The organism is Dickeya sp. NCPPB 3274, assembly GCF_000406205.1.
GTDB lineage: Bacteria > Pseudomonadota > Gammaproteobacteria > Enterobacterales > Enterobacteriaceae > Dickeya > Dickeya fangzhongdai.
On record NZ_CM001979.1, the window covers coordinates 511,885 to 569,146 of the forward strand.

The 57,262-nt window shown below is 57.1% G+C and carries 51 protein-coding genes and 3 pseudogenes (2 of these 54 running past the window's edge); 36 read left to right on the plus strand and 18 right to left on the minus strand.

Features of this window, described 5'->3' with window-relative positions; genetic code table 11:
- The 3 genes from tam to DXX3274_RS03005 all read right to left on the minus strand — a co-directional run.
- Positions 1-771 carry the 5' portion of a trans-aconitate 2-methyltransferase gene (gene tam, locus DXX3274_RS02995; RefSeq protein WP_042858494.1) on the minus strand. Its footprint begins 6 nt before the window's first position, so only the first 771 of its 777 coding nucleotides appear in the window; it begins with the start codon at positions 769-771; its stop codon lies off the left edge, out of view.
- Between the two features lie 159 nt (positions 772-930).
- Complete coding sequence (locus tag DXX3274_RS03000; protein ID WP_042858496.1) at positions 931-1,878, minus strand: hypothetical protein; 948 nt, start codon at positions 1,876-1,878, stop codon at positions 931-933.
- 119 nt (positions 1,879-1,997) lie between these two features.
- Positions 1,998-2,873, minus strand: coding sequence for a hypothetical protein (locus DXX3274_RS03005; protein ID WP_042858497.1), 876 nt, complete (start codon positions 2,871-2,873; stop codon positions 1,998-2,000).
- Positions 2,874-3,303: 430 nt separating this feature from the next.
- Here DXX3274_RS03005 and prfC point away from each other — a divergent pair, with 430 nt between their 5' ends.
- The 9 genes and pseudogenes from prfC to DXX3274_RS03040 all read left to right on the plus strand — a co-directional run bounded on the left by prfC (position 3,304) and on the right by DXX3274_RS03040 (position 11,341).
- Positions 3,304-4,893, plus strand: a complete 1,590-nt coding sequence (gene prfC / locus DXX3274_RS03010) for a peptide chain release factor 3 (protein ID WP_042858499.1) — start codon at positions 3,304-3,306, stop codon at positions 4,891-4,893.
- A 339-nt stretch (positions 4,894-5,232) separates the two neighbouring features.
- The gene (gene osmY / locus DXX3274_RS03015) at positions 5,233-5,871 is read left to right on the plus strand and encodes a molecular chaperone OsmY (RefSeq protein WP_042858500.1); all 639 of its coding nucleotides are present in this window, start codon (positions 5,233-5,235) and stop codon (positions 5,869-5,871) included.
- A gap of 155 nt (positions 5,872-6,026) precedes the next feature.
- Positions 6,027-6,188: a DUF1328 domain-containing protein gene (locus tag DXX3274_RS22605; RefSeq protein WP_071603900.1), complete on the plus strand. Its 162-nt coding sequence runs from the start codon at positions 6,027-6,029 to the stop codon at positions 6,186-6,188.
- A gap of 99 nt (positions 6,189-6,287) precedes the next feature.
- Positions 6,288-6,476 (plus strand): stress response protein, encoded by a 189-nt coding sequence (locus DXX3274_RS03020; protein ID WP_023637579.1) that lies wholly within the window; start codon positions 6,288-6,290, stop codon positions 6,474-6,476.
- Positions 6,477-6,516: 40 nt separating this feature from the next.
- Entirely contained in the window at positions 6,517-7,356 is an 840-nt protein-coding gene (locus DXX3274_RS24125) for a TatD family hydrolase (RefSeq protein WP_050569794.1), read from the plus strand.
- Positions 7,357-7,360: 4 nt separating this feature from the next.
- Positions 7,361-7,620 (plus strand): annotated as a pseudogene (locus DXX3274_RS24130) (nucleoside transporter C-terminal domain-containing protein); the annotation flags it as partial.
- A gap of 111 nt (positions 7,621-7,731) precedes the next feature.
- The gene (locus DXX3274_RS03030) at positions 7,732-8,451 is read left to right on the plus strand and encodes a 4'-phosphopantetheinyl transferase (protein WP_042858501.1); all 720 of its coding nucleotides are present in this window, start codon (positions 7,732-7,734) and stop codon (positions 8,449-8,451) included.
- A gap of 41 nt (positions 8,452-8,492) precedes the next feature.
- On the plus strand, positions 8,493-9,251 hold the full coding sequence (locus tag DXX3274_RS03035) for an SDR family oxidoreductase (RefSeq protein WP_042858503.1): 759 nt from the start codon (positions 8,493-8,495) through the stop codon (positions 9,249-9,251).
- Between the two features lie 371 nt (positions 9,252-9,622).
- On the plus strand, positions 9,623-11,341 hold the full coding sequence (locus tag DXX3274_RS03040; protein ID WP_042858504.1) for a methyl-accepting chemotaxis protein: 1,719 nt from the start codon (positions 9,623-9,625) through the stop codon (positions 11,339-11,341).
- Between the two features lie 52 nt (positions 11,342-11,393).
- Here the strand turns inward: DXX3274_RS03040 and DXX3274_RS03045 are convergent, their stop codons facing one another.
- Positions 11,394-11,915, minus strand: coding sequence for an acireductone dioxygenase (locus DXX3274_RS03045; RefSeq protein WP_039692620.1), 522 nt, complete (start codon positions 11,913-11,915; stop codon positions 11,394-11,396).
- A 357-nt stretch (positions 11,916-12,272) separates the two neighbouring features.
- Entirely contained in the window at positions 12,273-12,695 is a 423-nt protein-coding gene (locus DXX3274_RS03050; protein ID WP_042858506.1) for a flagellar protein FlhE, read from the minus strand.
- 720 nt (positions 12,696-13,415) lie between these two features.
- On the opposite strand from DXX3274_RS03050, the gene DXX3274_RS03055 reads away from it, so the two are divergent.
- Together DXX3274_RS03055 and DXX3274_RS03060 are read left to right on the plus strand one after the other, a co-directional pair.
- Complete coding sequence (locus tag DXX3274_RS03055) at positions 13,416-14,039, plus strand: HD domain-containing protein (protein WP_042858507.1); 624 nt, start codon at positions 13,416-13,418, stop codon at positions 14,037-14,039.
- 587 nt (positions 14,040-14,626) lie between these two features.
- A complete protein-coding gene (locus DXX3274_RS03060) occupies positions 14,627-15,799 on the plus strand; it encodes a M20 aminoacylase family protein (RefSeq protein WP_042858508.1) in 1,173 nt (390 codons plus the stop codon).
- 72 nt (positions 15,800-15,871) lie between these two features.
- Here the strand turns inward: DXX3274_RS03060 and DXX3274_RS03065 are convergent, their stop codons facing one another.
- Entirely contained in the window at positions 15,872-16,114 is a 243-nt protein-coding gene (locus DXX3274_RS03065; protein WP_042858509.1) for a hypothetical protein, read from the minus strand.
- A gap of 245 nt (positions 16,115-16,359) precedes the next feature.
- Between DXX3274_RS03065 and DXX3274_RS03070 the strand changes: the two genes are divergently transcribed.
- The 5 genes from DXX3274_RS03070 to ahpF all read left to right on the plus strand — a co-directional run bounded on the left by DXX3274_RS03070 (position 16,360) and on the right by ahpF (position 21,478).
- Positions 16,360-17,190 (plus strand): ABC transporter ATP-binding protein, encoded by an 831-nt coding sequence (locus tag DXX3274_RS03070; RefSeq protein ID WP_042858511.1) that lies wholly within the window; start codon positions 16,360-16,362, stop codon positions 17,188-17,190.
- Complete coding sequence (locus DXX3274_RS03075; protein WP_050569795.1) at positions 17,187-18,179, plus strand: ABC transporter substrate-binding protein; 993 nt, start codon at positions 17,187-17,189, stop codon at positions 18,177-18,179. The genes DXX3274_RS03070 and DXX3274_RS03075 overlap by 4 nt, the downstream gene beginning before the upstream one ends.
- The gene (locus DXX3274_RS03080) at positions 18,176-19,174 is read left to right on the plus strand and encodes an iron ABC transporter permease (protein WP_042858513.1); all 999 of its coding nucleotides are present in this window, start codon (positions 18,176-18,178) and stop codon (positions 19,172-19,174) included. The genes DXX3274_RS03075 and DXX3274_RS03080 overlap by 4 nt, the downstream gene beginning before the upstream one ends.
- Before the next feature lie 104 nt (positions 19,175-19,278).
- Positions 19,279-19,842, plus strand: coding sequence for an alkyl hydroperoxide reductase subunit C (ahpC, locus tag DXX3274_RS03085; protein WP_038917722.1), 564 nt, complete (start codon positions 19,279-19,281; stop codon positions 19,840-19,842).
- Positions 19,843-19,915: 73 nt separating this feature from the next.
- Complete coding sequence (ahpF, locus tag DXX3274_RS03090; protein WP_042858515.1) at positions 19,916-21,478, plus strand: alkyl hydroperoxide reductase subunit F; 1,563 nt, start codon at positions 19,916-19,918, stop codon at positions 21,476-21,478.
- A gap of 204 nt (positions 21,479-21,682) precedes the next feature.
- On the opposite strand, the gene DXX3274_RS03095 is transcribed toward ahpF, so the two are convergent.
- Entirely contained in the window at positions 21,683-22,513 is an 831-nt protein-coding gene (locus DXX3274_RS03095) for a DUF1868 domain-containing protein (RefSeq protein ID WP_042858516.1), read from the minus strand.
- Positions 22,514-22,821: 308 nt separating this feature from the next.
- Here DXX3274_RS03095 and DXX3274_RS03100 point away from each other — a divergent pair, with 308 nt between their 5' ends.
- Positions 22,822-23,502 carry a DapH/DapD/GlmU-related protein gene (locus DXX3274_RS03100; protein WP_042858517.1) on the plus strand — a complete coding sequence of 227 codons (681 nt, stop codon included), beginning with the start codon at positions 22,822-22,824 and terminating at the stop codon, positions 23,500-23,502.
- Here the strand turns inward: DXX3274_RS03100 and uraH are convergent.
- The 3 genes from uraH to DXX3274_RS03115 form a co-directional block, all read right to left on the minus strand.
- The gene (gene uraH, locus DXX3274_RS03105) at positions 23,487-23,819 is read right to left on the minus strand and encodes a hydroxyisourate hydrolase (protein WP_042858519.1); all 333 of its coding nucleotides are present in this window, start codon (positions 23,817-23,819) and stop codon (positions 23,487-23,489) included. The genes DXX3274_RS03100 and uraH overlap by 16 nt on opposite strands.
- Positions 23,816-24,316 carry a 2-oxo-4-hydroxy-4-carboxy-5-ureidoimidazoline decarboxylase gene (uraD, locus tag DXX3274_RS03110; RefSeq protein ID WP_038662683.1) on the minus strand — a complete coding sequence of 167 codons (501 nt, stop codon included), beginning with the start codon at positions 24,314-24,316 and terminating at the stop codon, positions 23,816-23,818. Before uraD ends, uraH begins: the two co-directional genes overlap by 4 nt.
- A 274-nt stretch (positions 24,317-24,590) precedes the next feature.
- On the minus strand, positions 24,591-25,529 hold the full coding sequence (locus DXX3274_RS03115) for a LysR family transcriptional regulator (RefSeq protein WP_042858520.1): 939 nt from the start codon (positions 25,527-25,529) through the stop codon (positions 24,591-24,593).
- A 129-nt stretch (positions 25,530-25,658) separates the two neighbouring features.
- Between DXX3274_RS03115 and DXX3274_RS03120 the strand changes: the two genes are divergently transcribed.
- From DXX3274_RS03120 to hpxO, 3 genes are all read left to right on the plus strand, one after another.
- Positions 25,659-26,693 carry an aromatic ring-hydroxylating dioxygenase subunit alpha gene (locus tag DXX3274_RS03120; protein WP_042858521.1) on the plus strand — a complete coding sequence of 345 codons (1,035 nt, stop codon included), beginning with the start codon at positions 25,659-25,661 and terminating at the stop codon, positions 26,691-26,693.
- Between the two features lie 17 nt (positions 26,694-26,710).
- Complete coding sequence (locus DXX3274_RS03125; RefSeq protein WP_050569797.1) at positions 26,711-27,733, plus strand: PDR/VanB family oxidoreductase; 1,023 nt, start codon at positions 26,711-26,713, stop codon at positions 27,731-27,733.
- A 65-nt stretch (positions 27,734-27,798) separates the two neighbouring features.
- Positions 27,799-28,953: an FAD-dependent urate hydroxylase HpxO gene (hpxO, locus tag DXX3274_RS03130; RefSeq protein WP_042858522.1), complete on the plus strand. Its 1,155-nt coding sequence runs from the start codon at positions 27,799-27,801 to the stop codon at positions 28,951-28,953.
- Between the two features lie 80 nt (positions 28,954-29,033).
- Here the strand turns inward: hpxO and DXX3274_RS03135 are convergent, their stop codons facing one another.
- A complete protein-coding gene (locus DXX3274_RS03135) occupies positions 29,034-29,708 on the minus strand; it encodes a GntR family transcriptional regulator (RefSeq protein WP_050569798.1) in 675 nt (224 codons plus the stop codon).
- Positions 29,709-29,877: 169 nt separating this feature from the next.
- On the opposite strand from DXX3274_RS03135, the gene DXX3274_RS03140 reads away from it, so the two are divergent.
- The 4 genes from DXX3274_RS03140 to DXX3274_RS03155 are packed head-to-tail and all read left to right on the plus strand — an operon-like array spanning position 29,878 to position 33,981.
- Complete coding sequence (locus tag DXX3274_RS03140; RefSeq protein ID WP_042858523.1) at positions 29,878-30,570, plus strand: DUF2848 domain-containing protein; 693 nt, start codon at positions 29,878-29,880, stop codon at positions 30,568-30,570.
- Between the two features lie 10 nt (positions 30,571-30,580).
- A complete protein-coding gene (locus DXX3274_RS03145; protein WP_084478680.1) occupies positions 30,581-31,969 on the plus strand; it encodes an amidase in 1,389 nt (462 codons plus the stop codon).
- 48 nt (positions 31,970-32,017) lie between these two features.
- Entirely contained in the window at positions 32,018-32,671 is a 654-nt protein-coding gene (locus DXX3274_RS03150; protein WP_042858525.1) for a DUF4286 family protein, read from the plus strand.
- Positions 32,668-33,981 carry an MFS transporter gene (locus DXX3274_RS03155; RefSeq protein WP_152495217.1) on the plus strand — a complete coding sequence of 438 codons (1,314 nt, stop codon included), beginning with the start codon at positions 32,668-32,670 and terminating at the stop codon, positions 33,979-33,981. The genes DXX3274_RS03150 and DXX3274_RS03155 overlap by 4 nt, the downstream gene beginning before the upstream one ends.
- A 52-nt stretch (positions 33,982-34,033) precedes the next feature.
- Here the strand turns inward: DXX3274_RS03155 and DXX3274_RS03160 are convergent, their stop codons facing one another.
- The 3 genes from DXX3274_RS03160 to DXX3274_RS03170 are packed head-to-tail and all read right to left on the minus strand — an operon-like array spanning position 34,034 to position 37,025.
- Positions 34,034-34,849, minus strand: a complete 816-nt coding sequence (locus DXX3274_RS03160) for a carbohydrate ABC transporter permease (RefSeq protein ID WP_042858526.1) — start codon at positions 34,847-34,849, stop codon at positions 34,034-34,036.
- Positions 34,849-35,721 (minus strand): carbohydrate ABC transporter permease, encoded by an 873-nt coding sequence (locus tag DXX3274_RS03165; RefSeq protein ID WP_042858528.1) that lies wholly within the window; start codon positions 35,719-35,721, stop codon positions 34,849-34,851. Before DXX3274_RS03165 ends, DXX3274_RS03160 begins: the two co-directional genes overlap by 1 nt.
- 53 nt (positions 35,722-35,774) lie before the next feature.
- Entirely contained in the window at positions 35,775-37,025 is a 1,251-nt protein-coding gene (locus tag DXX3274_RS03170) for an extracellular solute-binding protein (protein WP_238556113.1), read from the minus strand.
- Between the two features lie 627 nt (positions 37,026-37,652).
- On the opposite strand from DXX3274_RS03170, the gene DXX3274_RS03175 reads away from it, so the two are divergent.
- On the plus strand, positions 37,653-38,255 hold the full coding sequence (locus DXX3274_RS03175) for a GNAT family N-acetyltransferase (RefSeq protein WP_042858530.1): 603 nt from the start codon (positions 37,653-37,655) through the stop codon (positions 38,253-38,255).
- Positions 38,256-38,267: 12 nt separating this feature from the next.
- A complete protein-coding gene (locus DXX3274_RS03180; protein WP_042858532.1) occupies positions 38,268-39,353 on the plus strand; it encodes an ABC transporter ATP-binding protein in 1,086 nt (361 codons plus the stop codon).
- Positions 39,354-39,387: 34 nt separating this feature from the next.
- On the opposite strand, the gene DXX3274_RS03185 is transcribed toward DXX3274_RS03180, so the two are convergent.
- Both DXX3274_RS03185 and DXX3274_RS03190 read right to left on the minus strand, forming a co-directional pair.
- Entirely contained in the window at positions 39,388-40,500 is a 1,113-nt protein-coding gene (locus DXX3274_RS03185; RefSeq protein ID WP_042861845.1) for an ROK family transcriptional regulator, read from the minus strand.
- Between the two features lie 59 nt (positions 40,501-40,559).
- Positions 40,560-41,447 carry a BadF/BadG/BcrA/BcrD ATPase family protein gene (locus DXX3274_RS03190; protein WP_042858534.1) on the minus strand — a complete coding sequence of 296 codons (888 nt, stop codon included), beginning with the start codon at positions 41,445-41,447 and terminating at the stop codon, positions 40,560-40,562.
- Between the two features lie 302 nt (positions 41,448-41,749).
- Here DXX3274_RS03190 and DXX3274_RS03195 point away from each other — a divergent pair, with 302 nt between their 5' ends.
- Entirely contained in the window at positions 41,750-42,901 is a 1,152-nt protein-coding gene (locus DXX3274_RS03195) for a Gfo/Idh/MocA family protein (protein ID WP_042858535.1), read from the plus strand.
- An 89-nt stretch (positions 42,902-42,990) separates the two neighbouring features.
- Here the strand turns inward: DXX3274_RS03195 and DXX3274_RS03200 are convergent.
- Positions 42,991-45,341 (minus strand): annotated as a pseudogene (locus DXX3274_RS03200) (heavy metal translocating P-type ATPase).
- A gap of 70 nt (positions 45,342-45,411) precedes the next feature.
- Here DXX3274_RS03200 and cadR point away from each other — a divergent pair.
- On the plus strand, positions 45,412-45,843 hold the full coding sequence (gene cadR / locus DXX3274_RS03205; RefSeq protein ID WP_038662639.1) for a Cd(II)/Pb(II)-responsive transcriptional regulator: 432 nt from the start codon (positions 45,412-45,414) through the stop codon (positions 45,841-45,843).
- 29 nt (positions 45,844-45,872) lie between these two features.
- Here the strand turns inward: cadR and DXX3274_RS03210 are convergent, their stop codons facing one another.
- Positions 45,873-46,895, minus strand: coding sequence for a LacI family DNA-binding transcriptional regulator (locus tag DXX3274_RS03210; protein ID WP_042858536.1), 1,023 nt, complete (start codon positions 46,893-46,895; stop codon positions 45,873-45,875).
- Between the two features lie 270 nt (positions 46,896-47,165).
- On the opposite strand from DXX3274_RS03210, the gene DXX3274_RS03215 reads away from it, so the two are divergent.
- The 8 genes and pseudogenes from DXX3274_RS03215 to DXX3274_RS03250 form a co-directional block, all read left to right on the plus strand.
- Complete coding sequence (locus DXX3274_RS03215) at positions 47,166-48,365, plus strand: L-talarate/galactarate dehydratase (protein ID WP_042858538.1); 1,200 nt, start codon at positions 47,166-47,168, stop codon at positions 48,363-48,365.
- A gap of 456 nt (positions 48,366-48,821) precedes the next feature.
- Positions 48,822-50,228, plus strand: coding sequence for an undecaprenyl-phosphate glucose phosphotransferase (locus tag DXX3274_RS03220; RefSeq protein ID WP_084478684.1), 1,407 nt, complete (start codon positions 48,822-48,824; stop codon positions 50,226-50,228).
- A pseudogene (locus DXX3274_RS03225) lies at positions 50,218-51,506 on the plus strand (outer membrane beta-barrel protein). The gene DXX3274_RS03220 and the pseudogene DXX3274_RS03225 overlap by 11 nt, the downstream one beginning before the upstream one ends.
- Before the next feature lies 1 nt (position 51,507).
- Positions 51,508-52,065, plus strand: coding sequence for a polysaccharide biosynthesis/export family protein (locus DXX3274_RS03230; RefSeq protein ID WP_042858540.1), 558 nt, complete (start codon positions 51,508-51,510; stop codon positions 52,063-52,065).
- A gap of 2 nt (positions 52,066-52,067) precedes the next feature.
- Positions 52,068-54,200 (plus strand): polysaccharide biosynthesis tyrosine autokinase, encoded by a 2,133-nt coding sequence (locus DXX3274_RS03235; RefSeq protein ID WP_042858541.1) that lies wholly within the window; start codon positions 52,068-52,070, stop codon positions 54,198-54,200.
- A gap of 30 nt (positions 54,201-54,230) precedes the next feature.
- The gene (locus tag DXX3274_RS03240; protein ID WP_042858543.1) at positions 54,231-55,442 is read left to right on the plus strand and encodes a lipopolysaccharide biosynthesis protein; all 1,212 of its coding nucleotides are present in this window, start codon (positions 54,231-54,233) and stop codon (positions 55,440-55,442) included.
- Positions 55,439-56,821: a hypothetical protein gene (locus DXX3274_RS03245; protein ID WP_042858545.1), complete on the plus strand. Its 1,383-nt coding sequence runs from the start codon at positions 55,439-55,441 to the stop codon at positions 56,819-56,821. Before DXX3274_RS03240 ends, DXX3274_RS03245 begins: the two co-directional genes overlap by 4 nt.
- Positions 56,814-57,262, plus strand: the start of a protein-coding gene (locus DXX3274_RS03250; protein WP_042858548.1) for a glycosyltransferase. The gene runs 541 nt beyond the window's last position; 449 of the gene's 990 nt are visible here — the first part of the coding sequence; it begins with the start codon at positions 56,814-56,816; its stop codon lies off the right edge, out of view. The genes DXX3274_RS03245 and DXX3274_RS03250 overlap by 8 nt, the downstream gene beginning before the upstream one ends.

A 57,262-nucleotide genomic window follows, 5' to 3' on the forward strand; every position in this document is an offset into this window, starting at 1 on the left:
GCGTTTGGTCGCCACCATAAACAGGCGCGGATAGGTCAGCAGGCTGTTGCCGTCCGCCTGAGCCGGGTAGGCCGTTTGCAGGCACAGCTGGTACTGTTGCAGAAAATCCTGCTGTTCCTGCTCGTTCAGTTCTGCCAGAAATGGGCGTAGACCGGTGCCTTTCAACCACTCGATGATTGCCTGCGGCCCGCTCATCACGTGATAGTAGGTGGTGTGCCAGATATCCACGTCGCAGCCGTGACTGACCAACAGATCGTAGTACTGCCCGGTGCTGAGCAACGCCTGCCTGACCTGATCCACATCACCGAATCGTTCCCACCACGGCCCTTCGGCGGCGATTTTGCGCATCAGTTGATGTGTGGGCTGGCTGAGGGTATCCGGCATTTGCACCGCCAGCACCCCGCCCGGCGCCAGTTTATCGATCAGTGCCGGCAGCAGTTGGTCATGATCCGGCAACCATTGCAGCGAGGCGTTGGCGTAGATGATGTCCTGCGGCGTATCCGGCTGCCAACTGGCGATATCCGCCTCCTGAAACGTGCAGCCCGGCAGACGCTGTCGCGCCTGTTGCAGCATGGCGCTTGAGTTATCCACGCCGGTGACCCGCGCCTGCGGCCAGGCCTGATGCAATAGCTCGGTACTGTTGCCGGGGCCGCAGCCCAGATCGGTGATGGCGGCCGGGGCGGAATGGGGAATGCGGGATAACAGTTCAAGGGCGGGGCGGGTACGTTCGCCGGCAAAGCGCAGGTAAAGCTCGGGGTTCCAGTCTTGCATAGCCATATCCTCTGCAGGTGGGTGCGATGGTAAAGCCGAGGAGTAGCAGCATAAGAAGTTGGGGCGGTTTTTTCCATCCGCCGTCGGGAAATGCAGCACAATCGGTCCTTGATAATCGCTCCTTGATAATCGGTCCCGGATTGCGCTGCAGGGCGCCGGTTATCCCAGCTGTAGCTGGAACTGTTGCCATTGCGCCTGGAACTGGCCGATGGCCGACAGATAGTCGCTTTTGGTGTAAGGGTCGGCGAAGGTTCTGGATACATAATTGCGGAACTGATCGAACCAGCTATCGACGCTGCCGGATTCGGTCAGCGCAAACACCTTCTTGCGTTCCAGTTGACTGGTCGAGATACCCTCACTGTTTTTCTGCAACTCGCGCTGTGCCGCCTCTGCCCGTTGGGTATCGCCGGTGTCGGTACTGTATTGATATACACTTTCTAGCGTGCCTTTCTCCATCCTGTCGAAAGCGGCGATCCGGTCACTGACGTATTGCGTAATATCCTGACTGGCCTGCTGCTGGTAATTGCTGTCGATGTAGCGGTTTTTCAGCGCTTCCAGCTTAGCTTGTTTGATCGGCAACTCCAGGTTGTCGGTGACGCTGCTCCAGGTGGGCAGTGGGGTATCAGACAAGGCGCTGTGAACAAGATCGAGAAAATCATCTTTGCTGATGCCGCTATCGGCCTTGAGGTTATTGGCCCAGACGCCGAATACCGCGGATTCGTCGGTCAGAAAACGGTCGGTGAACAGCGGGTGGTTCATATTCACGCCCGGGATCATCACGATTGGCGTACCAACCAGATTGACTGACTGCGTCGGATCGCCGGGATTGCCCGGATTAATCGCGTTGGCCTCTCTGAACTCGCGCAGCTGTTTTGCCAGTTCCTCTTCGAGGGACGAGCCTTGCTGTGCGTACTTGGTGTTTGCCTTGCTGATAAGGTCGCGCAGGTGCGCCCGCGCTTCTTCGGACAACTGGATGGTGGTGGATTCCGCTATTTCTCCACCGGTAATGGGTTTTATCGTATTGTCGTCGGCTGTATCGGCGGCTGACGTGGCGACGTTTTGGGTTTGAGAATTGCTATAACCCGTATTGATAACAGACAAGCTCATACTCTCTCCTTAAATGCAATTAAGCGTTAGCCTGTCTGTTATCGGTAAGTGTAAATCAGATCTTTACAAATGTTGCTAAATGTTATTATGCGGCGTGGGTGTTAATAGCGTGATGCGCATTACCCCAGACGCTGGCGGAACTGCTGCCACTGGTTCTGCAACGCATCAATGTTCTGCTGTTCCCAGTCGCTGCCGTAGGACGAGGTTTGCAGGTAGTGGCTGAAACTGTCGAACCAGCCGTCAACGTTGCCGCTGCTCGCCAGCGCAAAGATTTGCTGGCGTTTAACCTGCAAGTCGCTGGTGCCGGCGTCGTATTTCTGTAGCTGGCTTTGCGCCCACACCGCGCGAGCGGCATCGCCTACTTCGATGCCAATGCGGTATTCCCCTTCCATCAGCGCCTTGCCGACAGTGTCTTCATCGCTGATTTTCTGATTGACGTAACTGTTGATGGCCGCTTCCGCCTGCTGCTGGTAGCCGCTGTCCAGATACTTGTCTTTGATCGCGGTCAGCTCGGCTGTTTTCACGCGCAGTTGCATGGCGCTGGTGATATTGCTTTGCTGCTCGGCGAAGCCGTAGGCCAGCACATCGTGCACCAGCGTCAGGAGGTCTTCCTTGCTGATGCCGCTGTCGGCTTTGATGTTATTGGCCCAACTGCTAAACGTCAGGCCGTCGCTGGACGTGATGGGGTCGCTAAACAGCGGGTTGTTCAGACTGACGCCGGAGGCGGTGCGCGTAATCACATCGTTGCGCAGATCGCGAATGGTGAGCGTCAGTTTTTCCTGTTCTTCTTTACTCAGTGTTTCGTTCAGCGGCGTGGCGCTGCGCCAGCGCGCCAGCGTTTCTTCGGATACTTTGATGCTGGTAGGGAGTTCAATCGTTTTTCCGGTCAGAGGATCGATTTTTACCGGATCGCCGTTGGGCGAAGCGTCGGCGGATGGGGCGTTAATCTGGGTCTGAGAACTGCTATAACCCGTATTGTCGACAGACAGGCTCATGCTCTCTCCTTAATTATGATAAGCGTTAACCCGTCTGTTATCGGTAAGTGTAAAACAGATCTTTACAAATGTTTCTGAATGTTATTATCAGGCGACGTGCCTAATGCGCTGTTTGCGTTATCACCGACTGTGTTTGCGTTATGGTCGATCGTGTTTACGTTATGATTGATTGTGCCGGGCTGGCAAATCGGGGAAAATGGACGGCTTATTTATGTCTGTCGCTATTTATGCCTGTCACTTAAGCCTGTGTGGGGGAAAACGCGTGTAAAAGTGCTTAATGGAATCTCTCAGCCATGCGGCTGCGCTGACTGCGTGTGCTGATGGTTTAACTGATTGGCATTAGACAGCTTGATGTCTGTATTTTCCGCCTTGCCTGATACGGCGTGCGATGCGCGTGTCGGGCGGCTAACTATTAAGAAGCCTGAATAACATGTCTCCAAGTGAATACGCACGCGAAGTCTCGAAACGCCGGACATTCGCCATTATCTCTCACCCCGACGCCGGTAAAACCACCATCACGGAAAAGGTGCTGCTGTTCGGACAGGCGATTCAGGTCGCCGGTACGGTGAAAGGACGCGGCTCCAGTCAGCACGCTAAATCCGACTGGATGGAAATGGAAAAGCAGCGTGGTATCTCGATTACTACCTCGGTGATGCAGTTCCCTTACCATGAATGCCTGGTCAACCTGCTGGATACGCCGGGGCACGAAGACTTCTCCGAAGATACCTACCGTACGCTGACCGCCGTCGACTGCTGCCTGATGGTGATCGACGCCGCCAAGGGCGTTGAGGATCGGACTCGTAAGCTGATGGAAGTCACCCGTCTGCGCGACACGCCGATCCTGACTTTTATGAACAAGCTCGACCGCGACATCCGCGACCCGATGGAGCTGCTGGATGAAGTGGAAAGCGAGCTGAACATCGCCTGTGCGCCGATTACCTGGCCGATCGGCTGCGGTAAGCTGTTCAAGGGCGTCTATCACCTCTACAAGGATGAAACCTATCTTTATCAGAGCGGCATGGGCCACACCATTCAGGCCGTGCGCATCGTCAAAGGGCTGGATAATCCGGAACTCGATCAGGCGGTGGGCGAGGATCTGGCCGCGCAGTTGCGCGATGAGCTGGAACTGGTAAAAGGCGCTTCCCACGAGTTTGAACAGGACGCGTTCCTGAACGGCGAATTGACGCCGGTGTTCTTCGGCACCGCGCTGGGCAACTTCGGCGTAGACCATATGCTGGATGGGCTGGTGGCATGGGCGCCTGCGCCGATGCCGCGTAAGACCGACGCGCGCGTGGTCAGCGCCGACGAAGAGAAGTTCAGCGGCTTTGTGTTCAAGATTCAGGCCAATATGGACCCGAAACACCGCGACCGCGTGGCGTTCATGCGCGTGGTGTCCGGCCGGTACGATAAAGGCATGAAACTGCGTCAGGTGCGCACCGGCAAAGACGTGGTGATCTCCGACGCGCTGACCTTCATGGCGGGCGACCGTTCCCACGTGGAAGAAGCCTATCCGGGCGACATCATCGGCTTGCACAACCACGGTACGATCCAGATCGGCGATACCTTTACTCAGGGCGAAGAGCTGAAATTCACCGGTATTCCGAACTTTGCGCCGGAACTGTTCCGTCGTATCCGCCTGCGTGACCCGCTCAAGCAGAAACAGCTGTTGAAAGGGCTGGTGCAGCTTTCCGAAGAGGGCGCGGTGCAGGTGTTCCGTCCGCTGATCAACAACGATCTGATCGTGGGGGCGGTTGGGGTGCTGCAGTTTGACGTAGTGGTGGCGCGCCTGAAAACCGAATACAACGTGGAAGCGGTGTACGAGTCGGTGAACGTCTCCACGGCCCGTTGGGTCGAGTGCGGCGACGTGAAGAAATTCGAGGAGTTCAAGCGTAAGAACGAACAGCATCTGGCGCTTGATGGCGGCGACAATCTGGCCTATGTGGCGCCGACCATGGTTAACCTCAACCTGGCGCAGGAACGTTATCCTGACGTACGGTTCCATAAAACCCGCGAGCATTAATCGCCGGTTTACCGCCCACTCCGTCCGGAGTGGGCTGCTTTCTACTTATTCCTTAACGATCAATATATTGTCGCTGCCTTCCCGGTGTTTTTTCCGCCACGGACAAATCTGAAATCACCACCTGCCGGCCGCTCTGCGCTGGGCTTTTCACTCTCATTAGCTATAGTTAACGGTGTGTTACGTATTTGGTTTATTTAACTACCATTGGATTTCGTAGTGGTTTGTTGTGTTGATTTTATACGTTTGGTTAACGATATAATCTGAAGAATCATGACGGATCGCTCCGGGCTGATGGGTAAACCTGTTGTGAAACAGGCAATAACGATAAGGAAGGTATCGATGAAAAAGACCAAGATTGCACTTTCGACTAAATTTGCATTTTCGCTGGCGACGGTGGTTCTGGGTGCGGTACTGACGGGCGGTCAGGCGCAGGCTGAACAGCAAACGCTGGTGCAGCAGGCGCAGCGTATCGCAGATACCGCCGGTAAAAAAATCGATAGTTCCGTACAGCAGGCCGCGGGCTTTGTGGATGACAGCACCCTCACCGCCAGAGTGAAAAGCGCGCTGCTGAAAGATGAAACGCTCGACAGCAATGACATTTCCGTTTCCACCCGCGATGGCGTGGTGACGCTCAGCGGTTTTATCAGCAGCCAGCAGATGGCAACCGGCGCGGTGAAAATCGCCGCCCAGACCGAAGGGGTCAAGTCGGTCAGTGATAAATTGCAGGTGAAGGATGACAGCGGCGTGCAGTCGGTCGGCGCGTATGCCGACGACACCCTCACCACCAGCACCATCAAGGCCAAACTGCTGGCGGATGACATTGTTCCCTCCCGTCACGTTAAGGTTGAAACCCACGACGGCGTGGTGCTGCTGACCGGTCAGGTGACGAGTCAGGCGCAGGCCGATCGGGCGGAAGCCATCGCTAAAGCCGTAAGCGGCGTCAAAAGCGTCAAGAACGCGCTGACGGTGAAATCCTGATGCGCGTCGCCGCCGGGAGCTCCGGCGGCGAATCGGCGGCACGGCTTCCGCCACCGTTACTCCCTTTCTGACTGGGGACGCCGCCTACCAGTACACTCGGTGCAGGACGTACTGGTAGGCGGCACCCCTCGCCTGTTCGCTCGCAAGGAGGTCTGATGTTTCGCTGGGGCATTCTCTTTCTGATTATTGCGGTCATTGCCGCCGCTTTCGGGTTCGGCGGCCTCGCCGGTACTGCCGCCGCCGCGGCCAAAATCGTCTTTGTGGTGGGGATTATCCTGTTCCTGCTCAGCCTGTTTATGGGGCGGCGGCGCCGATAGCTGGTCTGACGCTGAAGCCATACGGCTGTCATATTTTTCCGCCACACTGTCCATGCTGTTTTTTTGTTCGACCTTTGTCCTGTTCTGGGGGTCATCATGATGAATCTGGATGTCGCCATCGGCAGATGGAAGCAGTGGAAGGGGTGTCTGTGGGAGCTGTGGGCCGAGTGCTTTGACAGCGACGGCGCCTGGGTGTCGGGAAACCACGGTTTTCTGGCCGGTGTGATGCAGGAATATTACGGAAAAGAGCAGGACAAGGTATCCTCGGAGCATGACAGTCTGCACTGAGGGATAACCGTTGCCCACCCACTCTTTATCCGATGACGCGATGGCGGCCGGGGAGCCCGAACGCGCGCAGGCAGCGAGCGTCGGGTTTATCGACACTCATTGCCACTTTGATTTCCCCCTGTTCGCCGAGGATGACGCGGACAGCCTGACGCGGGCGGCGCAGGCGGGCGTGCAGCGCCTGATTGTGCCGGCCGTGGCCGCCGAACATTTTGGGCGGGTGCTGGAACTCAGTCAGCGCTGGCCTGCCCTGTACGCCGCGCTGGGGCTGCATCCGCTGTATATCGCCGGGCATCAGGACGCCCATCTGGCCGAACTGGCGTCTTTGCTGGAGCGGCCGCATCCCCGCCTGGTGGCGGTGGGCGAGATCGGTCTGGATCTCTACATGCCGGAACCGCAATTCGAACGGCAGAAAGCGTTTCTGGGCGCGCAGCTTAAGCTGGCGGCCCGGCGCGATCTACCGGTTATCCTCCATTCCCGTCGCAGTCACGATCAACTGGCGCAAATACTGCGTCGTTATCCGGTTCCCTGTACCGGCGTAGTGCATGGTTTTGCCGGCAGCTACGATCAGGCCATGACGTTTATCCGCCTTGGCTACTACATCGGCGTGGGCGGCACTATTACCTATCCGCGCGCCAACAAGACTCGGCAGGCGATTGCGCGACTGCCGCTCGACCGGTTGCTGTTGGAGACCGATGCGCCGGATATGCCGGTGTGCGGGTTTCAGGGGCAGCCGAATCGTCCGGAGCGCATTACTTCGGTGTTCGAAACGCTGTGCGAATTACGTCCGGAATGGCCGCAGGTTATTGCGGGCGCTATTCTCGCCAATACCCTGCGGCTGTTTCCGGGATTGCAGTCGCCGGAGCCGCATCAATCCGCTTGATGCCGCCATACTACTGGCGTTTATTGCATTAATTGCTTTACTTTACGGTATCCTTGACGGCATCGACGACGGGTTCAATGACTGCCAGTTGTCGATGGAGCGGATGCCGGGCTGGGTTTTCTCGCCGCTGGCGTTTTTGATTGGCGGGTTGAGCAGCGTGGCTTCGCATCGTTGTCAGGACATTGCCCGTTTCGGGCTGAAGGCGGTGGCGGCGGGAACCTGATGAGCGCCAGCATCGCCGGTTTCTTTCTGGCGCTGGCGTAACGGCGGTCGCTGTTTCGCCGGATGCGTTCACGTTCAGTCGGCGATACATCGTCTTATTTACCGGAGAGCCTGATAGTGGACGGTTCACACCCGGTTGCAGAGTGCAGTGACATGCTTTCTTCATTTATCAAAAATATCGAATGGTTGACCGTCCATCAGGCCGGGAATGAAACCACCTACCCAGGGCATTGCGCGCGTTGTTATTTCGACCTGTCGGCGTACCGCGATGATCTATTTTTCCAGGCCGGCATTACCGTCCCGGCGGAAATCACGCGCTCGGTGCCGAAACGTCGGGCGGAGTACCTGGCGGGGCGTTATCTGGCAAAAATGGTGTTGTCCCGGTTGGGGGTGAATGACTATGTGCTGGCCAGCGCGGCCGATCGCTCGCCGCAGTGGCCGGAGCGTATCGTCGGATCGCTCAGCCACAACGTCGACAGTGTGCTGTGCGCCGCGCATCAATGCCGCCACGGCCGCACTTGCGTCGGGCTGGATATCGAAACCCGGATGAACGCCGAGCGCGCCAATAACCTGTGGCCCGGCATCGCCGATGAGATTGAGTATGACTGGCTGCATTCCCACAACCCCATCAGCTTCGCCAGTATGCTGACGCTGAGTTTTTCCGCCAAAGAGAGCCTGTACAAGGCATTGTATCCACAGGTAAAACGTTACTTCGATTTTCTGGATGTCCGCATGGTCGGGCTGGATACCGTACAGCAGACCTTCACGTTGCAGTTGCTGACCGAGCTGTCGCCAGATTATCTGGCGGGGCGTCGTTTCTCGGGAACCTACCAATTGCGGGAAAGCGATATCACCACGTTTCTGTTTGACTGAACAGGATGCCATTGACGTCACGACAACAGGGAGCGACGAACATGAAGATGACCGGCAACACGATCCTGATTACCGGCGGCGGCTCGGGCATCGGGCTGGGGCTGGCGGCGGCGTTTCACCAGCGCGGCAACCAGGTGATCATCGCTGGGCGGCGCGAGGCGACGCTGCGACAGGCCGCCGCCGCCTTTCCCGGCATGGTCTGGCGGGTACTGGATCAGCGTGATCCTGAGGCTATCAGCGCTTTTGTCGGTCAGTTGACGCGGGATTATCCGGCGCTCAATGTGTTGATCAATAACGCCGGTATTCAGCGGCGCGAAGATCTTACCCAGCCGGATCCGCAACTTATCAGCGACACGGTATCGACCAATTTGCTGGGGCCGTTGTGGCTGACCGGCGCGTTAATACCTCATTTGCTGCGTCAGCCGCACGCGGCTGTGCTGAATGTAACGTCGGAACTGGCGTTTCTGCCGCAGGCGATTACCCCGACTTACTGCGCCAGCAAGGCGGCGCTGCATGCCTATACCGATGCGCTGCGCTGTCAGTTGCGTCAGACGCCGGTGCAGGTCATCGAAATTATTCCGCCCTGGGTGCAGACCGGATTGCAGGGCGAATGGGGTTATGACCCGCGCGCCATGCCGTTGCCGGACTTTATTGATGAAACGCTGGCCTTGCTGTCGCAGCAGCCGGAGGCCGACGAGATCGTGGTGGAGCGCGCCCGCGCGTTGCGATTTGCCGAACGGGAGGGCGCTTACGCCGAGCGTTTTCGGGCATTCAATCTTGACCCGGACACAGACGATTAAAACATAGTCGGTTAGAGGGATGGCTGACGGCCTCTCTCCCGGCCGGTTATCCGGCGACAACACGGTATCTGAGGGTAACATTGTATCCGGATGTAATATTTCATGTTTTCTGATGTGTTATGACTTGGGCAACCGCCTTAATTTTAATCTGCTATTGCCGGCGGTTTTTCCATATACTTTGTAGTGTTTTTATTTTCTCATTTTAAATCAATTAATTGTTATTAATGTCTTCATCTCCGTATTCCACGAATGCGGCTTTTCTCCGGTTTTTTTCCCGCTGAACAGATTAATCTCCGACGTTAACACGCCGATAACTAATGTAATGTTTTGTATAAATTCAGCGACCACGTGCCCTCTTAAAGGAAAAAATGATGAATACAACTACTCTGCCTCCTTCGTCGTCCGGTGTGAGTTTCTGGCACAACTGGCGGCTGATGCCGATGTTTAGCTCGATTATCGGCGTTATCCTGATTCTGTTTGCGCTGGCGATTGGTTTTTCGGTCCATTTTCTGATGCGCAGCAACAGCTCCCTTAACGACGTGACGGCGGAAATTCAGGTCCGGCTGGGGGTTTCCAACAGTTCCAACCATTTACGTACCGCTCGCCTGATGCTGATTCAGGCCGCCGCCGCCGCCAAAGAGGGCGATAAAGACACCGCCACCAGCAGCATCCAGCAGGCGGAGGGCCGCCTGAAGCAGTCGGCGGACAGCTTTGCCGCCTACCAGAATCGTGAAGTGAAAACCTCGGCCGATCTGGCGCTGGATGACGCGCTGCAACAGCGCTACAACGACTACGTCAATAATGGCGTCAGGCCTATGCTGGATGCGGTGAAAGCCGGTCGTTACGACGATGTGGTGGCTACCGAATGGAAACAGACCCGTAAGCTCGATCTGGCCTATAACGAGGTGTTGCTGAAAGTGGTGGCGATTCGCACCCAGCGGGCGGAAGCGCTCAACAACGAGGCGCAGCAGGAGTCGGTGCTGGGTTACAGCGTGATGGCCGCCAGCTTTGTGGTGGCGGTGCTGGTGTCGCTGTTTACCTACCTGTGTCTGCGCCGGGTGATCATCAAACCGATGCGTTCGCTGGTTGAACGTATTGAACATATCGCCGCGGGCGATCTCACCATGCCGCTGGCGCAGTGGGGACGGGGCGAAATCGGTCAACTGGGGCACTATCTGCAGAACATGCAGCAGTCGCTGGCGCGCACCGTCAGCAATGTACGTCACGGGGTAGATGCCATTTATCAGGGCATTACCGAAATTTCCGCCGGCAACAGCGATCTCTCTTCCCGCACCGAAGAGCAGGCGTCGGCGCTGGAGCAAACCGCCTCCAGTATGGAAGAGCTGACCTCTACCGTGCGCCATAACGCCGACAACGCCAACCACGCCAGCCAACTGGCCGGCAACGCCTCCGGCAAGGCGCGTCAGGGCGGCGAACTGGTGGAAGGCGTGGTGAAAACCATGGGCAACATCCACCAGAGTTCGAAGAAGATTTCCGAAATCACTAATATCATCAACGGCATCGCTTTCCAGACCAACATTCTGGCGCTTAACGCCGCGGTGGAAGCGGCGCGTGCCGGCGAACAGGGCCGCGGCTTTGCGGTGGTAGCCGGCGAGGTGCGTTCGCTGGCGCAGCGCAGCGCCCAGGCCGCCAAAGAGATCGAAGGGCTGATCACCGAATCCGTGGCGCTGGTGGAAACCGGCTCCGGTCAGGTCAGCCGCGCCGGGGAAACCATGCAGGATATCGTCAACGCCGTGACCAGCGTGACGGATATCATGGCGGAGATTTCGGTGGCGTCGCAGGAGCAGAGCAAAGGCATCGATCAGGTCGGGCAGGCGATTAACTCTATCGATAATGTTACCCAGCAGAACGCCGCGCTGGTGGAGCAGGCTACCGCTGCCGCCGCGTCGCTGGCTGAACAGGCCGCCGGGCTGAATGAAGCCGTGTCGGCGTTTCGCATCGACGGCGCGGAACGCCGTCCGGCCATCAGCATCGGGGCCCGTCCGGCTTCTTCGTCGGCGGCGTTGCCCAAAACGCTCCCCGGCGCGAAGAAAGCGAAAAGCAGCAACGACGGCTGGGAAACCTTCTGAGTTACAAAGGTGAAAGGCCGTTAACGGGTAGCCTTGGGCTACCCGTTTTCCTTTAGTGAAACGTCGGGCGGCCGGTGAAATGCCCGACCCAGCCGGACGGATTGGTAAAAATGCGAATGGCGGTGAAATCGGGAAACTCGCCGCTATCGAACCAGTGCGGGGTATTGGCGGGCACCCGCAACAGGTCGCCGGCCTGGCAGGTGAGGCGATACACCTGTTCGCCCGCCGGGACGAAAAAGGTGCCGCTGCCGCGTACAAAGAAACGCACTTCATCTTCGCTGTGGGTGTGCTCCTGCAAAAATTTCTCCCGCAACGCCGCCCGGTCCGGGTGCGCCGGCGTCAGGCTGATGACGTCCGCCGAGGTATAGCCCTCGCGCTGGCTGAGTCGGTCTATATCCTGACGAAAACGCGCCAGCAATGCGTCGCCGTCAACGTCGGCGGGGGTATCGCCGGTGTGCCAGCGCTCCAGTTGCAGGCCCGCCGCCGCCAGCAGGGCGGCAATCTGGTCGAATTCCTCGAACTGCTGAGTGGGATATTCGAGGTGAGGACGGTGGAAAATCGCCAGTGTGGTCATGGTCGTTACTCTCAGTAAAAGGGATATGGCGTTAACCTTTCACTTTGCATGGTTAAAAAACAAGATGCTTTATTTATATCTTATTACCAGACCTTTTTTTGATACGAACGCGTAAAACAGTATTTACCTTTGCTTAACCGCGTGGGAGGGATTGGCGATATCACGCTTTTTGGGGAGCGTTTCCGCGTTTATTCCGGTTGAGGGTATTTGGGGCGATCTCTGGATGTTTCAGTCGAATAATTTATATTTTTGAAACCTGATTAACATAGGTTGTTATTTATTTTTTATTTTATTATTTACTTTGGATTGATTAAGGATAAAACAGGGAAGCGACATGCTTCCCTGCGGCTTGAATACTTATTGCCAGTTCACGATGATTTGCGCCTGCTGGCCGGAAACCGGTATTTTTCCGCCACTTAATACGCGCATTGCAAAGAAGAACGGCAGCGCCGGGCTTTTGCCTTTAAATACTTCGGTTGACATTCTTCTTGTGCGGGAAACATCAACACAATTACTGGTGCTGCCCTGACACAGATAAACATTCAGGCCATCGGGAAACCCTGCCACATTCCAGGTCCAGCTTACGTAGGTAATCGCACCGGTGGCCGGCGGATTACCCTTAACCGGGACATCAGCGATGTCGAGGAAATTACGGGTATATACGGTGGGCAACACCACGCTGGAGGTGTAGCTGCCTGCCGCGATGGCCGCCTGAGAAAGTGAAGCCGCCAGAAGTGCGCCGCCCAGAGCGAGGCGTGTGAAAACTGATTTCCGTTTCATATAAATAACTCCCAATATGAGATGAATTGACCGACAGAAAATAGGTTATGCCTGTCCATGCTGGCTATTTTATGGCTCAACCAGACCATGGCAGAGCGTTTTTTCGGTAGAGACAGTAATGCCTGCCGATAATAGATGGTTATTTTCTGTCGACGAACGCCACTCCCCAGAGGTGAGAACTAGAATGGCAGTCGCTACGTTCTAATAATTAGTCATTGATGTCAATTTTATATTTATTAACTGCGTTTTAAATATAAAAATAAAAAGGTGAAAATAATTCTACTGATATTTATTTCTGGCGATGGGTAAATAGGACGAAAAATCACCGGAACAATGCCGGCGAAAAAAACAGGTGAGCGAAACCGCAGCAAGCCGAATGGCCGGGCTGTATAGGCGGGAACAATGACACGTGCCGGTGGCGCCTGAGTCGCCGCTCGCATGGTGGCGAGGGCACTGTCTGAGGGTGAGCGCCGGGCTATCAATCGCGCTTGAGTGCAACGAGCAAGACGTGTACTACCACCTATTTTTCGAGTTCACACCCCGGAGTCTATTCTTCAATAAAAAATAGTTTATTCTTAAATAATAAGCTAGCCGTAGCCTGATGGCGTTTTCCAGCATCATGATCGCTGTGCCTTGTGTATCAGGGGCTGCAACATGGTTGTTGTGATGACGCCGCGAATGCACTGCGATAGGCATTGACTCCATTTAAGGAGCGAGAAAATGACACTCACTGAACGAGCCAGGATCTTCGCCACCGCGGCGCATGCCGCCTGCGAGCAGAAACGGAAATATACCGGCGAGCCCTATATTGTTCATCCGGCGGCGGTGGTTACCCTGTTGATGCAGATTGACCCGTCGCCGGAAATGATTGCCGCCGCCTGGCTGCACGATACGGTGGAAGATACCGGCGTGACGCTGGAGCTGGTGGCCGAATTGTTTGGCGCGCCGGTGGCGCGTTATGTGGAAATGCTGACCGATGTGCGCACCCGGCAAGCCGGCGGCGAGCGCATTCATCGCAAGAACGCCAATTTGCTGCACTGCGCGGTCGCCTGCCCGGAGGCACAGAGCATCAAGCTGTGCGATCTAATTGATAACAGCCGCAGTGTGCTGGAACATGACCCGGTGTTCGCCCGCCCGTACATGGTGGAGATGCGCCGCTTGCTGGCGGTGCTGACGCAGGGTGACCCGAGGTTGTACGACGTCGCGACCCGCCAGTGCGATCACACGATTCTCTCTATTCACCGCGCGCAGGGCGATGAAGGCTGGTATCAGCAGTTATGGCAGCAGTACGAAGCCCATCTGCCGCTGAGCGTGGTGCTGGCGCGAACGCGGGAACTGGCGTGAGCGTGCGGATTGTGCGTGTTGGGGCATTGCCGGGCGCGCTGGCGACGCTGATTGCCGAAAGTCAGCGGCAAGGCTTCCGCTTTCTGCGGCGGTTGCAGTAGGAGTTTCAGTCCGGCGCCAATCAATTCCGGTTGCCCGGCGAAGGGCTGCGATATTTACCGGTTAATTATTCCCATACCAGTCATAGTAAAACCCTGGCCGCCGATCAGAAATCTCCGCCTGTTGAGTCAAAATGACTTCATCGGCTATCTGATTATTGCCCCGTTTTTTATCGATTCACATTTGCCGGAATAGACCCGCAAGAGGGCGGAAATAACGTCGGGGTGATTTTTTCAAGACGTTATTTTTATTCTTTGGGGGAATTAATTATCCGCGCCTTATATTGATTTCATTATAACTCATGATGAAATGTGATTCGCTGTCGCCTTTTCCGCCTCCTATGATGAGTGGACGTAATCTGTTCACTTATCGTCGGCGGCTGGGAGGAAATATGAGGTTATGTCACGGGTCTGAGCGGTTGATTGCCGGGGTTATCGCGTCTGACGGCGCTTGCTGTTGTGACGCGGACATGACGTGAGGAACGCCTGATGACGGAGATCCCACGGCACATTATTGAGCAGGCCATCGAATGGCGGCGAGACTTTCATGCTCACCCGGAAATCGGCCTGCGCGAGCATCGCACCTCGGCGCGGGTGGCCGAACTGCTGGCGTCTTTTGGGCTGGACGTGCATCAGGGGATGGCGCAGACCGGCGTCGTCGGGACGCTGCGCCACGGCGACGGGCCGGCTATCGGCCTGCGGGCAGACATGGACGCGCTGCCGATTCAGGAACTGAACGCTTTTTCCCACCGTTCTCGTACCGACGGCTGCATGCACGCCTGCGGGCACGATGGCCACACCGCGATGCTGCTGGCGGCAGCGCGCTATCTGAGCGAAACCCGCCGCTTTCGCGGTACGGTGCATTTTGTGTTCCAACCGGCGGAGGAGAATGCCGGCGGCGGCAAAATGATGGTGCGGGAAGGGTTGTTCGAACGTTTCCCGATGCAGGCGATCTATGCGCTGCACAACTGGCCGGGTCTGGCGGCGGGCGAGGTGGCGGTTAACCCCGCTCCGATGATGGCTTCGCAGGACAGCTTCCGCATTATCCTGACCGGCGTGGGATGCCATGCCGCGATGCCGGAGCGCGGTACCGATCCGATCGTGGCTGCCGCCCAGTTGATTCTGGCGTTGCAGACCATTACCGCCCGCCGGTTGTCGCCGCTGGAACAGGCGGTGATCAGCATCACCCGCATTGAAGGTGGAGAGGCCGTCAACGCTATTCCGGGTCAGGTCACGCTGGCGGGCACGTTGCGTTGCCTGACGGCGGACACGCGTGAGCGGGCGCGGCAACTGATTGGCGAGTATGTGCAGGCGGTGCCGCAGCCGATGGGGGTACAAAGCGAGTTGCACTGGCGCACGGGTTATCCGGTAACGCAGAACCAGCCCGAAGCGGCCGGAACGGTGCGCGAGGCGGCGATCGCGGCGCTGGGCGCTGCGCGGGTGCACTGGAATCAGCCACCCTCAATGGCGGCGGAAGATTTCTCTTACCTGTTGCAGGCTTGTCCCGGCGCTTATTTCTGGCTGGGCGCGGACGGCGCATCGCCATCGGCTTCGCTGCACAATGCAGAATACGATTTTAACGATGAGATTATCGCCAACGGCGTTCAGGTGTGGGTGGCGCTGGTGGAACGATCGTTGCGTGCCAGCGATGCCGGTTTATAACGACGATATAGCCGACCCGGCGTTCAGGCGGATAGCGCTTTGCAAAACGAACACGGCGGCTGGCGCTGATAGTTAACGACCGATGCTTCTCAACTGGGTGCAGAACGGGCAGTTGCAACCGCTGACCGACGTCGCATCGCAGATCCCTAACTGACTGACTTTCTGGCCGGTAGCGACGTGACCGTTACTGAACGCCGTTTCCACCTGCGCCAGTTTCATGGCGTCATCCGGATTGACCGGCGCCAGTTTGGCCTGAAACGCCGAAGCGTTGGCTGCTGCAAATGAGAGAAAAACCAGCGACATCCTGAGTTTCATGACAGACCGCCTGTGGGTTGCAACGCAAATCATGTTGCGAAGGAATAATGACGGCTTGTTATAACATAACCTTTCTCGCTTCGCATCCCTCGTTCTCGTCCCACAATCGTACAGTTTGTAAGCGTTCATGACGGTTATGCCGGGCGTATCCGGCGGCAGGTTTGATGACGTTTTTGGGGTTCTTTTTTAAACCTCCAATATGTTATGTTATAACATAACATATTTAATTCGAGAGGTGCGCTCAAATGTGGCAGGCCATGCCGCCTTTATTGCGGGTAGAACATCTGCGGGTAGAACATCTGAATGTGGCGCATTCCGCCGGTCAGCCGTTGCTCACCGATATTCATTTTACGGTCGGGAGCGGGGAATGCCTGGCGGTTGTCGGCCCCAACGGCAGCGGCAAATCCACGCTGTTGCGCGCGTTGCTGCATGACCCGCCGCCGGCAGGCGGATGTATCTGGCTGGGTGATAAGCCGCTGGCGCAGCTGTCCCGGGCGCAACGGGCGCGACGTATCGCGCTGATGAGCCAGCATGACTCCCCTAGCCTGACGTTAACGGTGGAGGAGTACGTGTCGCTCGGCTGCCTGCCGCATGCGGATGTGCTGTCGCTGTCGGCACAACAGGCCACGGTTAAGCAGGTGCTGGATGAGACCGGCTTGTCGCCATTACGGCAGCGCAGTCTGGCGGCGTTGTCCGGCGGCGAACGCCAGCGGGCGTTTCTGGCGCGCGCGCTGGCGCAGCGCCCGGATGTGCTGCTGCTGGACGAGCCGACCAACCATCTGGATCCGCTCGGGCGGGCGGCGCTGCTGGCGCTGGTGCGACAGCACGGCATCGCCGTGGTGGCGGTATTACACGATCTGTCGCTGGTGGAACCGTTCGCCGACCGGGTGCTGGTGCTGTGCCGGGGTCGGCAGGTGTGTTGGGACGCGCCGTCCCGGGCGCTTGCCAGCGATTGCCTGTATCCGGTGTTTGGCATTCACAGCTTCACGGTTCCCCATCCGCAAACCGGCCTCCCGTTCCGCTTGTTTGACGTGCCCGCGGGCGCGTGTGCATTTACCACCAGAGGAAGTCTATGAAAATATCATTCGGCGGCGCGTCGCCATTCAACGGTTCTGTCGGGCTGATTAGCCTGCTGCTGGGATTTAGCGCCATGACGGCGCAGGCATCGGGGTTTCCGGTTACCGTGCAGAGTTGCGGCAAGCCGCTGACCTTCACCCAGGCGCCGCAGCGCGCCGTCATCAACGATCTCAACATGTCCGAAATGGCGTTCGCGCTGCATCTGCAACCGCAGATCGTCGGCCTGACCGGTATTAGCGGCTGGTACAAGATGACGCCGGAATTTCGCCGGCAAATGGGGGCGATTCCGGAGCTGTCGCCGAAATACCCGTCGCTGGAAACCCTGCTGGGCGCCAACCCGGACTTTTTCTTCGCCGGCTGGAACTACGGCATGAAAGTAGGCGGCGAAGTCACGCCGGACACGCTGGCGAAATACGGCGTCAAAACGCTGGTGCTGAGCGAAAGCTGTATTTTCGAAGACCGCCATCGCCCGCGCGCCGATATGGATTTGCTGTACGGCGACGTGCTGACGCTGGGGCAAATTTTCGGCCGCGCGGAACAGGCGCAGGCGCTGGTGGAGCAGTGGAAGGCGCGGCTGGCGGCGGTGCCTAAACCGCCGTCGGGTCAGGCGCCGCTCAAGGTATTCGTCTATGACTCCGGCGAGGATAAACCCTTTACCAGCGGCGTTTACGCCATGCCGACCGCCATTATCGACGCGGCCGGCGGGCGTAATGTGATGGACGGTATGGCGGCGAGCTGGGCCACCACCTCCTGGGAAACGGTGTCGGCGGCGGAGCCGGATCTGATCATTTTGCTGGATTACCAGAACGGCGGCGGCGCGGCGGCCTTGCAGCATTTTCTGGCGTCCCACCCGCTGATGAAACATACCCCGGCGGTGAAACATCAGCGTTACCTGAAGCTGCAATACGCCGAGCTGACGCCGGGGCCGGCCAATATCACCGCGATTGAAAAGCTCGCGCACGCGCTTTATCCGGCCGCGGCGCAATGAGGGCGCGCCGTCATTATGCGCTGATCTGCCTGCTGGTATTGACTCTGCTCCTGGCGATGATGCTGTTCAGCACCGCGGTGGGCGCGATTCGTATTCCGCTGGCGCAGGTGCTGGCGGCGCTGGCGCCGAATCACGGCGACGCGCCGGACAGCGTGCGCCGCATCGTCATGGAACTGCGACTGCCGCGCACCCTGCTGGCGGCGATCACCGGCGCCGGGCTGGCGATGGTCGGCGCGTTGCTGCAAACCACCACCCGCAACGATCTGGCGGATCCGTTCCTGTTCGGCTTGTCCTCCGGCGCGTCGGCGGGCGCGGTGCTGGTGATCACCCGTTTCGGCGAGTGGTTCGGCGCGTTCACGCTGCCGGTGGCGGCGTTTGGCGGCGGTATTTGTTCGGCGCTGGCGGTGATGGCGCTGTTTTTCCTGCGACAGGGGCGGCAGGCGGAGCACCTGGTGATCTGCGGGTTGGCTATTTCGTTTCTGTTTGGCGCGCTCACCAGCTATCTGGTGTTTTCCGGCGACCAGCGCGCCGCCAGTTCGGTGCTGTTCTGGTCGCTGGGCGGGCTGGGGCTGGCGCGCTGGGAGAATCTGCCGGTGGCGTTATGCAGCCTGCTATTGCTGCTCGGGTTACTGTTGGCGCGCTGGCGGGCGCTGGATAGCCTGCTGGCCGGGGAACAGACGGCGGCGTCGCTGGGGGTTCACGTCAATCGGTTGCGGGTAGAGGTGTTTCTGTGCTGCGCGTTGGCGACGGCACTGTTGGTGTCGCTGACCGGCGTGATCGGGTTTGTCGGGCTGATGGTGCCGCATTTGTGCCGCCCGCTGGCTGGGGCGCGTCACCGGCGGCTGGTGCCGCTGTGCGGCTTGCTGGGGGCGGCGCTGCTGTGCGGCGGCGATACCCTCAGCCGGGTACTGCTGCCGTCGCAGGAACTGCCGGTGGGGATTGTGACCGCCGGGTTGGGGGGCGCTTTCGTGATTGCCCTGCTGGCAAAACGTTAGGTATTGCTTATCGATTTGATAAAGACAACGCATTAGCGACATACATCACATTTTTGTACCTTACATCTCAAGCCAAACACATTGGAACACATGAGGAAACCGAGATGTCCGTTATCAATACTAAAGTTAAACCGTTTAAAAATCAGGCTTTCAAAGAGGGTCAATTCATCGAAGTGACCGAGAAAAACATTGAAGGCAAATGGAGCGTGTTCTTCTTCTATCCGGCTGACTTTACGTTTGTCTGCCCGACCGAACTGGGCGACGTAGCGGATTTCTATGATGAATTCCAGAAAATCGGCGTAGACATCTACTCTGTGTCCACCGACACCCACTTTACTCACAAAGCCTGGCACAGCAGCTCCGACACCATCGCTAAAATCAAATACGCGATGATCGGCGACCCGACCTGCCAGCTGACCCGCAACTTCGAAAACCTGCGTGAAGACCAGGGTCTGGCTGACCGCGGCACCTTCATCGTTGACCCGGAAGGCATCATCCAGGCGGTGGAAATCACGGCGGAAGGCATCGGCCGCGACGCGTCCGACCTGCTGCGTAAAGTGAAAGCCGCTCAGTACGTGGCGTCTCACCCAGGTGAAGTGTGCCCGGCCAAATGGAAAGAAGGCGATGCCACGCTGGCGCCGTCTTTGGACCTGGTTGGCAAAATCTAAGTCCGACTCTCCCTCTGATGTTTTTATCGGGTGCGCTGCACCCGATTTTTTACGCCAACGCCAAGGATAATCTATGCTCGACAATAATATGCAGCTCCAGTTGAAAGCCTATCTGGAAAAATTAACCAAACCTGTTGAGTTAGTGGCGACGCTGGACGACTCAGCCAAATCCGCTGAAGTTCGGGAACTGCTGACCGAAATCGCCGGGTTGTCCGACAAAGTCAGTTTCTTTGAAAATAACGATCTGCCGGTGCGTAAGCCTTCGTTCCTGATAACCAATCCGGGATCGGCCAACGGGCCGCGTTTTGCCGGTGCGCCGATGGGGCATGAATTTACGTCGCTGGTGCTGGCGCTGTTGCAGACCGGTGGTCACCCGTCGAAAGAAGCGAAAGAATTACTCGATCAAATTCGCAGTCTGGACGGTAAATTCCACTTTGAAACCTATTACTCGCTGACCTGCCACAACTGTCCGGATGTGGTGCAGGCGCTGAATTTAATGTCCGTTCTGAACCCGAACGTCACCCACACCGCGATTGACGGCGGCGTGTTTCAGGATGAGATCAAAGACCGCAATATCATGGGCGTGCCCACGGTATTCCTGAACGGCGAACACTTCAGCCAGGGCCGCATGAGCCTGGGGGAAATCGTCGGCAAGGTCGACACCGGCGCCAACGCCCGCGTGGTCGACAAACTGAATAGCCGCCCGGTGTATGACGTGCTGATCGTCGGCAGCGGCCCGGCGGGCGCCGCCGCCGCCGTGTACGCGGCCCGTAAGGGGATCCGCACCGGTCTGATGGGCGAGCGTTTCGGCGGCCAGATTCTGGATACCGTCGATATCGAAAACTACATTTCGGTGCCGAAGACCGAAGGCGCCAAACTGGCGACCGCGCTGAAAACCCACGTGGACGACTACGATGTCGACGTTATCGATCTGCAAAGCGCGCAGAAACTGATTCCAGCTTCCGAACCGGGTCAACCGCACCAGATTGAAACCGTCTCCGGCGCGGTGCTGAAATCCCGCAGCATCATCATTGCCACCGGCGCGCGCTGGCGCAACATGAACGTGCCGGGCGAAGATCAGTACCGCACCCGCGGCGTGACCTACTGCCCGCACTGCGACGGCCCGCTGTTCAAAGGCAAGCACGTGGCGGTGATCGGCGGCGGCAACTCCGGCGTGGAAGCGGCCATCGACCTGGCGGGCGTGGTGAAACACGTTACCCTGCTGGAGTTCGCGCCGGAACTGAAAGCGGACTCGGTGTTGCAGGACAAACTGCGCAGCCTGCCGAACGTGGATGTGATCGTGAATGCTCAGACCACCGAAGTGCTGGGCGACGGTCAGAAAGTCACCGGCCTGCAGTACAAAGATCGCGCTACTGACAGCGTTCACAAGCTGGCGCTGGAAGGGATTTTCGTGCAGATCGGCCTGCTGCCCAACACCGGCTGGCTGGAAGGCGCGGTTGAGCGCAACCGTATCGGTGAAATCGAGATCGATGCCCGCTGCGAAACCAGCGTGAAAGGCGTGTTTGCGGCGGGCGACTGCACCACCGTGCCTTACAAGCAGATCATTATCGCCACCGGCGAAGGGGCCAAAGCCTCGCTGAGCGCGTTTGATTATTTGATCAGAACCCAGGCTTGATAGGTCCGAACCTTATTCCATCCTGTGGCCTGACCGGCCACTTTCGGGCTGTTACCCTCATGCATTAACCTGAACTTTCAGGCGACCCGACCCCCTTCAGCGTGTCTGAAGGGGTTTTTTTATGGCGCGCGGCAAACCACTACTCCGCGGAGCGCCGCGCTGCGACGTCAACAATCTCTCCCGACAATGCGTTATTAACGTCTGTCAGACGGTCAAGGGCACGGTGGTGACCGGCTGACCGACTTTCAACTGGGTATCGAACGCGAACATGTCGTTGAAGACGCAGAATTCCGGCACGCCCAGTTCCAGCACCGGCACCTGTTGTTGCAAATAACGCAGGCACGCCTGCTGGGCTTGCAGATACGCTTGCGATTCCTCTTCCGTCATCCAGCGCACCAGATAGGCCAGCGTGACGTGAAAGCCATAGTTATCGTGGTCCGGCGCGCGGATCGCCAGCCGTTCGGACAGCCGATCCCGCAGGGTGCGTAACTTGCGTTCCTCGTTGTCGTCCAGCGGCGTCAGGCGTAGCGTGGCGCCGGAGTCCTGTCGGGCGTTGAAATCGGTGATGCGCAGTTTAAACGGCGGCGTGGCCTGCAGATCGAATCCCGCCAGCTTGCGTACCAGATGACTGGTGCAGGCTTGCAGCGGCGCGTCGGTCGGCAAGTCGGCCGGCCAGAATGGCAGTTTGCGTTTGGATTCGGTCACGCCTTCAAACACCGTCATGTGGTAACTGGAGGGTGGGGTGAAGGCCAGGCAGTGGCTGAAATCCTGTTGCCTGAGCGTATCGCGCACCGCCGTAAAGGCATCCGAGGCGGTAGATGCCAGCGGGATGTGGGAAATAATGGTGTTGCCGGGGAAGCGCCTGACGCTGCCGTCGGGATTGAATTTACCGCCGATATCGCGCGGCGTGGGCACCAGGGAACCGGATGGGCGCATCGTGCTGAACGTGTCGTCGGCTCTGGCGTTGGCGAACAACGACATACCGTAAGCCAGCAGCGGCAGTTGTAAGACAAAGCGGCGGCGTAACGGGTTCATGATTCCTCCGAGTGGTTGGTGATTGATATGCCCTTCATGCTGCAGATGGCAGGAGGGGGCTGCGTGATGCGGTTCTTGCCGGGTCTTGCATCAGCCCGAATTATTTGGGGTATCGACATATGTTCGCCTAGGTTAGGCGCACTTTGATGACGGGTAAATTTCACACAGTCATGAAGTTGTAAGCGGATCTTAATCGCGCCGGGCCTGACATGCTGCTGTCATCGGCCAGTGACAGGATGAGTTTTTGGCTTCGTCACGCTTGCTGACGCCATTTCTTCATTAACTTCACCGCACCAGGAAAACCGATTATGCGTCCTCAACCGCCATCGCCGGTGCTCAGCCCGGAACCCCGCCTTGCCAGTGATGTAAAAGCCCACCATATCGAATTGGGGCGCTGGACGGAAGTGGCTGAACGAACCGTGCTCAACCATGTCTCGCTGGGTGATTACAGCTACATCATGAATGACTGCGACCTGATGTTTACCCGTATCGGCAAATTTACCTCGATCGCCTCGCATGTGCGGGTCAATCCCAGCAACCACCCGTGGTGGCGGCCGACGCTGCATCATTTCACCTATCGCCCCGGTAAATACCGCCTGAGTGATAATCCGGCGGCGGTGGACGAGGAGATTTTCACCTGGCGTCAGCAGGATGAGGTCGTGATCGGCCATGATGTCTGGATCGGCCACGGCGCCATCGTGCTGCCGGGCGTGACCATCGGCAACGGCGCTATCGTCGGCGCGGGCAGCATCGTGACCAAGCCGGTACCGGCCTGGACGGTGGTGGTCGGCAACCCGGCGCGGGTGCTGCGCCCGCGCTTTGAAGACCCGGCGGTGGCGGAAAAACTGGAGCAACTAAGCTGGTGGGACTGGCCGGACGAGAAAATCCGCGATCATATGCACCTGTTCCAGCAGGATGTGACCACGTTCGTCGACTATTTCTATCGCGACGCGTCGTCCCCGACGCCGTCCGATCAACTGCCGCGATAGGTAGACCACGACCAGGGCGAAATCAGAAACGGCAGGTGGTAATGCCCGGCGTCGCCCAGCCGCACGTCAATCTGCGCGCTCACGTACAGCGCTTCCCGGTTGCCGGCGGCAAACCAACGGCCGATGTCGGCCGTCAGGCGGTAGTGACCGGCGGGCAGCGGGTCGGGCGTGAAGCTGGCGATGCGGCCGTCATCGTTGGTCTGATGCTGCGCCACGGGTTGCCAGCTGTCGTGCACTCGTCGCTCCAGCAGGACCTGGACGCCCGCCGCCGGCTGGCCCAGCGCCGTGTCCAGAATGTGGGTGCTGAGGGTACTCATTCGCCGATAGTTCCTTCCAGTCTGAGCAGGGTAATCTGGCGCAACTGTTCCAGCGCTTCCGCCGTTTCCTGCTGGGGTGTGTTTTGTAGCCGGCGGTGCAGAATATGCAGGATTTCTTCGCCGCTGCGGCCTTTGGCGCGAATCAGAAACACCCGGCCAAAGTGGGATTCGTAACGGGCGTTGCCCGCCCGTAATGCGTTGGTCAGCGTGTTATCGTTGGACCGTACCGCCGCCTGTTCCTGACGCGATAGGCCGGCCTCCGGCGTCGGGCCGTGCGCCGGCTCGCCGATGCGCGGGTGCGTGCGCAGCGCCTGAGCCAGTTCTTCTTCCTGCCAGCCTTGCGTGGCCTGTAATCCGGCCGCCAGCAACGCCGCGCGGTTGCCGTAGGGACGGCCGGCGGTGACCTGCTTTGCCCAGCCGGGCAGGGTCACGCACGGCGTTAGCAGCGCCACCGCTTCGCTGACACTGAGCAGATTAAACTGTTCTAACGTGATCATCGTCGCTCCTTGTTCGGTTGTATTGACGCAATGCGGCGCAAATTCCCTGTTGTCACGCCGGTTTCACAGGATAGGATTTTTCTTTTTGCAACCCACTTGCAACTAACATGCCAGCCGTAATTCGACCGACAGCTCAGAAACCGGTGTAGTCTGGCGCATACAACCGGCTCACAGTGGCGCAACGTATTGCACTTTTATGGTGCAATTGCGGGGGTGGTGTCATTGTGAATGTGGTGCAATTGCGGCGCCATCGGTGTGGCACACCTGGACGGCGTTACGTCGGTGAAGGGGAATGCCGCCCGGTTGTCTCTGCATCCAGTTGTTCGATCGCCTGAGTAAAGTGAGTAATCACTAATTGTGCAGCACGCGACAACTGGCGGCTGGGAGCAACACACAGCGCCAGGGTCAGCGGCCGCACCGCCTGATGGGTGAAGGGCACGAACGCCAGCGACCCCTCGCGCACTTCGCTATAAACATCCAGCAGACTCAGCACGCCGACTCCCACACCCTGACGCACCAGCGACTTCATCACCCGCAGGTCGTTGCACACCATGTGTTGCGCCGGGGTCAGGTTATGCCGGTGGTACAGCCCTTCGGTACGCTCATGCACCATCAGCGGTGCGGCGGGTAACAGTTGTCGGTCGGCGGCCAGTTGGCTGACAGTGAGCGCCCGCTCACTAGCCAGTGGATGGTCAGGGCGCATCACCGCGCCGATGGGGATTTCGGTGAAGGCGCGCACTTCAATGCCCCGGCTTTCCAGCGGGTCGAGCAACAGGCCGATATCCACCTCTGCTTCCGCCACCAGCCCGTTAATAATGTGGCTTTCATGGGTATGAATATCGAAGGTCAGGTGAGGATACTGGCGGCTTACCGTCGCCAGCGCCTGTATCAGCGGCCCGTCGCTTAACGCGGCGATCATCGCCACCGACACATGACCGCGCCGCAGCCCCTGCAGGTCGTCGAAGCGCTGGCGAGTGAGCGCATACTCCTTTTTCCAGCGGCACAGGTCGCTGTAAAGCAATTCGCCGGCGGTGGTCAGTCGCAGTCCGGCAGGCAGCCGTTCAAACAGCTGCGTTTCCATCATCGCTTCCGCCAGCAGAATCTGCCGGTTGATGGCGGAACTGGAAACGTGCAGCACCTCGGCCGCCTTGCGCAGGCTGCCGGTGCGGGCGACCGCCATAAAATAGTGGGAAAAGCGGGAGAACGGGTCCATCGGCTTCACCTGTACGAATTTTTGCAGCGATAATGTTAAAAATCTATTATGGACTGCAACACTTCCTGTTATCCACAATAACCTCACCTGTTAATTTCCCCGGCCGCCGACGGCATAAAAGGTGATGTGATGAAACCCACGCTGACACCCCCTGCACACTGTTCCTTCGAGGTAGACGATTGGATTCGTCTGGCGTGCTGCTGGCACCCGGTGGCGCTGGCGAGCGACGTCGGCCCCGCGCCGACGCAGGTCACGCTGCTGGATGAGCAACTGGTGGTGTACCGAATGGGTGACGAGATCGTGGCGGCGCGTGATATTTGCCCGCACCGCGGCGTGCCGCTCAGTATGGGATCGCACGATGGCGAGGGCATCGTTTGCCCCTACCACGGCCTGCGTTTCGGCGCCGGCGGGCGCTGTAACCGCGTGCCGGCCAGCCCGGATCAGCCGATTCCCGCCAAACTGCATCTGAATACTTTCGCGGCGCGCGAGCAGTATGGGCTGGTGTGGGTGTGTCTGGCGCCGCCGGACGGCATCCTGCCGGAACTGCCGCACATGCCGCACTGGAATGACGCCGGTTTCCAGCAGATTGTCTGCCCGTCGTTTGATATCGCCGGGTTTGCCGGTCGCCAGATTGAAGGCTTTCTTGATGTGGCCCATTTTGCCTGGGTGCATACCGACACCTTCGCCGACCCGGACAATCAACAGGTTGCCGATTATCAGCCGGTGGAAACGCCGTATGGTTTCAGCGTGGACTACGTCAGTTCGGTGTCCAATTTTGCCCGCGGTTCCGGACGGCAGGAGCCGGAAGGGTTCGTCTGGCTGCGCCATTTCGAGATGTTCCTGCCGTTTACCGCCACGCTTACCATCCATTTCCCGGATGACGGGCGGTTGGTGATCATGAATGCCGCGTCGCCGGTTTCGGCGCGCAAAACCCGCCTGTTTGTGCCGATCGCCCGTAATTTCGATCTGCACATTCCGGTGGAGGATGTGCATGCCTTCAACCTGCGGGTGTTCGAGGAGGATCGGACGATGGTGGAAAGCCAGCGACCGGAGCATCTGCCGCTGGACCTGACGCTGGAAGCGCACATTCCGGCGGATCGCAGTTCGATCGCCTATCGTCGCGGCCTGAAAAAGCTGGGGTATGGCGAGTTCTTTCTGGTATGAGCGCGGGAGGAAAGGCGATGGAAATACCGAGCCGGATAAACGCTGCGGGCGAGATAAAAAATACGACCTTGGCAAACACCATGACCGTGGTGGTCGATGCGCTGTCCCGTCAGGGCGAGGGCAACGTGGCGCTACGGCTGGTGGCGCCTGATGAACAGCCGTTGCCTGCCTTCGAGGCGGGCGCGCATGTCGATGTACATCTGCCGGGCGGCGTGGTGCGCCCCTATTCGCTGACGGGCGACCCGGCGGATCGCAGTCACTATCTGTTGTGCGTGCGACACGATGCGGCGTCGCGCGGCGGTTCTCGTTACGTGCACACCGCATTGCGGGTGGGGCAGCGGCTGACGATCTCCCCGCCGCGCAACGCGTTCGCGCTGGCGCCGGCCTGTGGCTATCTGTTGCTGGCGGGCGGGATCGGCATTACGCCGTTGCTGGCGATGGCGCACGCGCTGGATCAGGCCGGTCAGCCGTTCGAACTGCACTATTTTGTTCGTCGTCGGTGTGAGCTGGCGTTTCGTGAGCGGTTCAGTCAGGGGTTCCGCCACGGCCACTGTCAGATCTGGTGCGCCGACGAAGGAGACAGCCCGCGTCGCCGCCTACCGGGCAGCCTGTACGAGGGTGCCGAAGGCCGACGATTGTATCTGTGCGGTCCGGCCGGGTTCATGACCCATGTAACCAACGAGGCGCTGGCTCACCAGTGGCCGGCGTCCGCCATTCACGCCGAAGCGTTTTGCGCTCCGGCGCAAACTCATGCTGATGACGCCGACGAGCGGACGTTTACCGTCGAGCTGGCGTCCTGCGGCCGCACGTTCACCGTGCCGCCGGAGAAAACCATCGCCAGCGTACTGCTGGAGCATGATGTGGCGGTGCCGCTGTCGTGCGAGATGGGGATTTGCGGCGCCTGCCTGACGCCGGTGCGCGACGGCAGACCGGATCACCGCGACAGCGTGCAGTCGGACGCGGAAAAAAGCGCGCCGCAACAACAGATTGCGCTGTGCTGTTCCCGCAGCCGATCGGCGCATCTGGTGATTGAATTGTAGCGGTTGAAGGCAGCGATTGGCTGCCGCGGGCGGTGCGTTTACCGCGATAGTAAGGAGAAACGCGAATGAAAGCGCTGGTAATCGGGGCCGGGATTGGCGGGTTGTGCGCGGCGGCGGCGCTGAAAAAAGCCGGCATGGAGTGCGAGGTGTTCGAAGCGGTCACCGAAATCAAACCGGTGGGCGCGGCCATTTCGGTGTGGCCGAACGGCGTGAAGTGTATGCGGTCGCTCGGCATGGGCGACATTCTGGACCGCGGCGGCGGCCCGATGCACGACATGTCCTATCAAGACGGACGGCGGGGCGACACGCTGACCCGCTTTAGTTTGCAGCCGCTGGTCGATCAGGTGGGGGAACGCCCTTGTCCGGTGGCGCGCGCCGAATTACAGGGGCAGATGTTGGATCACTGGGGGCGCGACCGGGTTCAGTTCGGCAAGCGTGTGTGTCAGGTGGAGGAACTGGGCGGCACGGTCCGCGCGACCTTTACCGATGGCACGGCGGCGCAGGGCGACCTGCTGATTGCCGCCGACGGCGCTCATTCCGCGGTGCGCCCGTATGTGCTGGGGCATGCGCCGGCGCGGCGTTATGCCGGGTACGTCAACTGGAACGGACTGGTGGCGATCGACGAAAGCATCGCGCCGGCCCGCCAGTGGACCACGTTTGTCGGCGAAGGCAAACGGGTGTCGCTGATGCCGGTGGCGAACGGGCGCTTCTACTTCTTCTTTGATGTGCCGTTGCCCGCCGGGCTGGCGGAGGATCGCCACAGCGCGGGTCAGGATCTGCGGCGTTATTTCGACGGCTGGTGCGCGCCGGTGCAACGGTTGATCGCACAGCTTGACCCCGGCGCCATCAACCGGATTGAGATCCACGACATGGACCCGGTGGAACGACTGGTGCGCGGCCGGGTGGCGTTGCTGGGCGACGCCGGGCACAGCACGACGCCGGATATCGGGCAGGGCGGTTGCGCGGCGATGGAGGATGCGGTGGTGCTGGGGCAGGCGCTGGCGGGGCATCACCCGATAGAGACGGCGCTGCGGCAGTACGAGCACCAACGCCTCGATCGCGTGCGCGATTTGGTGTTGAAAGCGCGCAAACGCTGTGACCTGACCCACGGCAAGGTGTGGGAGCAGACGCAGGCGTGGTATCAGGAACTGCGTCAGGAAACCGGCGATCGCATCATCGCCGGGTTACGCGACACGATACAGGGTGGTCCGCTGGGATAGCCTGCGACGAGATGGTCAACGGCAGTAGGTGTCTTGCCGCGGTACTCCCTGATTTCTCGCCGATTTTCTCGGTCTGGCGATCAGTTGCTGAACAGCGCGTGACGAAATGACAGGATATGCGCCTGCGTTGCCGCTACGGCGGCGTCGCTATCTTGTTGTTCCAGCGCGCTGATAATCGCGTCGTGTTCGTTAACCACTTCCTGCATGTGCCCTTCCCGAGACAGGGTGGTGGCCCAGAAGCGCTGTGAGCGGGCGTTCAGAACACTCAGGATATCCGCCAGAATACGGTTGCCTGCGATATGCCCCAGCTGTTGATGGAACTGGTGATCCAGCGTCATCATGTTGATATGGTCGCGTGTTTCGCTGGCGATGCGAATCTGCTGGTTGATGGCGCGCAGTTGGGCAATATCCTGTGTTGTGCAACGCTGGCACACCAGCCGGGTGCACAGCATCTCATTCACCATCCGAACTTCGATCAGTTCTACGGCGTCGTCCAGCGACAACGGCGACACCATCATGCCTTTACGCGGGATAATCTGTAGCAAGCCTTCATTAGCCAGCCGATGTACTGCCTGAATAATCGGGGTCCGGCTTAGTGATAACTCCGCCATGACCTGTGCGGTATTCAGGTATTCGCCCGGTTTATAGCGCAGGCTGATCAGCGCAGCCTTGAACCGTTCATAAGCCTGCTCATTGAGTGATCCTCCCGCTTCTTGCGCCGTTCCGGATGGCGTGATTTCACTAACGACTCTCACTCTTCGCTCCTGCTTGTTTTTTATATCGTCAACCGTACTCGTCAATTATGGCGAACCTGTATCTATAGCGAACCTACATCTTATCGAAAAATTCTGGCATGGAAATCGCTTAATTACATCGTGAAGTGTCAGTGAAATTTCACTGTGTTTTTATAAATGAGGCGATGTTATGACACTGAATTTTAGCTTATTTGCTGATTTTAAAGAAATTCCAATCAGTTTCGATGCGCGAGACGTGGTGATTGCCGGGTGGACCGGGCGCGATCGCGAGGCGGTTATGCACCATATTCGGGAATTGGCGGAGCTGGGCGTGCCTCAACCTAGTGCAATCCCGCTGTTTTATCGGGTCGCGGCTAACCAACTGAGTCAGTCGGAGCGGATTGAGGTGGTGGGCGAGAGCACGTCGGGTGAAGCGGAACCATTACTGTTCCGCCGCCAGGGCGAGTGGTATGTGTCGCTGGCATCCGATCACACCGACAGAAAGCTGGAAGCTGCCAGCGTGGCGCTTTCCAAGCAGGTTTGCGTTAAGCCGGTAGCCCGGCAGGCGTGGCGATTTAGCGATGTCGCGGAACACTGGGATCAACTGCAACTGCGTTCATGGATTCTGGAAGACGGCGAATATCGGCAGTATCAGCAGGGCACGCTGGCGGGATTACGCCGACCGGAAGAACTGTTGGCGTTGTATGCCAGTCGCCATGACAGTGACTTGCCCGCTGACGGGGTGGCGATGAGCTGCGGGACGGTGGCCGCGATTGGCGGTATTCGCCCGGCGGCCGCCTTCCGTATGGAACTGGTGGACGATGTTCTCGGCCGCGTGATTCGTCATCAGTATGCGATCACGACATTGCCGGTAGTCGCGTGAGGCGATGATCATGAATGAACCGAATGAACCGAATGAACCGAATGAACCGAATGAACAAACGCTGACATCACTGTCTCTGGCGCTGGCGCAGCAACGCCAGACCGCCACGGCGCTGACTCGTCAGGCGCTGGATCGTATTGCCGATCCGCAGGGCGAAGGGCGGCGAGTCTTTACCCGAGTGTACGGCGACTGGGCGCAGCAGCAGGCTATCGAGTCGGATCAGCGTCGGCAGGCCGGCACCCCCCTGTCACCGCTCGATGGCATCCCGGTATCCATCAAAGATCTGTTTGATGTCGCGGGCGATACCACCACGGCTGGTTCACGCGTGCTGAGTGATGCCCCGGCCGCCGTTGCCCACGCGGCGGTGGTCACGCGTTTGCTGCGTGCTGGCGCGGTCATCGTCGGCAAAACCAACATGACCGAGTTTGCCTATTCCGGTCTGGGTCTCAATCCACACTATGGCACGCCGCGCAATCCCTGGGATCGCGCTACCGGGCGTATTCCCGGCGGGTCGTCTTCAGGGGCGGCGGTGTCGATTACCGATGGGATGAGCTACGGCGCCATCGGCAGCGATACCGGGGGATCCGTACGTATCCCCGCCGCGTTTTGCGGCCTGACAGGCTTTAAACCTACCGCCCGGCGCGTGGAACAAACCGGCGTGCTGCCGCTATCCGCCTCGCTGGATTCAGTGGGCGTGCTTGCTCACGACGTGGCCGGATGCCAGTTGTTGGACAGCGTCATCGCCCGTCAGTCGTTGACGCCGGAGCCAAAGTCGCTGGCGCGCGCCCGCTTTGCGGTGGCGACGACACTGGTGCTGGATGGGTTGGACGACGCCGTCGCCGCCGCCTTTAACCATACCCTGACGCGGCTCTCCCGTGCCGGCGCGACCCTGATCGAGCTGCCGTGCCAGCCTTTTGCGGAACTGGCGCAGATTAACGCCGGCGGCGGCTTTACCGCGCTGGAGTCATGGCAGTGGCATCGCGCCTTGATCGCCCGGCGTGCCGACAGCTACGACCCGCGCGTGTTATCGCGCATTCGCAAAGGCGAGGCGCTTGGGGAACGTGAGGCGGGCGAGCTGGCGGCGGCGCGTGCGGACTGGCAGCGGCGCGTTGCGGCGCTGTGGCAGTCATTCGACGCGGTGCTGATGCCGACGGTGCCGATGGCGGCGCCGTCGATTGCGGAGCTGGAAGGCAGCGAAGATGCCTATTTCTTCGCCAATGGCCGCTCGCTGCGTAATACCGGCACGATCAACTTCCTTGATGGCTGCGCGCTGTCGTTGCCCTGCCACCAGCCGGGCGAAGCGCCGGTGGGGTTGATGGTGGCGGGCTTGCCGTTTCGTGATGGTGAAGTGCTGGCATGGGCCAGCGCGATAGAAAAGCATCTGGCGCAGACGGCCTGATGCGCTTAATCCGTTTTGACGTGTGACCATTCTTATCAGGAGAACCAAATGACCGCCATGTTTCAGGGTATGCTGTTTGTTGCCACCGATATTGATAGCAACGATGAAGACGACTTTAACCGCTGGTATGACGTGGAACACGTAGAAGAGCGGGTGCGTATCGAGGGCTTTTTGTCCGGCAGTCGCTACCAGTCAGTTAGCGGTGGCCGAAAATATCTGGGGTTGTACAAAACGGCGTCGCTGGCGAGCTTCACGTCGCCATCCTATCAGGCGGCTTTTCAACACCAGACCCCCTGGTCAATAACCAACCTGCAGCGGATGCGCAACCCGATGCGCCGTGTTTGTTCCATTCAGTCCGTGGTTGGGCAAGGAACGGGAAGCCAGCTGGCTATTATCACGCTGCCGGACGGCGACGCAGCCGTCCAGGCTGAAACCATGCGCTTGCTGGGCGAGTCACTGGCAAAAGAGGCGGGATTTGTTCGCTCCAGTTTGCTGCTCCCGGATACCACGCTCAGCAGCCCGCTGCCGAAAGAAGAGACCGAGAACCGGCAACTGCTGCCGATGTTGCTGATTGAAAGCAACCAGTCCAGTGCATGCCGTCATTTCATTCATGCCGCCACCGCGGCGCTCTCCCTGCCCCTGTCCGACGCCATGCATTACGCATTGAGCTGGACGCTGACCGATGAGGATCTGCAATCATGACGATGTCACTTCATGCCGAGACGCCGGCACATGAACAACCCGCTGCGGTGCAGACCAGCCGACTGGCCGCCGCCAGTTCCATCGGCACCGCGCTGGAATGGTACGATTTTACCGTCTACAACCTGATGGCGGCGCTGGTATTTAATCATGTCTTTTTCCCGTCATTTGACCCGCTGGTAGGGACCATTCTGGCGTTTTCCACGTATGCCGTCGGTTATGTATCGCGGCCGGTCGGCGGACTGATTTTCGGTCATCTTGGCGATGTGCTGGGCCGTCGTTTCGTGCTGGTGGCCACGCTGGTCATCATGGGCGTCACTACGGCGATGATGGGACTGTTGCCCGGTTATGCCCAGTGGGGCATCTGGAGCCCGATCCTGCTGGTAAGCCTGCGTTTTATGCAGGGCGTGGCGTTGGGCGGCGAGTGGGCGGGGGCGGTGTTGCTGTCGATGGAGCATGGCAAGCCGCATCAGCGCGGACGTAATGCATCGTTTGCCCAGGTAGGACCGTCCTGCGGTACGTTGATTGGCACGGGGTTTATCACGTTGATTACCTTGCTGCTGTCACCGTCTCAGTTCCTCGACTGGGGCTGGCGTGTGCCGTTCCTGCTGAGTCTGGTACTGGTGGCGTTTGGACTGTGGCTGCGGCGCGGGGTGGGTGAAACGCCGGCGTTTCTGGCGCTGGATCATCAGAAAAAACACCGGGAGGCGCCGCTGAAAACGGTATTCGGCGACCATCTGCGCGCGCTGTTGATCGCCGGCGGCGCCCGTATCGGATCGGATGTATTGTATGCATTGGTGGTGGTGTTTACGCTGACCTACGTAACCACGGTGCTGCAACTGCCGCGGCCGCTGGCGCTGACCGCCACCATGCTGGGCGCGGTCGCCAACGTGATAGCGGTTCCGCTGTTTGGCATCTTGTCCGATCGGCTGGGCCGACGCCCGGTTTATCTGGGCGGCGCTATTGCGGCTATCGTGTGGGCATTTGTGTTTTTCATGCTGCTGGATGCCGCGCAACCGCTAGCGATCTGCGTGGCGGTAGTGGTCGGGCTGATTATCCATGCGGCGATGTACGGCCCGCAGGCGGCGTTCGTGACTGAACAGTTCCCGACGCATGTGCGGTACGCCGGTTCATCGCTGGCTTATACGCTGGCAGGCATTGTGGGCGGTGGTTTCGCGCCGTTGGTGATCACCTCGCTGTTTCGGTCGTGGAACAGCACGCTGGCGATCTCACTGTATGTTTGTCTGGCGTTGCTGGTGACCTGTCTGGCGGTGTTCTGCGCCAGAGAAACCGCGCACCAGCCGTCGGAATAAGGCATCAATGGCATCAGGCGGTCTGATGACGTCAGACCGCCTGAACGCCGCGTTATTTCACTGCTCCTTCGGTTACGCCGCTGATGAATTTGCGCTGGAAACACAGGAAAATCGCTATCAACGGTAAGATGACGATCATCGCGCCAGCCATCAATACCGGAATATTGATGGTGTTCTTATTCTGAAAGAACATCATGCCGATCGGCAGGGTGCGCAGCTCATCCCTATTCACCAGGATCAGCGGGATGAGAAATTCATTCCAGGTCCAGATAAACAGCAGCAGCGCCAGCGTGGACAGCATTGGCCAAATGGCCGGCACCAGAATGCCCCATAGAATTTTCAGCCGCGGCGCGCCATCCATCACCGACGCCTCCAGCAGTTCTTTGGGAACCTGCTGAAATGCCGAGGCGATCATCAGAGTAGCGAATGGCATCGACAGCGCCACCTGCGGCAGAATCAGCGCCAGGTAGCTGTTGGTGAGCCCGAGCCAGTGCAGCTCATGGTACAACGGGATAATGAAGGCTTCCGAGGGCAGCACCATGCCCAGCGCCAGCGCGGCGGCGAACAGCCGTTTACCGGGAATGCGCAGAAACGCGAAACCGAACCCCGACAGAATGCCAAGCAGCAGGCTGCTGATGACCACCGGCACTACCACCAGTATCGAGTTCATGAAGTACAGATTGAAATGCCCCTGCTGCCAGGCGGTAAGGTAATTGTCCAGATTAAAGCGTGACGGCAGCGTAAATACGCCCTGAAACAATTCGGTCTGGGTTTTGAATGAGGTCATCAGCGCCAGACCGAACGGCAGCACCGTCATCAGTGCGACGATCCAAATCAGCACGCGCCAGAAAGCCGGAGGGGTAGACATCAGTAACGCTCCCGAATGGCAAAGTGAATCAGTCCGTTGAGCAGGAAAACCAGCAGCATGCTGACCATGGCGACCGCGGAGGCGTAACCGAAATAGCGCAGATCAAAGCCTTGCTGATACATATAAAGGTTGGTCACCAGCGTTGAGGTTCCCGGCCCGCCTTGCGTCATGACGTACACCAGATCGAATGCCTTGAGGCTGGCGATGACCGTTAACAGCAGCGCGATGCGCAGCTCCGGCCGCAGCGACGGCAGCGTGATGCGTAGAAATTTTTGTCGTCGCGACGAACCGTCCAGATCGGCGGCTTCCAGTAATGACGGATCCATACGCTGTAATCCGGCCATGAACAACACCAGACAGAAGCCAAAGAAGTACCAGGTGGCGACCAGACCGACGGCAGGCAGCGCCCAGTTGAAATCGCCCAGCCAGGAGATGGCCAGTTGCGGCAGGCCGATGGCCCGCAGGAGTTGATCCAGCGGACCAAACGCCGGGTTATACAGCCAGCGCCAGACGACGCCGAGCACCGCCATCGGCATGATGTAAGGCAGGAAAAACAGAATGCGCAGCAGGCTGCGTTCGCTGTCGCTGCGGGTTTCATGCAGAAAACTGCATAGAATCAGCCCTACGCTGATGGGCAACAGTGTGTAGAACAGCATCAGCAGCGCATTGTTGCGTAGCGAGATCCAAAACAGCGGGTCGCTGAACATGCGCACGAAGTTGCTCAGGCCGGTGAACACCGGCCATGACGTGCCGTCCCAATGGGTAAAGCTGATCCCAACCGACGTCAGCAGCGGCAGCAGCAGGAACAGCGCATAAACGATGGCTGCCGGCAGGATGTACAGCATGTTGCGCCACGTAGAGTGATTGAGCATGAGGAGTATCCCTGTAAGCTGGTGGCTGCCCGGCGGCGCGCCGGGCGCTGTCATTACGGTTTCTTTAACGACTTCATATAATTGGCGTAGTCACTGTCCAGATTTGCCACCAGTTGCGCCGGCGTGAGGCGGTTGGCCAGCAACAGTTGCACGTTCTGATTCAGGGTCGTGTTCATGGTCGGCGTAGCCCAGTCCACATAGTGTCCCAGTCCGTCGTAGGCATTGAGATCGACCCAGGTGTGATAAGCCTCTTCCAGCAGCGGATTATCTTTCGGAATGGCCGCGTTCTTATTGGTGCCTGCCGGCAGGAAACCGGCCTGCAGCCAGAGATTGGCCATGCTATCCGACACGATATAGTCGATAAATTTAGCGGCGTCGTCGCGCTGTTCTTTGGTTTTCGCCATGTTGGTAATCGAGTAGGCCAGATCGGTGCCTCCTACCATCAGGGCGTGGTTCACGCCTTCGGCATGGGGAATAGCGGCAAAATGGATATCTTTATTCTGCTTGAACTGGCCCAGATACCAGGTGCCGCTAATCAGAAACGCGGACTGGCCGTTCTGGAATAAGGTGGCGGCGTCGTCATGGCCGATGCCCTGAAAGCCGGGGAAGAAATACCCTTTTTGATTCCAGTCCTGCATGATGCCGGCCGCTTTGAGTAACCTGGGATCGTTGAAGGTGCCGCCCACGCCGTAAATCAACTCATCCAGCGGTTTGCGATTAGCGCTGTCGATGTGCGTTTCCCATAATGTGCTCAGCAACTGCTGGCCCATGTTGCCGTCCAGCAGACCCAGCATCAGCGGCGGAATGCCTTTGGCTTTCAGCGTCGCCATCGCTTTTTCCAGCTCCGGCAGCGTTTGGGGGACGGCGATGCCCGCTTTATCCAGCAATGCTTTGTTGTAATACAGACCGATCATCTCCCCCAGACTGGCGACGCCGTATAACTTGCCGCTGCCGAAATCTTGCTTATCCGACCAACGGTTGCGCTGAAGGATTGAGTCGGGAAAGCGGGTGGTCCAGCCGTACTGTTTCGCGTAGTCATCCAGCGGATAGAGCAGTTTGTCCTTCACCAGCGCACCCATGTCGCCGCCGCCCTGATTGACCTGCGCCACCTGTGGGCCATCGCCGGAGGTCAGCGCCAGTTTTAGCGGTATGCGGGTGTCTTCAAACGAATGCACCGAGCGCTGAATGGTGATGCCGGGATGTTCGGCGGTAAACGTGTTGATGGCCTTTTCGACCGCTGTGGACTGTTCCGGGTAACTGTAAATGTCCCATTCGCTTAATGTGGTTGACTGGGCGGCGACCATGAACAGGCTGGCGATCGCTCCGACCAGAGCCGGCAGGGCGTTTCGGCGGATGGATGTGCGGGAACAAGGCGAAATCATAAATGCGTTACACATAATGCTCGGTACTCCAACACTAGACTGGCATCCCTTCGTCATGGCAACCGCATGCTCCTGCTGGTTGCCGGATGGTAAATGTGACAGCGCTTTACCTGATTTGAATACTTACTTTATGGGTGAAATAAAGTCAAATAGGGTTTGTTTCGTGTTTGTTATTTTTATCTGAGTGATAAATGTACTGTTATAGGTGCTTTTTCAGCTGTTTTAGCTAAGAGATCGTAATGTGATGTTGTATTAAGCTATAAATTATAAGCAATATGGTTGTTTGTTTTTGACTCTAAAATTTGTGATTTTATACACAAAATCATATGAATATCTTATGCTTTTGTTCCGGGTAAAGCCGGGGATACACAGGGTTGCGGCGCATCGGACCGATTTCACCGCATAATATCGCTGTGATGTGATCCTGAACCGATGTTACGGATATCGCTTTATCAGAAAACAGCGCATTTGGTATTTATTTTTTCTTGAAAACTAAGTCGGCATTCTTTAACGTGGTGTTGTTCATATCGTGACCACAGTGAGACTTCTATGACTGCATCCGAAGGCGTGATCCGGCTTGCCCGTGAATCTGATCTCGCGGCGCTGTACGACATCTGCCTGAAAACGGCCAATGCCGGCGGCGACGCATCCACGCTGTATTCCGACCCGCAGTATCCGGGGCAGCGTTTCTCGGTTCCTTATCTCTACTTCGCTGCGCCGTTTGCTTTTGTGTTGGAGCAGGCCGGCCAGGTCACCGGGTATGTCGTGGCCGCGCCGGATACCGTGCTGTTTGAGGAGGCTCTGGCGCAGCACTGGTGGCCCCGATGGCAGGACGCCTATCGCGACCGTCAGGCACTGGCGGAGCGGGATGATTACATCCTGGGGGCGATTCGGCGGCCAGAACGGGCGGCGGCGCAACTGACGTCAGCCTGGCCGGCGCATTTGCATATTAACCTGCTGCCGTCGGCGCAAGGCGGCGGTTGGGGGCGGCGCATGGTGGAAACGGAACTGCGGGCGCTGCGCGAGGCGGGGGTGAAAGGGGTACACCTTGGCGTCAGCCTGCAAAACGAAGCGGTATGCGCTTTTTACCAACGACTGGGATTCCGGCATGTCGTGCGCAGTCATGCCATTTACATGGCGCGGACGCTCTGACTGAGGGTGGTTATGACAAGCTTGCAATTACGAAACGCAAAAAAATCCTACGATCACATTAATGTCATTCATGGCATTGATTTGAAAATAGAAAGTGGTGAGTTTGTGGTATTTGTCGGGCCATCCGGCTGCGGTAAGTCAACGTTGCTCAGAATGATTGCCGGGTTGGAAGAAATTACCGGCGGGCAATTGATGATCGGCGACGACGATATGACCCGGCGTCCGGCGACAGAGCGCGGTATCGCTATGGTGTTTCAGTCTTACGCGCTCTACCCGAATATGACGGTAAAGGGCAATCTGGCGTATCCGCTGGAGGTGGCGAAATGGTCAAAAGCGGAGGTGGCGCGGGCTATCGAAGAGACGGCGGCGAAACTTCATCTGACGGAATTGTTGGATCGTATGCCGCGCGCCTTGTCCGGCGGACAGCGACAGCGTGTAGCCATTGGGCGCGCAATTATACGCAAACCGCGCATTTTTCTGTTTGACGAGCCATTGTCCAACCTGGATGCGGAACTGAGATTGCAGATGCGTATTGAGATAGCACGGCTGCATGCCGCACTGGGCAATACCATGATTTACGTGACGCATGATCAACTGGAGGCCATGACGCTGGCTGATCGGATCGTGGTGCTGCGACAGGGGCGCATTGAGCAGGTAGGCGCGCCGTTAACGCTATACCATGACCCGGACAATGTGTTCGTGGCCGGGTTTATCGGTTCACCCAAAATTAACCTGTTACCGGCGCACATCGTTGATGTGCGGGAAGGGGAAGTCAGGGTTGCGATACCTGATCTGGCGATAGCGGCGCTGCCGCTGCCGATCACGGCGCACTGTCAGGTCGGGCAACAGGTACAACTTGGCGTTCGCCCTGAGCATTTCACTACCGAAGCGCCGTCAGAACAGCGCTTCGACGGCGCCGTATCCTTTACCGAACAACTGGGGCATACCAGTTATCTCCATTTGGATATCGGGCGCGAGACGCTGTTGGTTATCGAGGCGCGTCAGGCTGCTGGGGTGAAAACGGGAGATCAGGTAAATTACGGGCTGAATACCGTGCATTGTCTGCTGTTTGACGATGCCGGGCGACGGTTGCGCTAATGCTTGCCGTGAACGGGGGAAACCCGTTCACGGCTCACTCTTCGTCGGCTCTGGCAGAGAGGATATCGAGTAACTTGTTGACTGCAAAACCGGCCGCACCCAATGCCCACATGCGGTTGGATTCAGTCAGAAATTGCAGCGGCGTCATCTGCGGCGTCAGCTTTAATCGGTGTTTCTGGAAACTCTGCGTGACCTGATCGAGCAGAATATGTGAAGCCATTTGCGGCTCCATCGCCAGATACACCACGTCCGGGTCGAAGGCGATAGCCAGGTTGGCAAGCGATAATCCCAGATGATGGCCCGCTTCAGACAGGGTATCCAATATCGCGGCGGACGGGCGTAGATCCAGTTCGGCCAGGCTGGTGGGCGCATCGCCGCCGTTGAGCGCGGCAATCTGTTGCAGAATGGCCCGTGATGACGCTACTTCTTCCAGCAAGCGTTCCGATCCGTCGCCCAACAACGCATTACCGATTTCACCTGCTTTGCCGTTACGACCGCGATAGAGTTGACGATCGAGAATAATACCGGCGCCGATGCCTTTACCGTAGGTGGCGATAATGGCCGAACTGGCATTGCCTAACTGGCCGAACACCAGCGCAGCCATTGCCATGGCGTTGGCGTCGTTTTCGATAAATACCGGCAGCGAGAAGCGTTCTTCCAGCATACTGGCGATCGGCACCTGATCCCAGTCGAGCACTTTGGAACGGATGCAGTACCCGTTCAGCGGATCGACCAGTCCTGAAATCGCCAGGCCGATCGCGCCGACGTGCTTGTCCTGCACCGTGCGTAGAAAGCGCGCCAGCGCGTCGCTGAGCTGTTTTGGCGTCAGTTCGCCGGAGGGGATCTGTTGCTCGCCGAGTAAATTGCCGGACAGATCGGTCATGACGATCAGGTTGCGTTCCGCGTTGAGCTGGATACCGACTACGGTGGCATAGTCGGCATTCAGCCCCAGCAACGTTTTAGGCCGACCCATCGACACCCGGCGTAATCCCAACTCCTGAATAATTCCCTGCGACAGCAGTCGGTTAGTCGCCTGAGAGACGGTCGACATACTCAGTTCGCTGCGTACTTTCAGGTCAGATTGGCTGATAGGCGCGTGTTCAACGATCAGTCGCAAAATACGTGCGGTTACATTCGGAGCCGTCATCATTCTTTGTGTTTAACCCGAGGATTGCTGAAAAGTGGACAAAAGAATCACGTGCCGCGTCAATACCCGGCAGTCGACTGTTGATGCTGGCGGCGAGCCAGATAAAGCGCGCCGCTGAGCGCATCAGTCTGTGCGGGCACTACTGTAGCCTGAACATGGTGAGGAAGCCAGGGAAGCACGGGAGCGGCCAGCCCACCCATGAGCGACACGCGCCCTTGTCCGCGTTTGATAAGCGCGCTGAGCAGCAGGGTGATGTCATCCGCCGTGCGTTGCAACAGTACGCTTGCTGCCGGGTCTTGCTGTTCTGCCGCCTGAAACACCAGAGGAGCAAACGCCGCCCAGTCGGCGGGCGTGGCGTTGCCTGACCATTGCAATAGCTGCTCAGGGTTATGTTCGAAGCGCGCCATAATCGCCTGAGTCAAGGCGGTGTTTTCTACCAGTTCGTCATGCGCCAGCAATGCATGACGTAACGCGCGGCGACCCAGTTGCGCGCCGGACCCCTGATCGGCGAGCGTGAATCCCCAGCCGCCCACGGAGTGAAATGCCTGCCCGTCCCAGATCACTCCCTGACTGCCGGTGCCGACGATCAGGATCGCCCCCGGTTCTCCCTGATGTGCGCCAATACAGGCAATTTCCGCGTCGGACAACGTTTGATGCCGGTAAAAAGGCGGGCGCCACTGTTGTAAACGCTGACGTAAGGAGGGCACGTTGGCGCCGGCGAGTCCGCTGACGGCAATCGTACGCTGCAAGGCGTCGGCGGGGAGCCCGGCGCGTTGTACGACGTCGTGCGCCAGTAGGCTAGCGGTCTGGAGTGCTTGCGAATAATCGGAATACACGTTGGCTGGCCCGGCCTGACATTCGGCCAGCACGTTCCCTTGCAAATTCGTCAGTCTGGCGCGGCAGTGGGTTCCACCGCCATCAATGCCAAGCAGATATTGTACTTGCACGTTGTGCTCCTTTCACGGCCTGCCATCAGGGTATTAAATCGCCACATTACTGTGCGAAAGATAGGGTAAAAAAACTTAAATCACAATAACAAATAAATATGAAGTGTTTGTGTTTTAAAAAACAACATAAAAAACAATAAATTAATTTTTTATCGTATTTTTGTTATCGCGTTTTTGTTGACATTAGTTTTTTTGTCGTAATAAGTTGGTGGTCAGATAATCATCATTTGGCACGCCGGGTACCTGCCTGGCCTTAATCACGTTGTTGTCGCGGCCGACGCATGGTCGACCAGGGGGATTACATGAAAGTGGGTATTGTGGGCCTCGGCTTCCGTTTGTCGAATGTGGTCAAAGAGTTTCTTAAGGCCGATCCTGATTTTTCCATTGTCGGTTACGCCGATCCCGCGCCTGCCGGGTTACCGGGGCTTCAGCAGGCGGGGATTGATGTGGGAACGGCGTTCGATTCCCTGCAAGCGCTGCTCGCCGCTGGCGGATTCGACATGCTGATGGTGGGGTCGCCCAACTTTATGCATCTGGAACACATCCGCCAGGGGTTACAGGCGGGGTATACCGTGTTTACCGAAAAGCCGGTGGTGATTGACGAAGCGCAGACCCTGGCGCTGGCCGAACTGGTGCGGCAGTATGGCGCCGAACGCATTCTGGTCGGGCTGGTACTGCGTTACTCGCCGCTGTATCAGGACTTGCTGGCAGCGCGGGATGCCAGCCAGCTTGGCGAGATCACCTCTATCGAAGCGACGGAGCATATCCGGCCTTACCACGGCGCATTTTTTATGCGTGACTGGCGCCGTTATGAACGTTATGCCGGGCCTTATATTCTGGAGAAATGTTGCCACGACATCGACCTGTATCAGGGGCTGGTTGGCCAGCGGCCGGTGCGCGTCGCCAGCTTCGGCGGGCGCAAATCTTTCACGCCGTCGCACGCGCCGCACGGTGATATCACGCCAACATCCGAACTTTACCATGTTAAGCCCAGCGGCTGGTCTTCCACTGACGCGGTGTTTGAAAGCGATGCCGATATCGTGGATTACCAGACGGCGATCGTGGAGTATGCCGGCGGCGCCACGCTGAGTTTCCATGCCAATTTGAATGTGCCGGATGAGTTTCGCCGTTTTTGCGTTATCGGCACCGACGGTATGGCCGAAGGCGATTTTGTGCGGAATTTTTTCCGGGTGCATGATGCGCGTACCGGCGACAAAAAGACCGATAAAGCTTACGAGGGCAATGCGTATGACGGGCACTACGGCGCGGATACTCTGATGGCGGAAGAGATCGTGAAGCATTTCCGTCAGGGCACGCCGTTGAAAGTGTCGGTTATCGATGCGCTGGAGGCCGGGCTAACCGCCATCAAGATCGATGAGGCGCGTAAAACTCGTAGTGTGATTGATCTGTCTGACAGTTGGGCGCGCTTCGACGCTTGTCTGGGGCGGGTCTGACGGAACGCCATCAACGGTGTAACGCCGTATCTCAACAAATAACCGGGCGGTTGTTCTCCGCCCGGTTATTGTCTCCGCCCGGTTATTGCCTATGCCGTAGCGGCGGCCGGCGCCTGACGCAGCAGCCGCAGGCCGTTGCCCACCACCAGCAGGCTGGCGCCGACATCGGCGAACACCGCCATCCACATGGTGCCCATGCCCAGCAGGGTGAGCGTCAGGAACAGCGCCTTAATGCCGAGCGCCAGCACTATGTTCTGGATCAGGATGGCGCGGGTGGCTTTGGAGATGCGCACGAATTCCGGGATCTTGCGCAAATCGTCGTTCATCAGCGCGACATCAGCGGTTTCAATCGCGCTGTCGGTGCCCATCGCCCCCATAGCGAAACCGATATCCGCGCGCGCCAGCGCCGGGGTGTCGTTGATGCCGTCGCCCACCATGCCGGTTACGCCTTGCGCCGACAGCCGTTCAATCTGCGAGAGCTTGTCTTCCGGCAACAGGTTGCCGCGCGCCTCATCGATCCCCACGTCGCGGGCGATAGCCTGCGCCACGTGCTGATTGTCGCCGGTGAGCATCAGGGTTTTGATGCCGGCCTGATGCAGTGTGTTGATCGCTTCCTGACTGGAGGGTTTCACCGTGTCGGCCACCGTCATCAGCGCCAGAACCTGTCGCTCGTCGCCCAGGATGATCGCGGTGTTGCCCGCCTGCTCCAGCTCGGTCAGCCGATCGGTAATGACGGCGGTCGCGTCGCCCAGCCACTTTCTGGCCAGCCGTAGGTTGCCGAGAAAATAGCGCTGTCCCCTCAAGAGAACCGGTGACGCCCTGTCCGGCGACGGCGCTGAAATCAACGACAGCAAGCAACGGCGTGCCAGCTTCCTGCGCGGCTCTTGCCACCGCCTGCGATACCGGGTGGTCGGAACGGCCGGCCAGACTGGCGGCCAGTTGGCGGCAGCGGGCGTCGTCAACGCCGGCGACCGGTTCAAAGCCGGTCTGCACCGGTTTGCCGTGGGTCAGGGTGCCGGTCTTGTCCAGCGCCAGCCAGGAGAGGGCGTGGCCTTTTTCCAGAAACACCCCGCCCTTGATGAGAATGCCGCGCCGCGCCGCCGCCGCCAGTCCGCTGACGATGGTCACCGGGGTGGAAATAACCAGCGCGCACGGGCAGGCGATCACCAACAGCACCAGCGCTTTGTAAGTCCAGTCCAGCCAGCTATCGTCAGTAAACAGCGGCGGCAGCACCGCCACCAGCAGCGCGCCGAGAAATACCAGTGGGGTGTAGACGCGGGCAAATTGATCGACAAACCGCTGCGTCGGCGCTTTGGTTCCCTGCGCCTGTTCCACCGCGTGAATAATCCGCGCCAGCGTGGTATTGGCCGCCGCCGCCGTCACCCGATATTCAAACGAGCCGCTTTCATTGATGGTGCCGGCAAACACGCTGTCGCCGACACGTTTATCCACCGGCAGGCTTTCCCCGGTAATCGGCGCCTGATTGACGGCGGAGTGGCCGCTGGTGATTTCGCCGTCCAGCGCGATACGCTCGCCGGGCCGCACCCGTACGATGTCGCCCGGCGTGACGGTTTTGGCTTCCACTTCGCGCCAGTCGCCATCCGGCTGTTGTACGGTGGCGGTGTCCGGCGCCAGATTCATCAGCCCGGCGATGGCGTTGCGGGCTCTGTCCAACGAACGCGCCTCGATGTGCTCGGCAAGGGTAAACAGCACCATCACCATCGCCGCTTCCGGCCACTGTTGCAGGAAAAGCGCGCCGGTTACCGCGATACTCATCAGCGCATTGATGTTCAGGTTGCCGGTGCGAAGGGCAATCCAGCCTTTGCGATAGGTGGTCAGCCCGCTGGCCGCCACGGCGAGAATCGCCAGCACCGCGGCCCACCATTCGGGCAGCCCGGTCCATTCCACCGCTTCCGCGGCGGCGGCGGCGACCACCGCCAGCCCCAGCGGCCACCAGGATTTCTTCGGCTCCGGCGGCAGGGGCGAGCGGTCGTCGCCGGTGCGTACTTCGGGTTCAAAACCTAACGTGCGGATAGCGGCCAGCACCTTGTCCAGCGCGTCGTAGCGGTGGGTGACGGTCATCACCCGTTGCATCAGGTTGAATTCCAGCGCGCTCACTTCCGGCAGGGTGTCGAGTTTTTTGCGCAGCATCGTTTCTTCGGTCGGGCAGTCCATCTGCATGATGCGGATCGGCGTGCGCTGCTGGTCGCCGATGCGCTCCGCGCCAGCCAGCGCATCGGTAGGCTGAGCCGGTGCCGGATGGTCGCAGCAGTGACTAGTACAAGATTGCCCGCTTTGCGGGTTACCCGCGGTTTTTAGTCGCGGCCTGACCCAGTCCGGCGTGAGCCTGCGGGAGTGGTCGGAACAGGGCCTTGCCCGGTTTTTCCAGCGCGACAGGCTGGAACTGACGCGGAGAAGTGGGTGAATGTTTCTCTGACATGGTTGATTCCTGTTCGTGGTTTTGTTGTAGTAAAAACCCTGTAGCAACTACAGGGTCAAGGGGGAATCACATGAAAATTGGCGATCTGGCGAAAGTGGCCAACACCACACCGGAAACCATTCGTTTTTATGAGAAGAAAGGGCTATTGCCGGAACCGGAACGAACCGAAGGGAACTACCGCTACTACCATCAGTTTCATGTCGACCGGCTGCGGTTTATCCGCAACTGCCGCTCGCTGGACATGAACCACGATGAAATTCGCGCCCTGATTGCGCTGAGCGAGCAACCGGCCGCCAGCTGCGAAGGGGTGAACGTGTTGCTGAACGAACATCTGGGGCACGTGGAGGCGCGCATTGCGGAGCTGCAGCAGCTGAAAGCGCAACTGATGCACATCAGCCAGCGCTGCCAGGTCACGCAGACGGTGGACGGTTGCGGCATCCTGCACGGTTTGTCTGTGCTGGAACCGGAGGACAGCGGCACCGGTCATACGCATTTGGGGTGAACGTAGCCGCTGCGCGCGCGTTGGCCGGGCTACGCCGACTCCCGCTCGATAAGCTGAAAGCCGATGTCGACAATGGTGCCGTTGCGGTCATCACCTGCGATGCTGTCTGCCAGTAAGGTGGCCGCCCGACGGCCCATCTCCCGTCTGTCGATACCGACCGTGGTAAGTGACGGACGGTTGCTGGCGGCAAAATCCAGATCGCCGAATCCCATCACCGCCAGATCCTGCGGAACACGCAGGCCACGGCTTTCCGCTTCCATGATCGCGCCCTGCGCCAGCGTGTCCGAACTGCAGACCACAATGTCGGGATGACCCCGCTCCAGCAACTGGCTGACCCCGTGCCGGCCAAATGCCAGCGTGGCGGGCAGGGGCGCGTCGATGCAGGCTGGCTGGGGAGCGCCGTCGCGGGCCAGCGCGTCGCACAAGCCGGTTTTGCGCCTCGCGGCGCGCGGGTCTGCCGTCCAGATCAGGCCCGGGTGTTGATACCCTTTACGGCGGATATACTCGCCGATCGCCAGCCCGACTTTTTCATGAGAAAACCCCACCAGCATATCCAGCGGCGTTGGCGTGAGATCCCAGATTTCCACCACGGGAACCGCGGCGTTCAGCATGATTTTCCTGAGCGCAGGCGAGTGATGGATGCCGGTCAACACCACGCCGTCAGGGCGGCGCGACAGTAGCGTCGCCACCAGTTCTTCCTCGGCCTGTTGCGTGTATCCCGCCACACACAGCAGCATGTGATAACCGCGCTGCGCCAGTTCGTCGCTGATGGCCTGGATAGTATCGACAAACATATTGTTGTTGATTTGCGGCACCACAACGGCGATCAGTTTGCTGCGCCGGGAGGCCAGCCCGCCCGCCAGCGCGTTCGGAATATACCCGGTGGCGCGCACCGCTTCCTGCACCTTTTCAATGGTTTTGGCGCGCACCAGCGCGGGGGTGTTGAGCACGCGGCTGACCGTCATGGAAGAGAGCCCCGCCGCCCGGGCGACGTCATCCAGCGTTGGCGCGCGCGTTGCGGCGGCATGTCGGGTTGTTTTTTTGGTACTCACAGTGAGCCTGGCCCTTGTGTTATTCGGTGGCGTCCGTTTCGTGGATTATTGGTGAAGCGGTGTGCTTTTTCCAGCACGGCGCGGCGGCACGCTCTCGTACCTGATATTACGCGGGAAGGCTTGGTGTTGGCGCTATCATTTTATTGTGCAACTTGCCATAAATATCCGGATTGTGATCGTTTGTACAAAATAGATTCAATGCAGTGGTGCTCTATCGGTATCTTCGTTATTGATGTTAGCGCAAACATTTTACCTGATGAGGACCATGCCATGTCGTTAAGCGCAAATTCAGATGCCGTTTCCTATGCCAGCGTTACCGGCGTCAAAACCGCGGCGGAAACCGGCGACCGTATTGAGTGGGTTAAATTGTCGCTGGCGTTGCTGCCGCTGGCGACGCCGGTGAGCGACGCCAAGGTGCTCACCGGGCGCCAGAAACCCCTGACCGAAGTGGCGATTATTATCGCGGAGATTCGCTCTCGCGATGGGTTTGAAGGGGTCGGATTCAGTTACTCCAAGCGCGCAGGCGGCCAGGGGATTTATGCGCATGCGAAAGAGATTGCCGACAATCTGCTGGGGGAAGACCCGAACGATATCGATAAAATCTACAGCAAACTGCTGTGGGCCGGCGCCTCGGTGGGGCGCAGCGGCATGGCCGTGCAGGCCATCTCTCCTATCGACATTGCGCTTTGGGATATGAAAGCGAAGCGCGCGGGGCTGCCGCTGGCGAAATTACTGGGCGCGCACCGGGATTCCGTCCAATGCTACAACACCTCCGGCGGCTTTCTGCATACCCCGCTGGAACAGGTGCTGAAGAACGTGGCGTTCTCGCGGGAGAGCGGCATCGGCGGCATTAAGCTAAAAGTCGGCCAGCCCAACACCGCGGAGGATATCCGCCGTCTGACCGCGGTCCGCGAGGCGCTGGGCGATGATTTCCCGTTAATGGTGGATGCCAACCAGCAGTGGGATCGTGAAACCGCGATCCGCATGGGGCGCAAAATGGAGGCTTTCAACCTGATCTGGATTGAAGAGCCGCTGGACGCCTACGACGTGGAAGGCCACGCGCAACTGGCCGCCGCGCTCGACACGCCGATCGCCACCGGGGAAATGCTCACCAGTTTCCGGGAACATGAACAGCTGATTTTGGGCAACGCCAGTGATGTTGTGCAGCCGGACGCGCCGCGCGTGGGCGGGATTTCGCCGTTCCTGAAGATCATGGATCTGGCGGCGAAACACGGCCGTAAGCTGGCGCCGCATTTTGCGATGGAGGTGCATTTGCATCTGGCCGCCGCCTACCCGCTGGAACCCTGGCTGGAACATTTTGAATGGCTCAACCCGCTGTTTAACGAGCAGCTTGAACTGCGCGACGGACGCATGTGGGTGTCGGATCGTCACGGTCTGGGCTTCACCCTGAGCGAACAGGCTCGCAAGTGGACGCAACTGAGCTGCGAATTCGGCAAATACGCCGGGTAACGTCTGGTACTGTTGTCAGTGACGTTTGAGATGCCGCCTCGCATTGCCGCTTCGCATAGTACGTAGCAACCATATGTACATCGCAATCATATGTACATCGCAATCATAGTACATAGCAACCGGGGCGGCAGACGAATGAAACGATGCGTAGTCTTGCCTGGCTGGCTCAACAGGGGCGGCGAAATTTTATTCCTTATCGATTCTCTCGTAATAATTATTAATACCAAATATTAATATATAAATAATAATAGAATGAATAATTATTGTTAAATTACTAACGTGAACATTTATATTCTATAGATTAATAATCATTGTGGAAAATACTGTGGGTCTTTGTATTTTAATAAAAATTTTTTTGAGAATCTTCTGATTGTCATTTTAAATTTTATTTAGGTGATATATTATCCATCTCGGAGAGGCGTCAATAATAAAAACCTAATGGATTATGATTAAAAAGTGTCTAGTAATCAGATAAAGATTTCCTATGGAAATGACTTTTTTGTTATTAAATTGATGGATTTCTTATCAATCAATTTAACATTAATAGTCAGCGCCAGGCTATTTTTGATGGGCGCTTTCGACGATGTCATTATGATTAGTTTGCTATTTTCCACCTCTTTTCTACTTATTGGAGAATATACCGGCTTATATCATAATGGGCTTAAGAATATGCAATTTCGCGGGCAGAGAAGACTGTGGAGTTCCGCATTATTGTCCGTCATGTTTGTTGAAGTGGTCAGGGATTATGCCGGCACGCTGTACTCGCTAGGGCTATTGCATCATCTCGATAACATCTATTTTTCCGCGACGCTGTATTGGTATATCCTTTCGCTATGCGGCCTCTATCTCACTCGTTTGATTACGTTTAAATTTACGACCAAAAAACGGATTAGGATTGCTATTGTGGGCTTAACGCCCGGTGGGTTAGCGGCGGAAAAAGCGTTGCTCAAAGAGTATGCCAATATGCAGTTGGAATTGGCTTTCTATGACGATCGCAGTCCATCCCGTTGCGGTTATCTGACTAAGAGCCCGTTTAAAGGCAAGGTAAGTGCGCTGGTTGAAGAAGCCAAAGCGGGCAGAGTGGATGAGATTTATATTGCACTGCCGATGATTGCGCTGAAACGCATTCGCTATTTTCTGTCGATGATGTCCGATACTACGGTTGATACCTACATCATTCCTGACCTTTATTCCTACAGTTCATATGTATCGCAGTTTCGTTCCATCAATAACATTCAGACCATCAGTATTTTCAGATCGCCGTTTGATGGTATTGGTTCTTTTATTAAGCGCGTTGAGGATTTAGTGATTGGCGGCGTTATTACGCTGATGATTTCGCCGTTGTTGCTGCTGATTGCGATTGGCATCAAACTGACGTCGCGCGGGCCGGTGTTATTCAAGCAGGATCGCTACGGTCTGAGCGGCAACAAAATCAAAGTGTGGAAATTTCGCTCGATGCACGTGATGGAAAACGCCGGCGTTGTGACGCAGGCGACTAAAAACGATCCGCGCGTTACGCGTTTTGGCGCATTTTTACGCCGTACTTCGCTGGATGAACTGCCGCAGTTTTTCAATGTATTGCAAGGCACGATGTCGATTATTGGCCCGCGACCTCATGCCGTGGTGCATAACGAGCAGTATCGTCAACTGGTCGAAAACTACATGATTCGCCATAAAGTGAAGCCTGGTATTTCAGGATTGGCACAGGTTAATGGTTATCGTGGCGAAGTGGATACCCTCGATAAAATGGAAAAACGGGTTCACTACGATATTGCCTATATTCAGAGCTGGTCTCTTTGGCTGGATATCAAGATTATCTTTAGAACCATTTTCAAAGGCTTTATTGGTGAAAATGCGTACTAAATTGATCATCGCCGCTGGAATGATAATGCCGCATCCCTGCTGGGCTGACCTGATGCCGAAATCGCATATCGGTATTGCAGGTATTGATTTTCAAAGCCAGGTCGGTCTGGATTATGGACATGAGAATAACGTGACCTATCAGGCTTATGATCAAGACGCAGTGAGTTCTGATTTTCAGAGCGTCAGACCAATGATTAAAGCTGTTGGCGCGCGTTATCAGGACCAATATCTGCTGATGTATTCCGGTGATTATCGTCGTTACGACCGCGATTCGGCGGATAATTATACCGATCATTTCTTTCGCTTTAATGGTGCATGGCGCTACGGGTTAAAGCATGGATTAACGCTCAGTCTTGAAGAGATTCTCTCGGGCACGAGGCGCGCGGGCGTGGTATTTCCGAGGGTTTTCGATCACAACAGTTCAGCGATTTCGGTATTAATTCGCCATTGAGCAGCGAACTCTTTAACAGCGAATTACGTTACAGCTATGGCGCACCGAAAGGGCGCGGTAAAGCCGAAGTCGCTCTACTGTTTAAAAAGCTGCGTTTAGGCCACGCGGACGATATTAAAAATACTGATATTGATTTTTATAACTATGTCCGTGGGCAGGAATGGCACGAGAACGGTTTGATCGCAGAATTATCTGACCAATACTCGCGGGCAACGCGCTTTCGCTACCGCTTTATTAACAATCAGCGCCGTTATGAGGTCGATTCGCAAAAAGACAATGATGAGTATTACCTGGAATACGGTATTAAATCGCAGCTTACGGGCAAAACCCGCGTGGATGCAAACGTAGCCTGGCTATATAAGACATTCGATAATAACCCCAATGCCAGGGATTTTAGCGGGGTAAACTGGGATATTCAGGCTGAGTGGAAACCGCTCGAACAAGCCGTTTTTACTGTACATACGTCGCAGCATATCAAAGATCCGTCGGAAGTCGGCGGCTATATCATGGCGTCTAAATACGGCATTTCCTATCAGCATTTTTGGTTAGCCGATCGTTTTTCCACCAGGTTTGACTATTCATACCTGACCGAGGGGTACAAGAATTACCCGAAGGATCGCAAAGACCGAAATAGGGTGTTCACCTTCGCCATGAACTATAACTTCAGGCCCTCGATTCATCTTGAATTAAAGTATCAACTGAACACGCTACGTTCCAATCAAGATACCGATTCTTTCTTCATTGGCCCCGACGGCGATCGCCAGGTCGTCAGAACGTTGGGCCGCGATAACTCCCTGATTATGTTTACAGCTAAGGTACAGATCTAACGTGAAAATAATAAAACTGTGCATTTTTCTGTGCCTAAGCGTCTGGTTGGCGGGATGTTCCCTGTCGAGCCCGCGGCAGCTGGACAAACCTGACAATGAAACAACCGGTTATCAGTTAGATGAAGGCGACGCTGTCAATATTCTGGTATACGGCGAGCCGGAGATGACGATGACATTTATGTTGGATAAAAGCGGCGCGATTAACTTCCCCTATATCGGTCAGCTGGTGTTGAAAGGGAAAACGCCGGGGCAGGTAGGCGAGGAACTGGCCCATCGCCTGCGCGGTGACTATCTGCAAAACCCGATGGTGACGGTCAGCATCGCCGAGTTCCGGAAATTCTATATCACCGGTGAAGTTGAGAAGCCGAATGGGTATGCCTACGAACCGGGCTTAACCGTTGAAAAAGCGCTGGCGCTGGCCGGCGGATTTACCGATCGCGCAGACCGCAAGGATGTGAGTATTCGCCTGTCGAATAGCAATCAACTGATTGAAAATGTTGATGTAAGACGCGCCGTTCATCCTGGCGACACCGTGATTGTCGGTATGAGCTTTTTCTGACCATGAGTCTATCTATAGTGGAAAATGGCAGAAAACTGGAAAGCACGATCGATTTCTCCAGATTTGCCCAAAAGATCAAACAGAACGGTTGGAAGATCATCCTGGCTGGCCTGATTAGCGCGGTAGTGGCTTACCCGCTGATTAGCATGATCACGCCCAAATATGTTTCGACGGCAACGGTGCTGCTGAAAGCGCAGCAGGATAACGTTTCGCCTTTGCCGCAGGTCGATGGCTATGATTCCACCCGCAGCGGCTATTACGAAACCCAGTATGCGTTGATGCAGTCACGCATCGTGCTGGAACAAGCCGTGCGGGACATCAGGCTGGACCAAAACCCCGCGTTTAACGGCGATGCCGACAAAAACGCGGATAACCGCGCTGATGAGCAACAGCGGGTCGATAACGCGCTGAATGCGATAGTGAAAAACCTCACTATCAACGGCGTTCGCACCACACACCTCGCCACTATCTCCTACGAATCGGCATCGCCTGCGCTTTCGGCCGATATCGCTAACGGCGTGGCGCAGGCGTTTATTGACTATACGGCTAAGCAAAAGCACCTCAAGACGCTGCAAGCCAAGGCGCTGAACCAAAAACAGATGGAAGAGGTATGGCAGCAAGTCGTTGAGCAACAGGCTGCCATCGACCAGTTTCTGAAGAAAGAAGGGTTGCTCACGTTCCGTGGCGTGGATGGCTTTGAGACTGAACAACTGGGGATCGTCACCACGAAGTTAGCGGATGCGACCCAACGTCGCATCAGGGCGGAAACGAATTACAACAGCGTGCGTTTGAACGCGGGTAAGTCGCTGGAAAACGTGATTTCTCTGCCTGATATTTCTACTCATGCCCAGATTCAGGATTTGCGCATCGCGCTGATTCAGGCCCGGCGTTCTTTATATGATTTGCGTAAACGCTATGGGCTGAAACATACCAAAATCCTGGAAGCCGAAGCCCAGGTTCAGGCGATTGAGGAACAGACCCGCACGGTGTTATTCGAACTGGAAGCGGGACTGAATAAGCAGTATCAGGCGGCGTTGAAGGATGAAAAATACTATCAGCAGCTGTTGAATCAACAGAAAGCGGATTTTCAAACGCTGGCGTCTAAACGTGATGAATACAACAACCTGACCACGGCGCTGGATAAAACCAAAGAACTGTATAAGGCGCTCTATCAGCGCACGAAGGAGCAGACGCTCGCGGGTAACTATTTAGAGCCGGACGCGATACTTTACGACCCGGCGGTGCCGGCTGACCATCCGTCGAAGCCCAATAAAGCGATGCTGCTGGTGATGGTTGTCATGCTAACCCTGATTTTCTCCGTGGTTTACTTCATCGTGAGAGCCGCGCTGGATAATTCAATCAACAACATCAGCCAGATGAAAACGCGCCTGAATGTGGCGCCGGTGGGTGAAATTCGCACCTTTGCCAATGGAGTGAGGCGCCCGCAGGTGGTGCGTTTGATCACCGAATCGCCGCTGGATGTCGATATTGTCCACAGTATGCGAACCCACATTTTGCTATCGCATCCCTCCTGCCAAACCCTTGCCGTCAGCTCGACAGAGCATGGCGAAGGGCGATCGTTGCTGGCGCATTTGCTGGCGACATCCTTTAGCGCTGATCAAAAAACGCTGCTTATCGATCTGGATTTCTTTAACGACGGCGGGCTGACGCAAGATTTGGCGCATCCTGCCGCGGTTGGCGTGGCGGAGCTACTGCAAGGTCAATCACCGCTGGATGCCGCGCTGGTGACAATCAATGAACATTTAAGCTTCCTGCCGCGTGGTCATGCCTCGACGTCTTCTTTACTGATGCTGTCGTCCGAGCATTTTGTGACGTTGATGACTGAGCTGAAAACGCGCTATCAGCGAATTATCGTTGACGTGGCTGCGGTGAATCAAACGCAGGATATTCAATTGATTAGCCGGGTGATAGACGGGGTGGTTTTTGTGCTGAAAGCCGGTGCGTGGCGTGCGGGCGATGTGCTTAATGCCATTGAGAAAGTGAAGCACCACCGCGCGGTGCTGATTGGCGCGGTAATAAATCGGGTTGCGGATAAGAACCTCGAAACCAAAGAGGGAATTCGTTCCCTGAATCAACGCATGAATGCGCTAATCAATAGTACGGGCCATCTATAAGTTTATTGAAAAAATGAGTTTATTGAAAAGATGAGTTTATTAAAAAGCGTTTCAACCATTGCTGGGTCGTCGGTGCTTTCACAGCTGATTGGCGCGCTGTCTATCTGGCTGATTTCACATAAATATGACATGGCCGAGGTGGGAATCTACGCGCTGAGTTACAGCATCGTGTTGGTGGGGGCGCAAGTCTGTACCTTTGCATCGCAACTGCTGATTCCAAAACAGCAAGACAGTGAACTGGCGCAAAGCGTGGTGTTCAGCGTGCTGCAAAGTCTGCTTACCGCGGTGCCTTACGCGATGCTGACCGCATGGCTGTTCCAGCGAAATGTGTTCTTTCTCTACCTGCTCACACTTGCCTATGCGCTGGTGCTGATCGCGGAGAATTTATCGCTGCGCGAGGGTAACTATCGTTTTCTGGCCTTTCAGCGACTCGCCGTCTCGGCGGTGGTCGTGCTTTCGGTGGTGTTCACTTCACATACCAGCGCATTTTATTGGTCCTGGGCCTGCGCCATGATGGTACTTATTAGCGGCTGTATTTTACATTCGTTCAATATTCACACCGTTACGTTCAGAAATTTTAGTCTGCAGCGTAATGTGGCTTTCTTTCATCAGCATGTTCACCACCTCACCCGGGTTGGCAGCGCCGAAGTGCTGGCGATGGTCAATAGCAATTTGCCGGTGATGCTGATTAACTTTTGGTTCTCCGCGTTGACAGCGGGTTATTTCTCGGTGGTGAGCCGCTTTTGTCTGGCTCCGGTGGTGATCATCGGTAATGCGGTGCGTAACTCTATTTTTTCCACGTGGTCGGTCGATTTCAGAAATAAGCGTTTCAACTATGAGGAATTTAAAAAGGTTCGCCTGGTATTATTGATGTCAGGGGTTGTCTGCACGCTGGGAGTATTCATTTTTTATCCGCTGGTGATGCACCTGTTTTTTAGCGAAGAGTGGATTAACTCCATTCCAACGTCTCGCTATATGCTACCTTATTTATTTCCTGCGCTGGCGGTGTGTCCGCTGACGGTGATTGAGCTAATATTTGGCTCTCATCGCTATTTTCTGCGTATTCAGTTAGAACAGTTGGCGGTTGTATTAGTCGCTTTTGTGATTGTGCCTTATTTTTATAATCACTATGCCACGTCCATGATTCTGTTTTCCATGCTGACGTTTGTACGCTATGCGTTTATTTATCTCAAGGTCAACAAACGCGCCGGCTTGCTGAAAAGTATGATGATAGCGTCATGAGTTTGAATACCGGGCTTTATCTGCAGGTTTATGTTGTCATCACACTGGTATTCTGCGGGCTGACGCAGTATTTCACCGGCCTGCTGGCGGTGCTGTGGTTGCCTTTTATTTTGGCTTTAATCATGGTGGGGTTGCTGATTATGCAGACCCGCTACGATGCGTTGCATTTGGATACGCAGGAATGGGTGGTGCTCACGCTGTATCTCTCTTTTCTGGCGATGGCGGGGGTGTCTACCCTATTGCAGGGCGGAATAACGGTCACGATCGTTGGTTTTAAAAACGAGATTGCCTTGTCGTTGATGATGTTTTGCCTGCTGCTGGGGTTTTGCCGTGAATCACAAATTTACCGCGTGACCCGCAGTTTGTATTGGGTGTTCTACGCGCAGTTCCCCATCGTGATTTATCAGGTGTTGTTTGTGTTGCCGCGGCGTGTGGCGCTTCGTGGCGAAGATGAAAAATGGGACTCCGTGGTCGGCACGTTTGGCGGCGACCCGATGGGCGGGGGCAATACCGCGGCGATGGGGCTGTTCTGTCTGCTGATTATGCTGCTGAAAGTTTCGGAATTTAAACATGGTTTGACGTCGTTTAAATCCATGTCGGTACATATCGTTTTGGGGTTTGGCCTGTGTATTCTGGGGGAAGTGAAATTCGTGATTCTGGTTTCTCCATTATTACTGGCCTGGGTTTGGTTAATGCCGAGCTACATCAAAGGCATGAATAACGTAAACCTGAAAGCGATTTTGCTGATTTTTACCGGCATGGCGTTACTCATTGCCATCGCGATCACCATTTTGGCCTCGGGTTACTCCTCGGCGTTTGGCAGCGACCCGACGAAAAGTGCGTTAAGCGTATTTATGGATTCGCTAGGCTATATTTTTGATACCAACTACATTATGGAGTCAGGTGAGCTTGGCCGTCTGACGACGATATTTTTCTGGCTGAAAAATCACGATATGTGGGGGCTTTCCGGTACGTTATTTGGTTACGGTTTAAATGCGACAAATAGCGGAAGCGCCGTTTCTCCCGGATTTTTAAATATTATCTACAACCTGATTATCGATTCGACTTCACTAAGCGTGCTGCTATGGGAAGTGGGCGTTGTTGGATCGTTATTCTTTACCGGGTTAATTATTTATATCTTAATTATTACGCGACCAAAGCCGGTGCTGGAGCGTAATGAAGTAGACCGACAGGATCTGCAACTGCTGAGTTTTTCTCCGGCCTTTAATGTTTTTGCGGTTGGGTGCCTGCTGAGTCTGCCTTATAGCCAGATCCTGATGATTATTCCCATGCTGCAATTCCTGTTTTATTTGTCTCTGGGCTCAAGTCTGGTGATACGCCATTCTGTCCGCCGTTATACCGGAAAATCGTATGAGTGATAAACCTTTTATTTCTGTGAGTATTAAGACATTCAATGAGTCGGAATGCATCGAGCAAACCATCGACAGCATTCGTCGCCATATTGCGGATTATCCCCATAAAATTATTGTTGCCGATAGCTTATCGACCGACAACACTCAGCAGCTTGCCAGCGCCAAAGGGGTAACCGTGGTGTCGCTGACTGAACCGTCCGAACGCTGCTGCGGCGTGGGGCATCAGCTTGGCTATCTGTACAGTCAGGGGGATTATCTCCTGCTGATGGATGGCGATATGGTGCTGGAAGATGGCTTTATTGAGCAGGGCATCGCATTTTTGGCGGCGCATCCAGACTACGCCGGCGTGGCTGGAACGGTGGAGATGGATGGCGCGGCGAACTATGAATTTAAATCGCGTAAACAGCGCCTTCATAAAATATATCCGCTGGGCGACTGCGGCCATTT

Excerpts from the sequence above, each read along its gene's own strand:
- DXX3274_RS24125 (WP_050569794.1), top strand. The coding sequence starts at position 6,517 with ATGGCGGCCGGGGAGCCCGAACGCGCGCAGGCAGCGAGCGTCGGGTTT.
- DXX3274_RS03000 (WP_042858496.1), bottom strand. The coding sequence starts at position 1,878 with ATGAGCTTGTCTGTTATCAATACGGGTTATAGCAATTCTCAAACCCAA.
- DXX3274_RS03050 (WP_042858506.1), bottom strand. The coding sequence starts at position 12,695 with ATGAAACGGAAATCAGTTTTCACACGCCTCGCTCTGGGCGGCGCACTT.
- DXX3274_RS03155 (WP_152495217.1), top strand. The coding sequence starts at position 32,668 with ATGACGATGTCACTTCATGCCGAGACGCCGGCACATGAACAACCCGCT.
- ahpF (WP_042858515.1), top strand. The coding sequence starts at position 19,916 with ATGCTCGACAATAATATGCAGCTCCAGTTGAAAGCCTATCTGGAAAAA.
- DXX3274_RS03175 (WP_042858530.1), top strand. The coding sequence starts at position 37,653 with ATGACTGCATCCGAAGGCGTGATCCGGCTTGCCCGTGAATCTGATCTC.
- DXX3274_RS03180 (WP_042858532.1), top strand. The coding sequence starts at position 38,268 with ATGACAAGCTTGCAATTACGAAACGCAAAAAAATCCTACGATCACATT.
- DXX3274_RS03100 (WP_042858517.1), top strand. The coding sequence starts at position 22,822 with ATGCGTCCTCAACCGCCATCGCCGGTGCTCAGCCCGGAACCCCGCCTT.
- hpxO (WP_042858522.1), top strand. The coding sequence starts at position 27,799 with ATGAAAGCGCTGGTAATCGGGGCCGGGATTGGCGGGTTGTGCGCGGCG.
- DXX3274_RS03235 (WP_042858541.1), top strand. The coding sequence starts at position 52,068 with ATGAGTCTATCTATAGTGGAAAATGGCAGAAAACTGGAAAGCACGATC.
- DXX3274_RS03020 (WP_023637579.1), top strand. The coding sequence starts at position 6,288 with ATGAATCTGGATGTCGCCATCGGCAGATGGAAGCAGTGGAAGGGGTGT.
- DXX3274_RS03035 (WP_042858503.1), top strand. The coding sequence starts at position 8,493 with ATGAAGATGACCGGCAACACGATCCTGATTACCGGCGGCGGCTCGGGC.
- DXX3274_RS03125 (WP_050569797.1), top strand. The coding sequence starts at position 26,711 with ATGGAAATACCGAGCCGGATAAACGCTGCGGGCGAGATAAAAAATACG.
- DXX3274_RS03195 (WP_042858535.1), top strand. The coding sequence starts at position 41,750 with ATGAAAGTGGGTATTGTGGGCCTCGGCTTCCGTTTGTCGAATGTGGTC.
- ahpC (WP_038917722.1), top strand. The coding sequence starts at position 19,279 with ATGTCCGTTATCAATACTAAAGTTAAACCGTTTAAAAATCAGGCTTTC.
- DXX3274_RS03030 (WP_042858501.1), top strand. The coding sequence starts at position 7,732 with ATGCTTTCTTCATTTATCAAAAATATCGAATGGTTGACCGTCCATCAG.
- DXX3274_RS03095 (WP_042858516.1), bottom strand. The coding sequence starts at position 22,513 with ATGAACCCGTTACGCCGCCGCTTTGTCTTACAACTGCCGCTGCTGGCT.
- prfC (WP_042858499.1), top strand. The coding sequence starts at position 3,304 with ATGTCTCCAAGTGAATACGCACGCGAAGTCTCGAAACGCCGGACATTC.
- DXX3274_RS03075 (WP_050569795.1), top strand. The coding sequence starts at position 17,187 with ATGAAAATATCATTCGGCGGCGCGTCGCCATTCAACGGTTCTGTCGGG.
- DXX3274_RS03185 (WP_042861845.1), bottom strand. The coding sequence starts at position 40,500 with ATGACGGCTCCGAATGTAACCGCACGTATTTTGCGACTGATCGTTGAA.
- DXX3274_RS22605 (WP_071603900.1), top strand. The coding sequence starts at position 6,027 with ATGTTTCGCTGGGGCATTCTCTTTCTGATTATTGCGGTCATTGCCGCC.
- DXX3274_RS03215 (WP_042858538.1), top strand. The coding sequence starts at position 47,166 with ATGTCGTTAAGCGCAAATTCAGATGCCGTTTCCTATGCCAGCGTTACC.
- DXX3274_RS03170 (WP_238556113.1), bottom strand. The coding sequence starts at position 37,025 with ATGGTCGCCGCCCAGTCAACCACATTAAGCGAATGGGACATTTACAGT.
- DXX3274_RS03005 (WP_042858497.1), bottom strand. The coding sequence starts at position 2,873 with ATGAGCCTGTCTGTCGACAATACGGGTTATAGCAGTTCTCAGACCCAG.
- cadR (WP_038662639.1), top strand. The coding sequence starts at position 45,412 with ATGAAAATTGGCGATCTGGCGAAAGTGGCCAACACCACACCGGAAACC.
- osmY (WP_042858500.1), top strand. The coding sequence starts at position 5,233 with ATGAAAAAGACCAAGATTGCACTTTCGACTAAATTTGCATTTTCGCTG.
- DXX3274_RS03145 (WP_084478680.1), top strand. The coding sequence starts at position 30,581 with ATGAATGAACCGAATGAACCGAATGAACCGAATGAACCGAATGAACAA.
- DXX3274_RS03080 (WP_042858513.1), top strand. The coding sequence starts at position 18,176 with ATGAGGGCGCGCCGTCATTATGCGCTGATCTGCCTGCTGGTATTGACT.
- DXX3274_RS03150 (WP_042858525.1), top strand. The coding sequence starts at position 32,018 with ATGACCGCCATGTTTCAGGGTATGCTGTTTGTTGCCACCGATATTGAT.
- uraH (WP_042858519.1), bottom strand. The coding sequence starts at position 23,819 with ATGAGTACCCTCAGCACCCACATTCTGGACACGGCGCTGGGCCAGCCG.
- DXX3274_RS03140 (WP_042858523.1), top strand. The coding sequence starts at position 29,878 with ATGACACTGAATTTTAGCTTATTTGCTGATTTTAAAGAAATTCCAATC.
- DXX3274_RS03055 (WP_042858507.1), top strand. The coding sequence starts at position 13,416 with ATGACACTCACTGAACGAGCCAGGATCTTCGCCACCGCGGCGCATGCC.
- DXX3274_RS03045 (WP_039692620.1), bottom strand. The coding sequence starts at position 11,915 with ATGACCACACTGGCGATTTTCCACCGTCCTCACCTCGAATATCCCACT.
- DXX3274_RS03065 (WP_042858509.1), bottom strand. The coding sequence starts at position 16,114 with ATGAAACTCAGGATGTCGCTGGTTTTTCTCTCATTTGCAGCAGCCAAC.
- DXX3274_RS03165 (WP_042858528.1), bottom strand. The coding sequence starts at position 35,721 with ATGCTCAATCACTCTACGTGGCGCAACATGCTGTACATCCTGCCGGCA.
- DXX3274_RS03070 (WP_042858511.1), top strand. The coding sequence starts at position 16,360 with ATGTGGCAGGCCATGCCGCCTTTATTGCGGGTAGAACATCTGCGGGTA.
- DXX3274_RS03115 (WP_042858520.1), bottom strand. The coding sequence starts at position 25,529 with ATGGACCCGTTCTCCCGCTTTTCCCACTATTTTATGGCGGTCGCCCGC.
- DXX3274_RS03160 (WP_042858526.1), bottom strand. The coding sequence starts at position 34,849 with ATGTCTACCCCTCCGGCTTTCTGGCGCGTGCTGATTTGGATCGTCGCA.
- DXX3274_RS03120 (WP_042858521.1), top strand. The coding sequence starts at position 25,659 with ATGAAACCCACGCTGACACCCCCTGCACACTGTTCCTTCGAGGTAGAC.
- DXX3274_RS03245 (WP_042858545.1), top strand. The coding sequence starts at position 55,439 with ATGAGTTTGAATACCGGGCTTTATCTGCAGGTTTATGTTGTCATCACA.
- uraD (WP_038662683.1), bottom strand. The coding sequence starts at position 24,316 with ATGATCACGTTAGAACAGTTTAATCTGCTCAGTGTCAGCGAAGCGGTG.
- DXX3274_RS03040 (WP_042858504.1), top strand. The coding sequence starts at position 9,623 with ATGAATACAACTACTCTGCCTCCTTCGTCGTCCGGTGTGAGTTTCTGG.
- DXX3274_RS03240 (WP_042858543.1), top strand. The coding sequence starts at position 54,231 with ATGAGTTTATTAAAAAGCGTTTCAACCATTGCTGGGTCGTCGGTGCTT.
- DXX3274_RS03060 (WP_042858508.1), top strand. The coding sequence starts at position 14,627 with ATGACGGAGATCCCACGGCACATTATTGAGCAGGCCATCGAATGGCGG.